The sequence below is a fragment of the Muriventricola aceti genome, assembly GCF_025567565.1.
Lineage (GTDB): Bacteria > Bacillota > Clostridia > Oscillospirales > Oscillospiraceae > Lawsonibacter > Lawsonibacter aceti.
Map to the genome: position 1 here is coordinate 81,296 of NZ_JAOQKF010000002.1, position 55,825 is coordinate 137,120.

Genomic DNA, 55,825 nt, shown 5'->3' on the forward strand with positions numbered 1-55,825 from the left:
AGCCTGCGCCAGATGATCGATGACGGCCTCGCCTATCGCCGGGACTATCAGACCATGCCCCCGCGGGTGGAGTATGGCCTAACCGAGCTGGGAAAAGAGATGCTGCCCATTATCGACGCCCTGGCCGATTTTGGGACCTATTACAAATCGACGCTCCAGCCGTAACGCCCCGCCACCCCAAAATTTTTCACCAAGGAGAATGCTATGGACGCTATCATTCAGGCCCTAGCCCGTGAGCTGGGCCGCAGCGAAGCACACATAAAAAATGTGGTCAACCTTATCGACGAGGGAGCCACCATCCCCTTTATCGCCCGGTATCGAAAAGAGCTCCACGGCTCCATGGACGACCAGCTGCTCCGCCAATTAGCGGACCGGCTCCAGTATTTGCGCAATCTGGAAGCCAGAAAGTCGGAGGTAAAGGCATCTATCGAGAACCAGGGCAAACTCACCGAAGACCTGGCGGCTGCCGTCGATAGGGCGATAACTCTGGCTGAGGTGGAGGACCTTTACCGTCCCTATAAACAAAAGCGGCGCACCCGGGCCACCGCAGCCAGAGAACGGGGGCTGGAGCCCCTGGCTCTGCTGCTGTTTGGCAAAGGGCCTGCCGTGACACCGGAGGAGGCGGCGGCAGATTTTGTCGATCTGGAGAAAGGCGTGGAAACTTTGGAGGACGCCCTTCAGGGGGCAAGCGATATCATCGCCGAGCTTATCTCGGACGATGCGGAGATCCGCAAGGAGCTCCGGGACCTGTATCTCCGACGGGGCGTGCTGGTCTCACGGGCGGCGGACAAGGAGCCGGAGGATAGTGTGTACCGGCTTTATTATGACTTTAAGTGTCCCGTAGGGCGCCTCCAAGGCTATCAGGTGCTAGCCGTCAACCGTGGAGAGCGGGAGGGTATTTTGAAGGTATCGGTGGAGCTGGACCCGGAGACCGCCCATGTCGCCGTCCGCCGCCTCACTGTCCCTGGAGCCGCCGCTATGGAGTTCGTCCGCAACGCGGCGGACGACGCCTACGACCGACTCATCCAGCCCTCTATGGAGCGGGAGATCCGCAGTACCCTCTCTGACCAGGCCAACGAGGGAGCCATCCATATGTTTGCCCTAAATTTGAAGCCATTACTCATGCAGCCCCCAGTCAAGGGCAAGGTCACCATGGGGCTGGATCCTGGCTACCGGATGGGCTGCAAGGTGGCGGTGGTGGACGGCACTGGAAAAGTGCTGGACACGGCGGTGGTCTATCCCACCCACGGGGAGCGGCAGAAGCAGGAGTGCATCGCCAAGCTGGCCGCTCTCATCAAGAGATATGGGGTGGAGCATATCGCCATCGGAAACGGTACCGCCAGCCGTGAAACCGAGCAGATGACGGTAGAGCTCATCAAAAAGATAGGCGGCGGAGTGTCCTACATGATTGTCAGCGAGGCGGGGGCCTCCGTCTACTCGGCCAGCAAACTGGCCGCCGAGGAGTTTCCCCAGTTCGATGTAAACCTGCGCAGCGCCGTATCCATTGCCCGGCGGCTCCAGGACCCCCTGGCCGAGCTGGTGAAGATCGACCCCAAGGCCATCGGCGTAGGCCAGTACCAGCACGACATGCCCCAGGCCAGGCTGGGTGAAACGTTGGACGGTGTGGTGGAGGACTGTGTCAACGCGGTGGGAGTGGACGCCAATACCGCCTCCCCCTCCCTGCTCCAGCGGGTGTCCGGCCTGACCGCCGCCACCGCCAAGAATCTAGTGGCCTACCGGGAAGAAAATGGCCCCTTTACCGCCCGGAAGCAGCTTTTGAAGGTGCCAAAGCTAGGCCCCAAGGCCTTTGAGCAGTGCGCCGGCTTTCTCCGGGTGCCGGAGAGCGGCAGCGTGCTGGACAACACCGGCGTCCATCCGGAGAGCTATGGAGCCGCGGAAAAGCTGCTGGCGGAGTGCGGCTATACGCTGGACGACGTGAAGGCAGGGGAACTGTCGGAATTGAAGGCCAGGGCGGAGGCCATCGGGCTTGCCCAACTGGCAGAGAGATGCGGAGCAGGACTTCCTACCCTGTCCGACATCATCAAAGAGCTGATGAAGCCGGGCCGGGACCCACGGGACGAGCTGCCGCCCCCCATCCTCCGCACTGATGTTATGGAGGCCAAAGACCTAAAGCCGGGCATGGAGCTTCAGGGCACCGTGCGCAACGTTATTGATTTCGGCGTCTTTGTGGATATCGGTGTACATCAGGATGGCCTGGTCCACATCTCTAAGCTGCCCCGGCGAGTGAAGCACCCCTCCGAACTGCTCACCGTAGGGGATATCGTCACCGTTTGGGTCCTGGAGGTAGACGAGAAGAAAAAGCGGATCAGCCTAACCATGAAAAAGCCGGGGTGAATCGATCGATATGAATCTGGAAGGTATCATCACCGCTGTATTGTGCTTTGCCTGTATCGGCCTGTTCCACCCTATTGTCATTCGTGCCGAGTACCACTGGTCCGCCCGATGTTGGCCCTTCTTTCTGTTGGCCGGACTGGTTTTTCTTGGGTGCAGTCTGCTGGTAGACAACTCCATAGGCGCCTCTGCCCTGGGGGTGCTGGGGTGCAGCTGTCTTTGGAGCATCTTGGAGCTGAAGCAGCAGGAAAAACGGGTGGCTAAGGGCTGGTTCCCCTCCAACCCCAAGCGGGTTTCTAAGCAGAATAACTCCAGGTCCCACGCATAGAATGAAAAAAACAAAAGGAGGTTCCCCATGCCCGCTTCTGCCGTGTTCGACCTTCACTGTGACACTCTCACCGCGTTTATGGACCCCACCCGCTGCCGGGACACGCTGGACGACCCCCTCTCCTCCTTTGCCCTGTCCAAGATTCCCCAGGGGGTAAGCTGGTGCCAGTGCTGCGCCATCTTTATCCCCGACGGTCTGACCCCAAAGGAGGCCGAGGGCTACTACGCCTTCCACCAGCGCAGTTTTATCCGCCAGATGGGCTGCCTGTCCTCCCAGGTCCTTCCCTGCCGCACCGCCGACGATATCTGCCGGGCCTGGGACTGTGGAAAGGCGGCGGTTATCCTCACTGTGGAGAATGGAGCAGCCCTGGGTGGACGGCTGGAGCGCATAGAGCGGCTGGCCCGGGACGGAGTGCGGATGATGACCCTCACCTGGAACGGAGAAAACGAGCTGGGCTCCGGCCATGAGACGGACCGGGGCCTGTCCTCCTTTGGGAAGGCCGCCGTTCAGGAGTTGGAGCGGCAGGGCATCCTGGTGGATGTTTCCCATCTGAACGACCAGGGCTTTCAGGACCTGCTGGACATCGCGGAAAAACCCTTTGTAGCCAGCCACTCCAACGCCCGGTCGGTGTGCGGTCACCGGCGCAACCTCACTGACTGGCAGATCAGGGAGATGGCCGCCCGCGGGTGTCTGATCGGGCTGAACTACTACTCCCCCTTCCTCCGCTCTGACGGCTGCCCCGCCGGCCTGGACGATCTGTACCGCCATGCGGCCCACTTTCTGGACCTTGGCGCGGAGAACTGTCTGGCTCTAGGCTCCGACTTCGACGGAGCCGACCTGCCCCCCTGTCTGGACAGTCCCATTAAGGCGGCGGGACTGTGGGACTATCTGACCGGACGGCGCATCCCCCCCACTCTGGTCCAGAAGATCATGTACCAAAACGCTCTGAATTTCTTCCGGGCCGGGTTGTAACCCCTCTTTTTCTATCGGACAGGCGCAAAAAACCGGGAGCTTCTCGCTCCCGGTTTTCCTTATCCCTCCATATGGCGGCCAAGGAAGCCGGCGATGGATTGGGCCAGCTTGTATTCCACCTCGCCGCCCTCCAGATCCTCCGGCCGGCCGACAAAGACTACGCTGCCCAGCACGTCCCCCTCTGAAAGGATGGGGGCCACGGTGTCCAGGCAGAATTTATCTTCTCCGGTACACAGGGGCAGCGGCGCCTCTCCCCCCTTGTGCTGGTAGATCTGCCGCCCCTCCATGAGCCGTTCCAGTTCAGAGGATACCTGCTTTTCCATCAGCTCGCGCTTGGGTGCCCCGGCTACCGCGATACAGCTGTCCCGGTCGGTGATGACTGTCACCCGGCCCGTGGTCCGGTTCAAGGTCTCACACAGCTGGCCGGCAAAGTCCACCAGCCCGCCCATCAGGGAGTATTTTTTGAAGATCACTCCGCCATCCTTATCTGTGTAGATCTCCAGCGGATCGCCTTCGCGGATCCTCATGGTGCGGCGGATCTCCTTGGGTATGACAACGCGGCCCAGGTCGTCGATCCGGCGCACGATTCCAGTCGCTTTCATCTATGATTTTGCCTCCTGCGGTTCAATTTACTGTGACAGGCATAGTATCTGCTGGAACAGGTCAGATATGCAGAATTTTGGCTGGGTTTGTTTGGCAAAAGAAAAAATTGCGTCAGAGCCGCTCGCCCCAATCCTCTCCCTCTAGTTCTTCCGGAGGCACGCCCAGCAGCAGCAGCGCACCGGCCACCGCCAGGTCGGACATAGCTCTCCCGTCTGGTCCCAGAGGCAGCGGAAACTCCTGCCGCTCCACCACCTGGCCGCCCAGGGTCACCAGTTCCCGCTGGAGGGCAGCCCACAGCCTGTCCCCCTCCCGGCTGGAAATGGTCAGGCTGTCCCGGGGCGAGCTTCCATAGCTCACCGCGCTCGCCGCCCGAAGCCCCTCCAGCATCCTTCCCGCGTCCCCTGGCAGCAGGATGGTCCGACAGGCGCCTGGGAGCTCGGCGCCTTCGGCCGCCGCCTGGGGTGATACCACCAGCAGGGCCGGGTGCTCCAGCGCCGCATACCGCTCTGTCATACCGCCTCTCCGAGAGAGTGCTCGCAAGATACGTCCTTCGATGCCCTCTCCCGACTCGATGACCTGAAAACACTCCATACCCATCCCCCTTTCTCACAGTCTTTGGCGTTCTTATGTCCTTTATGCACCCGGAGCACAGGATGACCTCCCCTTTCCTTGACTTTCCACCGCAATTTTTGGTAATATTATATATAGTGTATGATTGCGTCCTTTTCTATAAAAATGAAATCCCAGACGCCGGCACAACCGGCGGGCTTTGAAATGTGAGGAACAGAATACTATGGCCCAGAAAAATAACAGTTACGGCAACCAATCCATTTCCTCCCTGAAGGGGGCCGACCGGGTGCGTAAACGCCCCAGTGTTATCTTTGGCTCCGATGGGCTGGAGGGCTGCGAGCACGCCGTTTTTGAGATCATGTCCAACGCCATCGACGAGGCCCGGGAGGGCCACGGCGACCTTATCACGGTCACCCGGTTTGAGGACGGCTCGATCCAGGTGGAGGACCAGGGCCGGGGCTGCCCGGTGGACTGGAACGAGACAGAGCAGAAGTTCAACTGGGAGCTGGTCTTCTGCGAGCTGTATGCCGGCGGCAAATACAACAACCTTGACGGGGACAACTATGAATATTCCCTGGGCCTCAATGGCCTGGGCGCCTGCGCCACTCAGTACGCCAGCGAATATTTTGACGCTGTCATCTGGCGGGACGGCTTCAAATACACCCTCCACTTTGAAAAGGGGGAAAATATTGGCGGGCTGAAAAAGGAGCCCACTGACCGGGGCCGGAAGACCGGCTCCACCTTCCGCTGGAAGCCCGACCTGGAGGTGTTCACCGACATCAATGTTCCCGTGGACTACTATCTGGACACCATGAAGCGTCAGGCGGTGGTCAACGCCGGCGTCACCTTCCGCTTCAAAAACCAGGTGGGCAGCAGGTTCGAGACTACCGACTTCCGATATGACAACGGAATCCAGGACTATGTGTCAGAGCTGGTGGGGGAGGATGCACTGACCCAGCCTGTGTTCTGGCAGACGGAGCGAAAAGGCCGGGACCGGGCCGACAAGCCGGAGTACAAGGTGAAGCTGTCCGTGTCCTTCTGTTTTTCCAACCGGGTCCAGGTCATCGAGCATTACCACAACTCCTCCTGGCTGGAGTACGGCGGCTCCCCGGACAAGGCGGTGCGCTCCGCCTTTGTCTCCGCTATCGACGGCTGGCTGAAGGGGCAGAACAAATATACCAAGAGTGAGAGCAAGATCACCTTTAACGACATCCAGGACGCCCTGGTACTGGTCTCCAATGACTTCTCTACCCAGACCAGCTACGAAAACCAGACCAAGAAAGCTATCAACAACAAATTTGTCCAGGAGGCCATGACCGACTTTCTCCGGTCCCAGCTGGAGGTCTACTTCATTGAAAACCCTCAGGAGGCCCAGAAGATCGGTGAACAGGTGCTTATCAACAAGCGGGCCCGAGAGAACGCGGAAAAGACCCGGCTGAACATCAAAAAGAAGCTGACCGGCACCATGGACCTGGCCAACCGAGTACAGAAATTCGTGGACTGCCGCACCAAGGACATCTCCAAGCGGGAGCTGTATATCGTGGAGGGCGACTCCGCCATGGGCAGCGTCAAGATGAGCCGGGACGCCGAGTATCAGGGGATCATGCCGGTCCGGGGCAAGATCCTCAACTGCCTGAAAGCCGACTATGGCAAGATCTTCAAAAGTGAGATTATCACCGACCTGCTGAAGGTGCTGGGCTGCGGCGTGGAGGTAAAGGACAGGCACGCCAAGGACATGGCGGCCTTTGACCTGTCTGCCCTGCGATGGAACAAGGTCGTCATCTGTACCGATGCCGATGTGGATGGCTTCCAGATCAGGACCCTGATCCTTACCATGCTGTACCGCCTCACCCCCACCCTCATCCAGGAGGGGTATGTGTACATCGCCGAATCTCCCCTGTACGAGATCACATGTAAGGAAAAAACCTGGTTTGCCTATTCTGACAAGGAGAAAAATGACATTGTGGCCTCTTTGGAGGGGAAAAAGTGCGAAGTCCAGCGTTCCAAGGGCCTTGGCGAGAACGAGCCTGACATGATGTGGCTGACCACCATGAACCCAGAGACCAGGCGGCTTATCAAGGTCATGCCCGAAGATGTGGAGCGCACCGCCTATATCTTTGATCTGCTGTTGGGCGACGACCTGGCGGGCCGGAAAAGTCACATTGCGGACAATGGGCATAAATATTTGGAGCTGGCGGATATCTCCTAAGCCTTTCTGGATATGCGGAGGCGGGCGCAGTATCAGAAAATGAGGCAATCCCATTGAGTGCTGACATCATTTGTATCTGGCTGCTCCTATTGGGCATCCTATTATCCAAAGCTGACACCGCTGTTCAAGCACCCTGCTATTTTGAAAAATGGCGGCATATATCTGGCGAAGAATGGCGGATGACACTCCAGAAAACCGCCGCCGTCTTTCTAAACGGCTTGGGTATTTTATTCCGGCTCTTTCCGAAACATCTATCCCGCTTCTTATTCTGTTCTGTCTTTCCCACGCCACCTCATAGCGGAGGAATCATCTATGAACCTGTTTGACATCCTGGGGCCTGTCATGGTGGGCCCCTCCAGCTCCCACACCGCCGGAGCGGTACGCATCGGGCGGATGGCACGGTCACTGTTAGGTCAGGAGCCCGTGAGGGCCGAGCTGTTTCTCCACGGCTCCTTCGCCTCTACCGGCGAGGGGCACGGCACCCACCAGGCCCTCATCGCCGGCCTGCTGGGGCTGTCCCCGGACGACGACCGAGTGCCGGGCAGCTTTGCCTTGGCGGAGGAGCGGGGCCTGTCCTTCACCTTCTCCACCCGGGACCTCCGGGACGTCCACCCCAACAGCGTCCTGATCCGTCTGGAGGGGGACCAGGGGGGACAACTGGAAGTAGGTGCCTCCTCCCCCGGCGGCGGCCGCATCCTGGTGTTCCAGGTGGACGGGCTGGACACCTCCTTTACCGGGGCCCTGCCTACCCTGGTGGTCCACAACTCCGACCAGCCCGGCTGCGTCAGCCAAGTCACCGGAGCGCTGGCACAGCGGGGCATCAACGTGGCCACCCTTCAGCTCAACCGGGGTGGGCGGGGTGGTAGCGCAGTCATGGTCATCGAATGCGACCAGCCCATTCCTAAGGAGGCTGCCCAGGCGGTCCGCGCGCTGCCCGGTATCCTGCGGGTCACCCGATATACGCCTGAGTCGGAGGAACGTCAATGATCGAGTTTACTTCTATCCAACAGATGCTGGAGGAAACCAGTTCCTCCGGTCTTCCTCTCTGGGACGCAATCCGTCAGGCAGACTGTCAGCGTCAGGGCATCTCCCCACAACAGTCCTGGGACAAAATGGCCGTCATGCTTCAGGCCATGGAGGACGCGGACAGAAGCTATCAGGAAACGGACCGCTCCCACAGCGGACTGTCCGGCGGCGACGGGGGCAAAATGGCCCGCTATATTCGGGCAGGCAAACCCCTCTGCGGCCCCTTCCTGTCTGAGGTGATGGCCGGAGCCCTGCGTATGGGGGAGTGCAACGCCTGTATGAAGCGCATCGTGGCCGCCCCCACCGCCGGGGCATGCGGGGTACTTCCCGCTGTCCTGCTCCCCTATGCCAGACAGTTTCAAGCGGGAGCGGACAGGCTGGTAGAGTCTCTGTATGTGGCCTCCGGCTTTGGCATGGTCATCGCCACCCGAGCCTCCATCTCCGGGGCGGAGGGCGGCTGTCAGGCAGAAATCGGTTCCGCGGCCGCCATGGCCGCCCCCGCCCTGGTCCACCTTCAGGGCGGGACCCCGGAGCAGATGGCAAACGCCTGCGCCATGGCGGTGAAGAACCTGCTGGGACTAGTATGTGATCCGGTGGGCGGGCTGGTGGAGGTCCCTTGTGTTAAGCGCAACGTCATCGGGGCTATGGACGCCCTGTCTGCCGCCCAGATGGCCCTGGCGGGTATTGAGAGCCGGGTGCCTCCCGACCAAGTGCTGGACGCTATGCGTGAGGTGGGCCAGTCCCTCCCACACACCCTGCGGGAAACAGGCAAAGGCGGTCTAGCCGCCACCCCCTTTGGCTTGAGATACACGCCAAAGGAGGTAGATAAACGATGAACCGTTCGTCCCACTCCCTGGTCGTCGCTCTGGCCGCCGGGCTCTTTCCCTTTCTCGTTTTCTGGGACGGGTTTCCCATGCTGCCTGTCCTGGACGGCTGTATCACAGCTGCTTCCGCTCTGCTTGGTCACCACTGCCTAGTTTCACAGCGCCTCCCCGCCACCCAGGCTGCCCAAGCTGTGCCCGAGGATATACGGCGGCGCTGGTGCCGGGTACTTGGCATCCTGTTTCTGACCAACGCTGCCCTGGCCCCCCTGGGGTTTCTTCTGTGGAACATCCTTCGGTTTGATCAGGATCTTATTCTATTGGCTCAAATTTTGAGCTTTTTTCTCCTCTGTCTGGCCAGCCTGATCCCAGTGCGGCAGGCGGCCGGGAAGCGTTCCAACTCCCAATCACAATATCCTCTTGACAAGAGTGTAAGATAGGACTGATACCAATGGCGAAAAAGAAAGTCCCCGATGAGGGGGCAAAAAAAGTAAATAATCCCAACGTCATGGGTCTGCGGGCCGAGGTGTTGGAACAGCCCATCACTCAGACTTTGGAAGTCAACTATATGCCCTACGCCATGTCTGTCATCGTATCCCGTGCCATCCCGGAGATCGACGGCTTCAAGCCCTCCCACCGGAAGCTGCTGTACACCATGTACCAGATGCATCTGCTGGGCGGCGCCCGGACCAAGAGCGCCAACGTGGTGGGGCAGACGATGAAGTTGAATCCCCACGGGGATGCGGCCATCTATGACACCATGGTCCGCCTATCCAGGGGCTATGGAGCCCTGCTCCACCCCCTGGTGGACAGCAAGGGCAACTTCGGCAAGGTCTACTCCCGGGATATGGCCTGGGCCGCCAGCCGGTATACCGAGGTGCGGCTGGACCCCATCTGCGCCGAGCTGTTCCGGGACATTGACCAGGACACCGTGGATTTTGTGGACAACTATGACGGGAAGCTGAAGGAGCCCACCCTGCTCCCCACTACCTTCCCCAACGTGCTGGTTTCCGCCAACCAGGGCATCGCCGTGGGTATGGCCTCCAACCTGTGCGGCTTCAATCTGGGCGAGGTGTGCGACACCACCATCGCCTTTTTGAAAAACCCGGACCACGACATCATGTCCACCCTGAAAGCCCCTGACCTGCCTACGGGGGGTGAGCTGCTCTATGACGAGGCGGCTCTGGGCGAGATCTACCGCACTGGCCGGGGCTCCTTTAAGGTGAGGTCCAAATGGCGCTATAACAAGGCGGAGAACCTGATCGAAATTTACGAAATTCCCTACTCCACCACCTCAGAGGCCATCATGGACAAGGTCACCGAGCTGGTCAAGGCCGGTAAGGTGAAGGAAATCGCCGATATGCGGGACGAAACCGACCTGTCCGGACTAAAGCTGACTATCGATTTAAAGCGGGGAGCTGATCCGGACAAGCTGATGGCCAAGCTGTTCCGCTTCACCCCCCTGCTGGACAGCCAGTCCTGCAACTTCAATATCCTCATCGCCGGGATGCCACGGGTCATGGGGGTGCGGGAGATCCTGGAGGAGTGGACCGCCTGGCGCATGGACTCGGTCCGCCGGCGGGTATACTACGCCATGAACAAGAAAAAGGAGAAGCTGCACCTGTTGAAGGGTCTGCGGCGTATCCTTTTGGATATCGACCGGGCTATTCAGATCATCCGGGACACCGAGGAGGACGCAGAGGTCGTCCCAAACCTGATGATCGGCTTTGGCATCGACCAGGTACAGGCGGAGTATGTGGCCGATATCCGTCTGCGTAACATCAACAAGGAGTACATCCTCAAACGCACCCAGGAGGTGGACACACTCTCTGACGAGATCGCCGACCTGGAGGACACTGTCAACTCCCCCAAGCGGATCCAGACTCTCATCATTGGGGAGCTGGAGGAGGTAAAGAAAAAGTACGCCGTCCCTCGGCGGACCGACATCGTCTTTGACCATGAGGCAGATGAGGTGATGGCGGTGGAGGAGGAGATCCCTGACTACCCCGTCCACCTGTTCTTCTCTCAGGAGGGCTATCTGAAGAAGATCACTCCCCAGTCCCTGCGGATGTCCAGCGAGCAGAAATACAAGGAAGGGGACGGCCCATATCTCCAATGGGAGGCCTCCAACCGGGACGAGCTGCTGGTCTTTACCGACCGGCAGCAGTGCTACAAGACCCGCCTGTCCGACTTTGATGACACCAAGGCCAGCGTGTTAGGGGACTATCTTCCCACCAAGCTGGGGATGGACCCGGAGGAGCGGGCAGTCTGGGCCTGTATTCCAGGGGACTACTCCGGCCAGCTACTGTTCTTCTTCGACAACGGCAAGGCCGCGCGGGTGGAGCTGTCCGCCTATCAAACTCAGACCCGCCGCAAGAAGCTCACAGGCGCCTATTCCGACAAGGCCCCCCTGGTGGCTGCCTTCCTGCTCATCGAGGACTTTGAGGCGGCGGTGATCTCCACCGAGGGGCGGTGTGTGGTCTTCCACACCGCCAGCCTAAACCCCAAGACCACCAGGAGCACCCAGGGCGTCAATGTCATGACGTTGAAGCCCAAATACCGGGTGGAGAAAGTGCTGCCGCTGGATCGCACTGCCATCGTCAATGCCGCCCGGTATCGTGCCCGCTCCCTGCCTGTCTCCGGCGCCTTGCTCAAGGAGGAGGACCGGGGCGAGGAGCAGTTGACGCTGCTGTGATCCAGCTCATCTGAATCCAAACGAGGTATCTGAATGGGTAAAAAAGGACTTGGTTCCGCGATAAAAAGCTGTTTCTGGATCGTCGCTGCCTCCGCCATTTTCTCTTTTGGCTTCAATTGGTGCTATGTCCCCAACCAAATCAGTCTAGGCGGCATCACTGGTCTCGGCCAGATCATCAACGCTGCAGTCCCGGCTATCCCAATCGGTATTGCGGTCATAGCGCTGAACATCCCCCTGTTTCTTCTGAGCTGGAAGTACCTGGGCGGCCGTCTGTTGCTGTCCTCTCTCTTCGCCATGGCCGCCACCTCCCTGGGCGTGGACATCGTGGCTGCTATCCACTCATTCCAGCCCATGGACCCTATGTTGGCCAGTGTCTTCGGCGGTGTCCTAATAGGCCTGTCCCTAGGCATCATTCTGCTCCAGGGGGCCACCACTGGAGGCACGGACCTGATTGCCCGGCTCTTGAAGCTGCCCTTCGGTCACCTGCCCATGGGTCGGCTGCTGATGGCGGTGGACCTGGCAGTCATCGCGGCGGTGGCTCTGGCCTTCCGCAGCCTGAACAGCGCCCTGTATGGCATCATCTCCCTCTACCTGTCTACCGTAGTAATCGACAAGGTACTCTATGGCATGGACAGCGCCAAGGTCGCCTATATCATTACTGAAAAGTCCAGCCCCGTATTGGACGGTCTCGTCCACCAGCTGGAGCGCGGGGTGACCGTCCTCCATGGTCAGGGAGCATGGAGCGGCGAGGAGAAGCAGGTACTCATGTGTGCCTTCAAGCAGCGGCAGATCGTGGCCATCAAACAGACGGTAAAGGAGCTGGACCCCGAAGCCTTCCTGATCGTCTGTGATGCCCATGAGGTCCTGGGCCACGGCTTCCGGCTCTATCATCCAAATGAAATATAGAAAAAGGAAGGAATACTGCGATGACAGATTTAAAAAAGCTGACCGCAAATTTGGAAAAAAAGGGCTACATCGTCCGGTACTTTGATACCCCACAAGAGGCGGCCGACTATCTGGACAGCAGGATCAACGGCAAGACAGTGGCCTTTGGCGGCTCCATGACATTGAAAAGCATGGAGCTATACCCCAAGCTGTCCTCTCATAACCAAGTTGTCTGGCACTGGGAGGGGGGCGACCTGACGGACGCCATGTCCACCCAGGTGTACCTCACCTCTGTCAACGCGGTGGCAGAAACCGGGGAGCTCATCAACATTGACGGAAACGGGAACCGGGTAGCCTCTACCGCCTTTGGACACCAGGAGGTCTACTTTGTGGCAGGGACCAATAAGATCGCCCCTGATTTGGACTCCGCTCTGTGGCGGGCTAGGAATGTAGCGGCCCCCAAGAGGGCACAGAGTATGGGCAGAAGGACCCCATGCGCGGTGAAGGCCGACCGCTGCTATGATTGCCAGAGCCCGGATCGAATCTGCCGGGTCCTCACTGTCCTGTGGGCGCCGCCCCTAAACCATCCCCATATGGAGGTCATACTGATCGGCCAGGAGCTCGGTATGTAAAACCGGCCGCCAAAGAAAGGCTGTGTACTGATGAAGCAACGATCTCTGGCCTGTCTGGCCATCTCTGCCGCCCTGCTGTTGTCCGGGTGCTCCTCCATGCTGGACCGGGAGTATCTGGACATCACGACCCACAACGCGGCTCCTACCACAGAAGGGGATACCTCCATTCTACGGGCGGACAGCTATCAGGAGCTGGTCAATGTGCTCATCTACATGGTCAGCACCGGGGCGGAGAACGGCACCATCCGTCTGTATATCGACTCTGAGGATGTGGCCAAAGACCTGGAGGATGCCTGCCGTGAGGTGGTCCAGGAGGACCCCTTGGGCGCCTATGCCGTGGAGTACATCAAACACAGCGTGGACTCTATCGTCACCTACTCCGAGGCCCAGGTCCAGATTATCTATCGCCGTACCAAAGAACAGGTGGCCTCCATCGTTTCGGCCACCGGGGCTGCCGCCATCCGTGGCGAACTGGAGGAGAGTCTGGCGTCCTTCGCTCCAGAATCTGTGCTTCGCCTTAGCTATTTTGACGGGGATGAGGCCTACATTTTGGATCTGGTCCGGGAAGCCTATTTTGCTACGCCGGCTACCGCCCTGGATCTCCCTGAGGCCACGGTGGCCTTCTATCCAGACAGCGGCAGTCAGCGCGTGGTGGAGATCAGCCTGCACTACCACCTGGACGAGCAGGAGCTGGTTCACCGCAGGGAAGTTCTAGACCAGACCGTTCAAAAAATGACGGCGATTCTCCAATCTCAGTTCTTCACTACGGAGGAATTACTCCCTGCAGCCGCCCAGGCCATCCATGCCGCCGGCGGATATAATCCAGAGGGTGGGTCCACCGCCTACCATGCCCTGCTGGAGAGGGGGGCCGACGACCAGGGGCTCGCCCTGGCGGCAGCTATGGTCTATAACCGGCTGGATATTTCCTGTCAGGTGATTGAGGGCTCGTTGGACGGCGCCCCCCATTTTTGGAATGTCATTCAACTCCCGGAGAGCCAGTACCACCTGGACCTGTCCCAATATGGCGAGCACGGCTTCTCCCTGTTGTCCAGCGCGGAGATGGAGCAAAGGGGATATCTCTGGGACCCAGAGGATATTCTGCCGCGCTGAGGGTCCCCCATTAACGATTGCAAAATCAAATATAGTAATATAGTAAATTTGATAATCTCATAAATACAGTATTTAGGGACTGTTCATCAAGTAAAAAGCAACTATTTTACCACGAATTTACGATGATTGAATGAGACTTGACATACCAGGGAAAGAGCAGGGGAGATACATCAAGAATGTGTACCTTCCTTTTCTCATGTTACCATTCTGCTTCGCCTTATGTACAAATCTTTGGCATGTGCTCATGGCATTCCATCATATTAATACATTTTCGGCTCACTACTGTTTTGTCACCAGGAATATACTGAGACATTCCTTGATTTTTTCTCCATTCATTATCTTTGAAGCCAAAGTGTTCATTTATTTTTCGTTTCGTCTTCCCTGCCTGGACCATCGCTTCTATTGCAGGTAACATTCCTGCATATGTGTATAATTCCGTTTTCTTATAGCAATACCCCCTGATGTAGTCTATTTTCCTACATCAGGGGCCTTTTTTTACTGTTCGTTTTACTGGGCATCTACACTATGCCAGATGTGTCTATTAAAAGGTTAATTGGCTGGTCTATCCATGCTGTTTTCCTGTCCGATGACAGAACAGTACTTCTTTCATCCCAGATTTAACTGCGGGTAGGACTCGTATCCGGCATCAGAAGCCCACCGGAACGCAACATACTGGCCCCTGTTGCGGTTAGGCGACTCACTACTTTTCCAAGGAACACCTCTCTGCCGGAATCGTTAGTCAGAAGATTTCCGAGGAATCTAAATGTGTGTAACAAGGAGGTACTAACCGGGCTCATGGACTGGGCCATCACAGGGGTAAGCACCACGAAGCCTCTGACAGTAGCAACCAACTGCCAGTCAAAAATCCCATTGTAAGCTCCTCACTCAGAATGAATCAGCTACGCTGATGATCAGAAAGGCCAGGCATAAGCCCGGAAAGCAAGTGTGTCCTTTCGGCTTCTTCTTGCGATTTTTCGTCCCAATAAAATAAACAGTTTGGGAAACCTAGCGCAGCACGTTTCCCAAACTGAATATTCAAAGGGCCATATTACGATGATCAAAAGACTTTAGGTTCCGCCTTTGTATGCGGATGGTTGGGTCAGATGGTATAGAGTTCGGGGCGGCGGTCTTTATAGGCGGGAAGCTTGGCGCGCACGCGCTCCACACGGTCTAGGTCGATATGGGCACACATCAGCCCTTCCTCCTCGCCAGCGGCTGCTATAGTGACGCCCATCGGGTCCATAACAACGCTTTCCCCGATGAACATTGGGCCGCAGTTGTCGCAGGCCACCATATAGACCGTATTCTCAATCGCCCGGGCGGCGATCAATGTATTGAAATGCTGGCTTTTCAGATCGCCGCGCACCCAGGCGGTTGGCATGATAATAATGTCCGCGCCCCTGGAACGCTGATAACGGGCTACTTCAGGGAACCGAACCTCATAGCAGACAAACAACCCGATCCTACCGAACGGCGTGTCAATGGGCTCAAAAAATTTGTCGCCTGGTTTCATGTTATCAGATTCCTTATACCCAAAGGCGTCATACAGATGAGTTTTGCGGTAGCAGGATACAATTTCGCCGCTGTCGTCCACTACCACAATGGTATTGTAATTGCGGTCATCTTCAGGGTCCTCCACCGCCTCGTTCATGCCAAAGATGATCCAGTGCCCGTACTGCCTGGCCAGCTCACGCATACCGGTGACAAAGGTGCCATCCAGATGCTGGGCAGTCGCCAGCGATACCTCACGGGGCGGGTGGTCTGAAAAGTAGCTCATAAAACACTCGGGGAATACCATCAGATCCGGCTTGTACTTCTCGTTTGCCTCGGCAACCGCCCTTTTAGCCTTCTCAAAATTGACTGTGGGATCTCCGTCTGACGCCAGTTGGGCCAGGACAAAGGTGCTCTGCCGCTTCATTTCTGGTGCCTCCTTCTTGCAATTCATGGCAGATGATTACTTGTCAACCTTACATAGGTCCGCAATCGCGCCCTGGGCGCCAATCTTGACAAGCTTTTCCAGATTGATGAACTTGTCGACATAGCCACCGGCCTCAAAATTCTGCCGCCAGAGAACCTCGTTCTCGTCCTGCTGCTTGGCGTGCAGGACCAGCTCCTCGAACTGGTCCGCAGGGGCACAGACGACGCCGTCCAGGTCACCGTAGACGATGTCGCCGGGGCGGACTACGCAGCCGCCACAGTTCACAGGAATGCCATATTCTCCATCCAGCCCTTTAAAGGTGTTGGTTACGCAGGCGCGACCCGTGGAAAAGACGGGGAAGTCCATCTCGCGGATGGCGCGGGTATCCGTGTTGGGGCCGTCCACCACAATGCCGGCCATACCTAGCACCTTAGCGGAACGGGCGACCATCTCTCCCAGACAGGCAATCCGCTTATCCCCCATTCGGTCAATCACGATAACGGAGCCCTTGGGGGCCTGCTTCATCGCATAATACAGCATGGCGTTGTCTGTGCCGGGCAAACGGATAGTAAAGGCAGGACCGATTACCTTCAAGTGGTCGCTGATTGGGAAGATGCCGGTCATATATCCGCCCTGGACACTGTGCCCAATTTGGGCCGGGTCAGTGGTCAGCGCCAGTTGAAACAGTTCTTCTTGTGTCATAGTTGTGATACTCCTTTTCAAATTTTTGATATATGTTTTCTGGTTCGGGGAAAGGCGGGAGGGATGGCGCGGCCGTCCCCATCATGCCCCCAGCATCGCCATCACGGTATTGGGGACAAAGGTGGACAGAGCAGGGAAAAATGTTGTCAGAATCAGGGCGATGCCTAGTGGGATATACATGGGCACCACGCTTTTGATGACCTTTTCAGAGGGCACGTTGGCCACCCGGGCGACCGCATAGATGCACAGGCCAAAAGGCGGAGTGCTTAGGCCGATCATCAGGTTCATAACCATCATCACGCCGATGTAGACGGGGTCCATGCCAAAGCTGGCGGTAATCTGCAATACGATGGGAGCGGTGAGGATCAGCGCACAGTTGCTCTCCATGAACATACCCATAATCAGCAAGATAATGTTGATCATGATGATGACCACCATGGGCATATGGGCGATGGGGCCCATCAGGGACATGATTTTTTCTGGCAACTGCTCCAGCATCAGCGCCTTGGTGAAGATGCCGCCAGCCGTCATGATGACCATAATTGATGCCACAGACTTGCAGGTTTCCTTTACACAGTTGAGGAAGCCTCTCCAGGTGAGGGAGTGATGACACAAGCCCAGGATCAGCATATACAAGACCGCCATACCGCCGGTCTCGCCGGGGCTGAATATACCGGAGAGCATAGTAATCAGAATCAGAACGGGAGCCATCATGATGGGAAGGGCACGCAGGAACAGGATCCCCAGCGGCCGCTCGTCCTTCTTCGTGACGGAAGGCTTGGGCGGGTTGACCAGCTTTCTCTTGTCCACCAGTAGGACATAGATAAACAGGCTGGCAGACATCACAATGGCGGGAACTACGCCGCCCAGAAGGGATTTCACGCTGGAAATCTGAGCCACAGTGGCGTAAAGCACCAGTGGAATGCTGGGCGGGAAAATGGGACCTACGGTGGAAGACGCGATAGTCAGCGCCGCGCCGTATTCCCGCTCGTAGCCCTCCTCCTCCATAGAATCCACGAAGATAGGGCCCAAGCCGCACACACCAGCGATGGCCGCGCCGGACATACCAGCAAAGATTAGGCTCAACACAACCGCTACGCGGGAGGAGTAACCCCGTTTTCCCTTTGCCAGCGCCCGGGCAAAGTCAAAGCCGCGGGTGGTCTCTCCCAGCTCGCTGACCAGATTGCCCATAAGGATGAAGGCTGGAACCGCCAGCAGGGAAAAGGACATACAGGACTGATAAAAAGAGTAGCCCACCAGTGCCAGCGACGTGTCGGTCAGGATATAGTATGCGATGGCAGGCAGACCCATAGCCACCACGATGGGGGCGCCGACCCCCAGCAAGGCCACAAAGCCAAGCAACAGCAACAGCATGTTCACGCTCTCTCAGCCCTCCTCTCTTTGATCAGGGCAGAAATACTAATTAGATTCTGGATAATCCACATGGCGGATCCCAGAACGATCAGCGCATGAATCGCAACGATGGGAATGTGAGTGGCAGCGGTAGTCAGCTTTGAAATGGGCGGAATCAGAAGGTATTCGCTGTAGATGACAAAAGCGCAGTACATGCAGCAGATCACCTTGCCGATTACCATTAGCCAAAATTTAGTTCTGGGCCAGATCTGATAGATAATCTCCAGTTGCAGGTGCGCCTCCTCCTTCTCCGCCTGAGCAAGATAGCAGAAGATCAGGCCGGTAAAGCACATCATAGCCACTTCCTCGCTCCATGTAGTGGAAAAGCCCAGAAAAGACCGGCAGAGAACTTGAATGTCAAGCGCCGCGATGACGACGATAAGGAAGATCCCACAGACAGAATTAACAAGGCTGCGGAACCCGTCCCAGATTTTTCCCAAAGCAGACATGGCAATATCTCCTTTCGTACAAATTAGCAGGGAATGCCCGACGGACGTGCGGATGAAGAATCGTCTACTCGCTCTCGACGTTCTGAATCAGTTCAATCATGTCACCCCAGTCGTCGGAAAAATAGTCGTAGACTGTCTCAGCGGCCTCATGGAAGCTAGCCAAGTCCAGACCGTTCTCCTCGGTGATGACCGTCATGCCGCCATCGATGCAGATCTGTTTGTAGCCCTCTTCCTTTTCCACGATGCGCTGATTCATCTCGTGGGTGGCATCTACCGCAGCCTGCATCACGGCCTGTTGCTGATCCTCAGTCAGGCTGTCAAAGGTTTCACGGTTGATCCACAGACCCAGGTTTGTGGGCAGGTGGCGGGTCTCCATGCAGTAGGCCTGAACCTCATACAGGGCGGAGCTCACCAGGGTGGAGTAAGGATTCTCCTGTCCGTCAATGACATTGGTAATCAGGGCGGTCGCCACTTCACTGAAGGCCATTGGCGTAGCGGCCGCACCGAAGGCGTTGGCAAACAGCACCTGATAGAGGTCGGAGGCGACCACGCGGATTTTGGCACCCTTCATATCACTCAGGTCGTAAATGGGGAAGTTGCAGGTCAGTTGGCGGTCGCCAGAGTTGAAGGCGGTGAGGAGCATGACATGGTCGTCCTCCAGCGCCTCGTTAATGACCCGCAGGGGCTCAGAGGTGAAGGGGTTGAACACCGCCTCCTGGTGCGCCGCGTCCCGATAGACATAGGGGGCGTCAAAGGCTCCCAGCCTGGGATCCAGGTCGCCAGCAGAGGAGGGCACATACTGAATGAAGTCCACAATGCCAGCTTGGAGCGGCTGCATATCGTAGCCGCACAGGGTGTTGTCAAAGTAGCATTGAACTTCCAGCTCGCCTTTTGTGTACTCATATACCTTGTCGGCAAAAAGCTGTTCCCAGATGCCGGCATCGGAGGATGCGGAGTTCTGATCGGTGAATTTTAATACCCGGGGCTCGTTGTTGCTGCCGGAGTCCCCGCTTCCGCAACCGGCCAGCACTGGGAGCAACAAGACGGCAGAAAGCAGGGATGCAAGGTTCCTTTTTAGTTTCATTTTTGATTCTCCTTTCTTACATTAATTATGATGGCGGAAACATTTCTTTCCCCTACACCATCTAATCTAATTTCTGCTTATCTTGGCACTTGGTATTTGGCATTTGGCGTTTGGCATACCAAAAATAGCAACTTATTTATACATCAACTACACCAAAAAGTCAACCCAAATCAGGCGAATTTTCTATATTATCCAAATATTATCGATATTATTTGTCTATTGTAACGAACTCTTCTTGAAGCTTGGTATCCAGATTCGCCGGATCAAAGCCAAGGTGTCCCGGCAGCGAGAGCATTCGCTGCCTCCATGCGCTGTAGTGTTCCGACAGGTACCGGCACGCATTTTCATAGTCCCCGCTCTCCATGCACTTCAGAATGGCAAGGTGCTCCTGAGCAAAAGCATTGCCGTCCTTTCCACTGTATTTCATGCTAAGGATAGAAGCTCGGGTCACCTTTTCGTTGATCTCCTCCGAAAAGGTAAATAAGATGCTATTCCCGGATTTTCGATTGATATAGCGGTGAAAGCTGGTATCCAGCGCCATGATGCTGTAATAGGAACCGTGATCCTGCTTGGTAACGTCCATCATCTCCTGGAGGATGCCATGCAGGTGGGCAAAGTCCTCCGGTGTATATTTATAAAAGGCCAGCTCAAAGCCGAGCATGTCGATGGGCTCCCGAATCTCCAGCAGTTCCAGAATGTTCCGCCACAACAGAGGAGCAACCATGCGTATTTTTCCGTTCTGCTCCACCCAGCCTTCCTTCTCCAAAAGGGTCAGCGCATCTCGCAGCGGCGTCCGGCTCACCCCCAGCATGGAGGCAAATTCCCGTTCGTTGACGTTGCTTCCCGCTTTCAGCTTGCCTGTAATGATCAGCGATTTGATCTGCTGATAGATTTTCGTGCTGTAGCTTTTGTTCTTTTCGATTTTTTCTAAATACTGTACCATATCCTACTTCTCCATGCTTCTGGCTCAATCCCAAAAATATTCTGCTGTACCCAGCGGCAAATCCTGCATTTCTCATGCCAATTATTATATTTTTTATATCACGTTCTCTATAATATGTCAATTCCAGGATATTTCCGGCGGCTTCTCACTTGATCCCATGAATGCGGTAACGCATCAAAATTTTCCTTACCTTTACACAAAAGCAAGCCAATTATATCAAAAAATGGAAAATTCTCTAAGCAGCCTTTGGCGGTCACAATGAACAGAATAAAAGGCAATATAATTTCCTCAACTAAATTTTGTTGCAAATTTGTCAACCAATCATGACAAAGACATTTTTATATTTTTTCAAAATTTAAATTTCGGGGTTGACATCGCTCTGTTTTCTGTTATAATACCATTTGTCGCTGCGAGTGTAGCTCATCTGGTAGAGCGCCACCTTGCCAAGGTGGAGGTAGCGAGTTCGAGCCTCGTCACTCGCTCCAAGTGGAAAGACACGACATATGTCGTGTCTTTCTTTTTGAATTTTCGTGCCCAGCCACTGTCCCTTCAGGGCAGGTCAGCGGTCCCTTATTCAGCCCTGTGGTAAAGGGTTACGCTCCCCTTTACTTCACCAAAGAAAGGAATCGGAAGTATGGAACTCTTACACAAGTGGAACCATATCAGCCTAGTCAAACGGATCATCGTGGGACTTATTCTGGGCGCCGCTCTAGGCGCCCTCCTGCCTCAGGCCTCCGTCATCGGTATCCTGGGCACTCTGTTCGTCAATGCCTTGAAGGCTCTGGCCCCTCTGCTGGTCTTTTTCCTCGTCCTTCACTCCCTCTCACAGCATAAAAAGGGAGCTAAGAGCAACATGTCCGCTGTGATCGTCTTTTATCTGATTGGCACCTTTCTGGCCGCGCTGTGCGCCGTGGTGACCAGCTTTCTCTTTCCCTCCACTCTGATTTTAGTCGAGCAGGCCGAGCAGGCTGCCCCTGGCGGCATCGCTGACGTGCTCCAGAATCTGCTGAACAGCGCCGTAAGCAACCCCATCTCCGCCATCGCTGAAGCAAACTATATTGGCGTGCTGCTGTGGGCCGTTGTCTTTGGACTAGCCATGCGTGAGGCCGGCGAGGGCACCAAGACTGTACTGGGCGACATCTCCAATATGCTGTCCTCCGCAATCCGATGGGTCATTAGCTGCGCCCCCTTCGGCATCCTAGGGCTTGTCTATACCACGGTATCCGATACCGGCTTTGAGTCCTTTCTGAATTATGGCCGGCTAATTCTGGTCTTAGTAGGCTGTATGCTCCTGGTAGCTCTGGTCGTCAACCCCATCATTGTCTACCTGGCTATTCGGAAAAATCCCTATCCCCTGGTCTTTCGATGTCTGAAGGACAGCGGCATCATGGCTTTCTTTACCCGCAGCTCGGCGGCTAATATCCCGGTGAATATGAAGCTGTGTGAAGACTTGGGTCTGGATAAGGAGAAGTACTCCGTTTCCATTCCCCTGGGAGCTACTATTAACATGGCTGGCGCTGCCATCACTATCACCATCCTTACCCTGGCCGCCGCCAACACGCTGGGTATCTCTGTGGACTTTCCCACTGCCCTCCTGCTGAGTTTGGTTTCCTCTGTGGCCGCCTGTGGCTCCTCCGGCGTGGCGGGAGGCTCGCTGCTCCTCATCCCAATGGCCTGCAGTATGTTCGGTATCTCCAGCGACATAGCCATGCAGGTGGTCGGCATCGGCTTTATCATCGGTGTCATTCAGGACTCCTGTGAAACCGCACTTAACTCCTCCTCCGATGTGCTGTTCACTGCCGCGGCCGAGTTCCGCGGCCGCAGGAAAGCCGGACTGGATATGGGGTATTGATGGAGGGGACCCATTCCTCCATACGTCTAAAACAGTGGGTTAAATATAATAAGGAGGCACTGCCCTGGATTTTCCGGGCAGTGCCTCCTTTTTTATCTTGTCCCATTGACAAAGTGAGGAAACATACGCCTTAAACCTCTTGCGGCGCCTCACCTGAAGCCCTGAAAACCTTTGCGGCTCTAGCGTTCTCGGCTCTCCGATCCTCGATGGCCTCCTTCAGAAGCATATCCTTCACCTTCATCAGTCGAATGGTGTTGGCCCGCTCGTTTTCATCCAGCTTCATGGTGATATACTTGATATTTTTCTGCATCTCCGGGATCTTCACATACTCCAGGGCGTTGACCCGTCGGCGGGTCTTCTCGATCTCCTCCGCCAAAAGCTGTGAGGTCTTTTCGATCTCCGCCAGCTTCAGCATATCCTGGAACACCTGTGACATAGCGTCTACCGCGTCGTCCAGCTCGCCGCTGGTCTGGGCAAAGCCATAGGGATAGATCTCCCCTGGGTCCTGGCTGCTGGTGCGGAATTCATATTTGGGCACGTCCACTGACATGATGTTCTGGAAGGTCATATCCAGCTCCACAGACTGCTTGGGGTAGAGCAGGGACTGCTCCAGCATCTCTGGAGACATCAGAGCCGCGGCCACAGTGAAGGAGCCGTGGGCCCGCATAAGCCCCTCCTCCACCCGGCGGCGCAGGGAACGATTCTCTCGAATCACGTCCATAAACTGCTTCATCAGCTCATCTCGCTTATCCTTGAGCAGCTTATGGCCCCGCTGGGCGGTCTTTAGCCGGCCCTTGAGCCGGGTGAGCTCCATACGGGTGGGATTGATGGTCGTGGAAGGCATTTCACTCCCCCCTTAGTCCTTCTTGGGCAAATACTTGTCGATATACTCCGGCTTGATCCGCTTCAACTCACTCCGGGGCAGGATAGATAGCAGCTCCCAGCCCAAATCCAGCGTCTCCTCAATCGAGCGGTTCTCATCTGTCCCCTGAGAAACGTACCGCTTTTCAAATTCATCCGCAAATTTAGCATAGAGCAGGTCGGTGGGGCTCAACGCCGCCTCGCCCAGGATGGACATGAGCTCCTTGTTCTCCTTTCCGGTGGCGTAGGCAGAAAAAAGCTGATTCATGGTGCCTGAGTGGTCCTCCCGGGTCTTGCCCGCTCCGGTGCCCTTGTCCTTCAGACGGGACAGGGATGGCAGTACGTCCACCGGGGGATTGATGCCCCTACGGTACAGCTCCCTGGAAAGAATGATCTGCCCCTCGGTAATATAGCCGGTCAGGTCGGGAATGGGGTGGGTCTTGTCGTCCTCCGGCATAGTCAGGATAGGGATCAGGGTAATGGATCCCTCCTTGCCCAGCTGGCGGCCTGCCCGCTCGTACAGGGTCGCCAGGTTGGTATACAGGTAACCGGGGTAGCCCCGGCGGCCTGGGACCTCCTTCTTGGCGGCGGAGACCTCCCGTAGCGCCTCGGCATAGTTGGTGATGTCGGTCATGATGACCAGTACGTGCATATTCTTCTCAAAGGCCAGATATTCCGCCGCTGTCAGGGCCATGCGGGGCGTGGCGATACGCTCCACTGCCGGGTCGTTGGCCAGATTGGTAAACAGCACCGTACGGTCGATGGCGCCGGTACGCCGGAACTCCTGGACGAAGAACTCCGACTCCTCAAAGGTGATGCCAATGGCGGCGAAAACCACGGCGAAGTTGGATTCCCCATCCAGCACCTTGGCCTGCCGGGCGATTTGGGCCGCCAAAGCGGCGTGAGGCAGGCCGGACCCGGAGAAGATAGGCAGCTTTTGGCCGCGGACCAGGGTGTTCAGCCCGTCAATGGTAGAGATACCCGTCTGAATGAACTCATTGGGGTAGTTGCGGGCGGCGGGATTCATGGCCAGACCGTTGATATCCCGATACTCGTCGGCCAGGATGGCTGGGCCGCCGTCAATAGGCTCCCCCATGCCGTTGAACACCCGGCCCAGCATATCTCCGGACACCCCCAGTTGAAGAGGGTGTCCCAGGAACCTGATTTTGGAGTCCGCCAGATTGATACCGGCTGAGTTTTCAAACAGCTGGACCACTGCGGTATTCCCGTTTACTTCCAACACCTGACAGCGGCGGACGGTGCCGTCGGTCAGTTCGATCTCTCCCAGCTCGTCATAGGTGACGCCCTGTACCCGGTCCACCACCATTAGGGGGCCGGATATCTCCTGTATCGTCTTATACTCTCGGATCACAGTGCATCCTCTCCCTTCTCGGCAATGGCGCTGATCTCTTCCTCCATCTCCACCAACAGGTTGGCGTAGGAGTCTTTATACAGATCAGCGGGGACGGACTTGGCCCGGCCGATCTTCTCCCGTGCGGGGATGGAGAACAGAGCGTTCAAATCGCCTCCCCGCTCTGACGCGCCCCGGCACTCCTGGTCGTACTGGTGGATCATAGCCAGCAGGCGGGCCTGGCGGTCATACTCCGAGTAGGAGTCGATGTCCGCGAAGGAGTTCTGCTGGAGGAAGTCCTCCCGGATCATCTTGGCAGTCTCCAAAGTGATCTGGTCCTTGGGGGACAGGGAGTCCTTGCCCACCAGCTGGACGATCTCGTTCAGGCTGGCCTCTTCCTGGAGGATGGCCATGGCCCATTCCCGGTTCTGCAGGAACTCCTTGCCCAGATTTTCATCATACCAGGGCTTCAGTGAGTCCAGATATAAGGAGTGGGAGGTCAACCAGTTGATGGCCGGGAAGTGGCGGCGATAGGCCAAGGAGGAGTCCAGGGCCCAGAACACCTTGACGATACGCATGGTGGCCTGGGACACGGGCTCGGACAGGTCGCCGCCCGGTGGGGACACGGCGCCCACGGCGGTCAGACTGCCCCGGCGGTCCTCATCGGACCCCAGACAGGCCACGGAGCCGGCCCGCTCATAGAACTGAGCCAGACGGGAAGACAGATAGGCTGGGTAGCCCTCCTCGCCGGGCATCTCCTCCAGACGGCCGGACATCTCACGCAAAGCCTCGGCCCAGCGGGAGGTGGAGTCAGCGATGACGGCCACGGCGTAGCCCATATCCCGGAAGTATTCTGCGATAGTGATACCAGTATAAATAGACGCCTCACGGGCGGCCACCGGCATATCAGAGGTGTTGGCGATGAGGACAGTCCGCTTCATCAGGGACTCTCCAGTGCGGGGGTCCACCAGTTCGGGAAACTCCCGGAGCACGTCGGTCATCTCGTTGCCCCGCTCGCCGCAGCCGATATAGACCACCAAGTCCACATCGGACCACTTGGCCAGGGCGTGCTGCATCACCGTTTTACCAGAACCAAATGGGCCGGGGATGGCGGCTGTGCCCCCCTTGGCCACAGGGAAGAAGGTATCTACAATACGCTGGCCAGATTGGAGGGGAATGACGGGGGGATACTTACGCTTATAGGGCCGGCCCACACGGACGGGCCATTTTTGCATCATAGGCAGCTCCACCTGGGAGCCGTCCTCCCGCTCCAGAACAGCTACCGTCTCCGTAACGGTGAAGGCGCCGGACTGAATGGACAGGATTTTCCCCTTCATTTTCGGGGGGACCATGATCTTATGGAGGATAGAGGATGTCTCCTGGACAGTGCCGATGACATCACCGCCCACCACCTGGGCCCCCGGTTGGACTGTGGGGACAAAGTCCCACTTCTTTTCCCGATCCAGGGCAGGGACCTCCACACCGCGGGGCAGGTTGTTCCCCTGGACCTTTTTCATGATTTCCTCCAGAGGGCGCTGGATGCCGTCGTAAATATTTTCCACCAGACCGGGGCCCAGCTCCACAGACAGGGGGGCGCCGGTGGTGACCACCTCGGCCCCAGGGCCCAGTCCGGAGGTCTCCTCATAGACTTGAATGGAGGCAGAGTCTCCAGTCATGGTGAGGATCTCGCCGATGAGGCGCTGTTCGCCCACACGGACCACGTCGGCCATATTGGCCTCCTCCATACCAGTGGCCACCACCAGCGGGCCGGAGACCTTGACGATCTTTCCCATAGGCTAAACCTTCTTTCTTCTGGCTCTGTTCCACTGGCCTTCAAAGGAGGGGGCGCTGCCGCAGGTTACCCTGGTAGCTGCCCACTTCCATTGGGCCCACATAGGAGAAGCCAAGTCGTTCATAGTAGTCATTCAGCGCTGGATTGTTCCGTCCACAGTCCAGACGCAGATAGTCCTTCCCCATGGCTTTGGCCAGTGCCATACACTGCCTTAGCATCCGCTCCCCGGCGCCTGGGGCATCCGGGTTTGCGGCCAGGTTATGGATATAGAGCGCGGACCCACCAGCAGGCCAACGATCATCCTCTTCCAGCAGCACCGCCACCACATCGGGTGTCCCGTCAGGCCTCCACAGGCCATAGAGCTCCCCATTTCGGGCCCGCTCCTGGAAATAGGTTAGGGGGTAGTAGGTGAGATAGTCGTCCCGCTCCCACTGACGTATCCCCCGCTCCTCCAGCCAGGTGATCCGTCGGAGGATCAGCTGGAAAAGCCGCGGTGCCTCCTCCAGCGAGGCAAGACGGAGGACCTCTCCCTGGTCCGTCATAGGATATCAGCGCCCACCGCCCGCTCTACCGCGGTCTTAATATTGGCCATGCCGATACCCAGGGGACCCTCCTTTCCGGGAATTAAAATGATCGCCGGGGTCAGCGCGTCCTTATACCGCGCGATGTCAGCCGTCAGTTTGGCGGCCAGCTGCTCGGTCATATAGATAATGGCGTAATTCTCCCTGGCCAGCCGGTGGAGCGTCTCGTGCCCCTCCTCCGGGCCAGCCACAGGGTATACATCCAGCCCCAGGGCCTTAAAGCCCAGGACGCTGTCTACGTCGCCCATCACCGCGATCTTATACATCTCCAGCCACCCCCCTTATACATAGGTCTGCCGAAGCCGGGCCCGGATGGTATCTCCGTCCAGTCCAGCTGCCCGCCCGGCAAAGATGGTGCGGACTGCCGTAAACTCCAGCTCCTTGGCATAGAGGTAGCCGATGACCGTCTGCTCCCCAAAGGGGACCATACGGGCGGCGGCCAAATAGGCTGTAAGCGCATCGTCACAGGCCTTTTCAAAGGCGGTCAGAGAGCCTCCACCGGGCTGGGCTACCTTGGCCCCCAGTTGGGCGGCCTGGGCCAGGGGTCCCGACTGGAACACCTCGCCCAGTGTGTCTGCCCGGGCGGAAGCTACTGTCTGCTGAGACACATTTCCTCCTGGCAGCAGCACCCGGCGCAGGAAGTCTCCCTCTTTGCCCATTCGGGCCGCCCGGACAGCGGTCCGAAGATTGGCCACATCCACACTCAGCCGGACATAGCCCAGGAGGAAGGGGCTGCCCAGCGCCTTGGCCAGTCGTTCCATCTCCTGATAGCAGCTTCGGTCCAGAAGCAGATCGGCCTGCTGGGGATCCCGGCTCTCCCTTAGAAGGGTCCATGCTTGGGCCATAGCCCGCTGGAACTCCTCTGAACAGCCCTGGAGCTCCTCTCGCCGCCATCCCTCCAGCAGCTCTCTGGGGTCATACCGCCCACCGGCCAGTAGCAGGCGCTCTGGGTCGGCGCCCACAGCCTGGGCCTTCAGAATAACCTTGGCGTTGTGATAATCATATTTCAATTGGAATATCTCCGCCAGGCGGGGATCTGGTACCGCCCCGGCGATGTCTCGGAAGGTATCGGCCCGGGCCTGGGCAAGCACGCCCTCCAGCCCGCCTCCTCTATCCTCCGGGTAACCGCACTCGGTGAGGATCTTCATAGCCTCCCCGTTCTCCCTGGCGTCAATCATCCGGTCCATCCTCTCCCTTGTCAGCAGGCGGTTCTCCATGGCCCGGATCCTGGTAGAAATGGACAGGTAGTCTATATCCTTTATCTGGTGGGACAAAATATTCCCTCCCTTACTTGAGAGTGGAGAGTTGGGCGTGGAGAGTGAAGATCCCGCGGGAAAGGGCATTTCTCCGCTCTTCCCCCTGACTCTTCACTCTGTCCCAACTCTCAGGGGAACAGCACGCCGGCCACTTCCTTCTCCAGCTTCTCCCGCTGGAGGCGAACCAGTGTCTCAAAGGCGCAGTTTACCTCGATGTCCCCGTCCACCATGATGAAGCCACCCTTGATAGGCCGGGTCTCCTCGCTCAGGGTAAGCAGGCCGGTACCTGTAACCATGGCGGCAGTGGTGTTGACCACCTTTCCCAGGAAGGCTCCTACCTTGGATTCGGTAATCGCTTCGGGCAGTTCGGGGGCCACCCCTTTTACCAGGGCCTCGTTGGCTGCCACCACCACCTGTTTGCCCACCCGACTGCGGTCCTGGGGGGAGAAGATGAGCTGCTCCCGGCCAGTGGAAGACGCCTCCAGGGCCAGCTTGGTCAACAGCGCCACATACTCCTGCTCAGGCATGGCGCACAGCTTCTCCAGGGCCAGGTCAAATGCCTCGGCCAGCACCTCCTGCTTGGCGGCCAGCTCCAGCTTGCGCCGCTCCATCTGGGCGGCGGATTTCAGCCGCTCCAGCCGCTCGTCGGCGGTCCGGCGGCCACGGGCCAAAATCTCCTCCCGCTCTCGGTCGGCCTGGGCCTGGGCCTCCTCGCCGATGGAGCGGGCCTTTCGCTCCGTTTCCTCCAGAATGCGGGTCACTTCCGCCTCAGAGTCCTGAATGATCTTGGCCGTGATCTTTTCGATTCCTTCCATATGTTCGTCCCCTCTCGGTGGAAATTAAAGCGGCACACTCAGGGAGAACAGCATAATCATAGAGCACAGCAGGGACAAAATGGCGTAGAACTCCACGATACCGCACAGGATCAGGCCCTTGGACCAGTCATCCGGCTTCTTGGCCAGGATATTGATAGAACCGGCAGCCACGCGGCCTTGGGCGATAGCGGACAGCAGGCCGCCGATCGCCATAGGCATACAGGCGGAGAAAAATTGCAGGCCCAGTTGGACGGACATCGCCTCGCTCACCGCCAGAGCGTTGCCCATAAAGCCCATGCGGATCAGGGCCACAAAGAACACGGCCATGCCGTACAGCCCCTGGGTACCGGGGAGCAGCTGGAGCACCATGACCTTACCGGACTTGCTGGGGTCCTCGCTAAGAAGGCCGGTACCCGCTTCACCGGCGATACCGGTGCCCTTGGCGGAGCCCACGCAGCTCAATCCCACCGCAAGGCTGGCGCCCAGAAGGGCCAGGGCCAAACCGCCGAAAGATTCCAGAAAACTCATTGTTGTTTCCTCCTTATTCTCATTCTTTGACGATGTGATAGTATTTCGTCTTGAACTCCAGGGGACGGAAGGGTTTACCCCCGTCCTCGTAGTAGTATTTGAAGTACTCCAGACACTGCAGCCGCATATCGTGGACATAGCAGCCCAGCAGATTCAGAGCGAAGTTCAGGGCGTTGCCGATCATAGAGATCAGGATGAAGGTGGGCAGGAAATTGGTGATCGAGCCGAGGGTGTTGAACACCTGGGCCACCACAGCCCCCGCCAGCATCAGGGCCATCAGCCGGGAATAGGACAGGATGTCGCTGAAATAGCCGGTGATATTGTTGTATAGCGACCCGCCAATCCCCACCAGCTTGCCCACTATGCCTTTCTTCCCATAGCCCTGGGTCAACAGCAGCAGGACCACGATGGCAATGGCACAAGCCTTGATCTGTCCGGTGAGGGCGGCCACGCCGGCCAGAAGAAAGACCAGGTACCAGGCTCCCTCGCCGCACAGAGCTTCCATCACAGCCCCCCGCTTGATCTTGCGGTACATGCTAATCCCCATGCCAGTAAAGATCTGAGCCAAGCCCAACACAAGCGAGCCTACCAGTACCGCCAGGGCGTCATCTACCGGGGAGAATAGGGCGGGCAGGGCGAACTGGCCTCCAGTGGTCAGCGCCACCAGCTGTGTGAGGAAGTCGCCAAAGAAGCTTCCCGTCACCGCTCCCCAGATAAAGGTGCTCACGCCGCACAGCCCCAGCAGCGGGAACATATGCCGCATCGTCGCCCCTTCGGGCTTTGCCCGCTTCACCACCACCCAGGCAACGGCCATCATCAGCAGGCCATACCCCATGTCCGCCATCATCATCCCGTAAAACAGGATAAAGAAGGGAGCCATCAGGGGGTTGGGGTCCACCGTTCCGTAAGCGGGCAGGGAGTACATATCTGTGACCATGCTCAACGGCCGGGTCAGCCAGTTGTTTTTCAGCTTCACCGGTACATCCGGATACTCCTCCCGCACTGGATCGGCCGCCTCATAGGCACAGGGATATTTCTCCAGGGCTTTTTCCAACTGGGGCCAGTTCTCCTCCGGCACCCAGCCCTCCAGATAGAAGGTCTGGCTGGTATTCAGCAGCCTTCCCCGGGATTCCTCTCTGTCACTCTCCACCTGGGCCAAGTCAGCCAGCTGTTGAAGCTGGGGCCGGAGGTGTCCCATGGAGGCCAGTTTCTCCTCCAGTTGGGCCAACTCTTTGGCCAACTCCTCCAGCTCCCGGTCCAGCCGGACCGTGTTTTCTGCCGCCGTCCCCGTCCAATCCCGCAGATTGGCACGGGACCAGCCCAGAGCCTTCAGCGCCTCTAGGGCGCCCTCCTCCTGACTGGTGTGGCATACTAGAAGGCAGTACCGCAGCTCCCGATCCGCCGATATCTGAGTCAGCTGAACCAGCTCTCCGGCCCCCTGAACCGCCTGCTCCCCCTCCTCAAAGGGACGATTGGCGGGCAGGGTGCCCAGCTGGATCATAATCTGGTGGGTAGACTGGGTCTCCAGGGGCAGGTCCAGTTCCAGCCAGGGCGCCAAAGCGGCCTTTTGGGCCAGCAGCTTGGACTGCTCGCTGTGGATGGCAGCCATGCGGCGCTCTGCCTCGTTGACCTCTTGGGCCCCATCCAGGGCCTGTCGGGCCCGCCCTTGGTCAAAGAGCTCTCCCTCCTTTAGGTCGGGCCGGGGCTGGAGCAGTTTCCCTTTTTCCGGGGCATACCGCTTCAGCGTGGCCAGAGCTCGCTCCGCCTCTCCCCGCTCCTCCCGGGCCCGCTCCAGCCCACTGGCATCCAGCCGGGACACTTTGTCCCGCAGGTGCTGGAGCAGTTCCCGCCCAGAGGCATCTCCCTCCTCCGAGGGCTCCACCCCGGCCTCGCTGACCTCCACGCATCCCATGCGCTGGAGGGTGCGGAGGATGGTCTCCCGGTCCTCCGCCATGGCGATCAACCGCAGGCGTTTCATTTTCATGATGGCCATCAGCGATTCACAACCTTTTCTACGATTGCGCGGGCGGCCTGGTCCAGCCGGGTCCGAGCTGTCCGCTTCCACTGCTCACAGTCTAATTTGGCCTGTTCCAGTACCTTCTGGGTAGCCTTAGCCGCTTCTTCCTCTGTCTGAACCAGCATCTGACGGGCCTCATTCTCTGCTTCAGTCCGGCTATCCGCCAATAGCCGCTGGGCAGCTCGTTGCGCCACCAGCAGCTTTTGCTTGCTCTCGGCCATGGCCTCCTCCTTGCGGCGGTCGGCCTCCGCCTCGACCTGCGTCACCTTTTGGATGGCTTCCACTGCCATATCCTCACCACCTTTTCATCTTCATCCACGCTTCCTGATGAAATTATGTACCTTTTATTCTATGTGAAATCACTTAGGAATGCAAGCTTTATTTTATCTATCTTTCGTATACCTTTTTTATAATGCGGCATTTTTCGTTTTATTTCACCCTCTATCGCACATCTTTTGCGGGGTATTCCCTCTCTCTTTTGCGATAGTTTACAATTCCGTCATCTTTATTCCTGCATTTTCAGCCCCTCCCCTGAAAGGAAAACAGCCGCCAGCTGCATAACGCAGCCAGCGGCTTCTGTTTATCCCAGTTCCGGCTCCGGGAGCACACCCTGCGCTCCCGCTTCTTTCCCTTCCAGCGCAGATACGATCCGGACGATTCGACCGCCGTCCGCATTTTCGTCCAGTCCTGCCAGATATTCTCCTTCTCCCACTGTCCAAATATTTCCTTCCCATTGGTCGAGGCTGTTGAGATCCAGGCCCGTTCTCTCAAGCAGTTCCCCGTCCGCCACCAAAGAGATCCTGACATCGTATCCCTCTGTCTCCGCGTCAATCTGCTCCAGCAAGGCCAACGCCAAATCAGTCACAGCCTGCCTGTCCCCCGCCGGGCCGTCGGTAATCACATCCAGATTTCCCCGGCTGGGATAGGCCCAGCACTCCAGCACGATCTCGTCAAAGCCCAGGGCAGCCAGTTCCCCACACAGGCCGGCGACATAGGCCTGTCCTTCGGCCTTAGCCGGGTCCAGCCAGCGCAGTCCCAGCTCGTCCCTCCAGTTGCCGTAGCTGGCCCGGAGGGCCACTGCGTTATTTTGATAGGGCAGAGTATTATCCCGGAAACAGCATAGCCTGGCCACCGTGTAGACCTCGCCCTGGTTCCATGCGGTCAGGGCATCGTTGACCGACTGGTCCTGCCCGCTGACTCCGGCAGCTACGGCCAAGGGCTGCTGGGACACCCAGTTCAGCTGGCCCTCCCTGCCCTTCATCTGTAGGATCAGGGCATTAGCTCCGGCCTCCTCCATGCTTCCGACCGCGGTGCCGTCCAGCACGGCGGACAAGGGCAGTTGAAGGGCCGCCGTAAGGGCGCGCTCCGGCTCCTGCTCAGGCTCCTCCCGCCGCTCTGAATCCGAGGGTTGGATCACCACGCTGATGTCTCCAATATCGGGCTCCTCCTTCCCTGGGCGGAGGGCCTGAGGCAGTTGAAACTGAAGGCCCCGGTCCGTCTGGACAATATATTTCTGACCGAAAAATAGTCCCGCCAGCACCAAAATCACCAACACGGTCAGGACGACCGCGATCAATCTCAATATATCGGTCAGCGTTCTGCGGCCGCGATAGCCGCCAAAACCGCCCTTTTGTCGGGACATGGAGCCGTCCTCCTCTCGGGGGTAGGTGACATTTATTCCCTTTTAGGGAAAAAATACCCACTTTGTTTCTTATTATAGCAACTTTTTGTTTCTTTGACAACCGGGTTCTTTTTGTTGTTATTTGTCAGGAGGCTGGGCTTGGTCCGCCCTTTTATGCTTTTCATAAAAAGTCAGGCGGGAGGAGAGCCTTTTCTGCCTCTCCTCCCGCTCTTTAGACCGCCATGCCGCCATCCACGCCCAGGACCTGGCCCGTGACAAAGGAAGACTGCTCGGAGGCCAGAAAGAAAATTGCCCGAGCCACCTCCTCCGGATCACCAGTCCGGCACAGAGGTGTCTGATCTGCCAGAGCGTCCATATCCGCCTGGGACAGATGCCGGTTCATATCCGTTTGGATAACACCGGGGGCCACACAGTTGACCCGAATGTTGGAGGGCCCCAGTTCCTTGGCCAGAGCCTTCGTCAAACCGATGACCCCCGCCTTAGCGGCAGAATAGGGTGCCTCACAGGACGCTCCCGTGGTTCCCCACATGGAGGAAATGGTGACAATCGCGCCCTGCCGCCGCCGGACGAAGGAGGGGACGGCCCCCCGTATGGTATAAAAGACGCCGTCCAGATCTATTCCCATCAGTCGCCGCCATTCATCGCCGCTGGTATCCGTGACGAGCTGCTGGGGCAGGGCGATCCCGGCGCCGCACACCAGAGCGTCCAGAGTGGCGAGAGCTTCCTCCGCCCGAGCAGGAAGGGCAGAGGCCTGATCCGGGCAGGCCAGATCCGCGCCCAGGGCTACGGCACAGGTCCCCATCTCCCGCAGCTCCCGCACCAGCTCCAGGGCAAGGTCCTCCCGCTCGTGGTAGTGGACCGCCACCTGCCAGCCCTGTTCTCCAAAGTACCGGGCGGTGGCGGCTCCGATGCCCCGTGAGGCCCCGGTAATCAGCACAGTGTTGGCCATCTGCTCTCCTCCTGTTCGTTATCCCTCTGTCAGGCTGTTTTTGAAGTTGCCCAGTACCCGGAGATAGGAGGTGGATTGGGACAGTTCCTCCAGGGCCTCCTCCATCCCCGGTCCGGTAAGGGAGCCGGAGAACTCCATGAAAAAAAGGTACTCCCACCGCTTGTCCGGCATGGGTCTGGACTCGATCTTCATCAGGTTGAGCCCGTGGAGCAGGAACACCGTCAAAATACGCTGCAAACTTCCCACCTGGTGGGGGACGGAAAGCAGGACGGCGATCTTGTCCGCTCCGGGGCGCAGTTCCATCACCGGGGAGGTGACTACGAAGCGGGTAGTATTTCCGCTATTGTGGTTGGTGCCCCGGTACAGGATATCCAGCCCATAGAGCTCTGCCGCCCGTGCCGAGCCGATGGCGGCCTTGGTAATGTCTCCGGTCTGGGCCACATACTGGGCGCTGCCCGCCGTGTCCCCAAAAGGGATCTGTTCCCATTCCGGGTGGCGGGACAGAAAACGGTCGCTCTGGAACAGGCCCTGCTCATGGGAGTAGATCTGGGTAATGGTGTCCAGACTCGCTCCCCTAGGCGCCATCAGACAGTGCTCCACCCTAACGGTGTCCTCCCCTACGATATAGTGCTGATATTGGGTCAGCAGCTCATATACCTGGCGGATAGCGCCGGTGGAGCTGTTCTCGATGGGGAGGACAGCATAGTCCGCTTCCCCCCGATGGACAGCTTCAAAGACATCCTCAAAGCGGGCCAGCCCCTGACAGCGGGCCTCCTTCCCAAAGAAGGTGAGGGCGGCCATCTCGCTGTACGCTCCGGCTACTCCCTGATAGACCACTCTGGGCTGGGATACCGGGCAGCGGGCGGCCTCCATAGCCCGCCTGCACTGGTCGTAGCCGGTACTCCCAGATTCCGGCCCGGCCACCAGTTCCAGGCGCCGGCGGAGCAGCCGCTCTATCTCCCGGTCCAAATGGGCCAGTTCTTCTGTCTCTCTCATATCGTTTCCTCTCGTTCCTCACATCGTCAACATCAGTTGAACACGCCCTGCACCAGCACCATATACAGCACCGTCGCCCCAAAAATGGACAGCAGGTCATTCCCCTTCCACAGATGGAGGAGCACTGCCGCGGCGCTGGCCAGCAGGGCGGGGACCCAGCCCGCTGGTGTGGCAAAGGATACTCCCTTCAAACAATATACGATGAGCATGGCGATGACTGCCGGGGGTAACACCCGCCCCAGATAGAGCACCACCTTTGGAGGCTCTCCTCCCCGGTCAAACAGGAGGAAGGGTAGAGCCCTGGTCAAAAAGGTGACCACCGCCATCACCGCGATGGCGGCCAGGGCCTGTCCCGTTGTCATCGTGGTCATCGGGCCCCCTCCTCTCTCACCGCGGCAGGCCTTCTCCGCCCCTGCTCCTCCAGAGTGGGACGGAGAAGCACCAGGACGGCCACCATAATTCCCAAGGCAGGCAGCAGCATCTCCTCCGCCCCCACAGCCAGCAGGCTGACCAGAGTGGCCGCTCCGCCCAGCAGAGCAGGCAGATGGCTGCCGGCGGTCCTCCATTGGCCCACGGCGATGACCAGGAATAGGGCGGTCATGGCAAAATCCACTCCCGTGGTGTCAAAGCCCAGCGCGGCCCCCAACAGAGAGCCGATCACAGAACCCAGCACCCAGTAGCTCTGGTCCAGCAGGGCGACAGCAAAGTAGTAATCGTGCTCCTTCACCCCCTGGGGCACCTTGGCCGAACTAAGCAACGCATAGGTCTCATCCGTCAGGGAAAAAATCATATAAAGCTTCCGGCGGCCCATGCCCCGAAATTTCTCCAGCATGGACAGGCCATAGACCAGATGCCGGAAATTGACCATCAGAGTCAGAAAGGCCGTCTGGCCTAGAGTCGCCCCCGTAGCCAACAGGGAAACCCCCAAATACTGCCCAGAGCCTGCGTATATGGTCATGCTCATCAGAATGGCCCAGCCTACGCCATAGCCCTCTGACTGGAGCATCAGCCCGAAGGCCATCCCGATAGCCAGATACCCCATCAACACCGGTACCGTGGCGGGGAAAGCCGCTTTTAACGTTTTTCGGTCCATCGTCGTTAATCCACCTCGTTACGACATACTATCTTAGGTATTTTAACCGTTTTGCCCCATGGGCGCAAGCCCCAGTGTGGCACAAGAAACCTCTATTTTTGCGCCTTAATTTTATGTAAAGATTTACAACATCTCTCTTGATTTTTTCTTTTCTCTTTCTATAATAATACTACTATTAATATTAATCAGGCTGGTCCACCAAGCCCAGGCTGTTTTCCTATAAAATCTGACAGGCAAGGAGGGATCGTTTTGAAGGAAGCTCTCTTGATCTATAACCCCACATCCGGGAAAGGACAGCTGCCCGGCAGTCTTTCTCCGGTCTTAGACGTCTTTACCAAGGCTGGGTGGCTGGTCACTGTCTACCCCACCCAGTGCAAGGGGGACGCTGTCCGAGCCGCCAAAGAGCTGGGTCCCCGTTTCCAACGGGTGGTATGTGCCGGCGGCGACGGCACTTTAAGCGAAACTGTAACCGGGCTGATGGAGTTGTCCGCCCCACCCATGCTGGGATATATTCCTTCCGGCTCCACCAATGACTGCGCTACCACCCTAAATCTCCCCCGCTCCCCGATCAAAGCCGCTGCCGTCGCCGCCGGCGAAGGCGAGCCCTTTCACATTGACATTGGAAAACTCAATGGGCAGCCCTTCGTCTATGTGGCCGCCTTCGGCGCGTTTACCCATGTGGCCTACGCCACTCCCCAGGATCTGAAAAACACATTTGGCCATCTGGCCTATGTGGTAGAGGGCATTGCCTCTCTGCCCACCATCTCCCCCTACCATCTTAAAGTAGAATACGATGGTCAGGTTCTGGAGGATGACTTTTACTTCGGCATGGTGCGCAACGCCCTGTCCATCGGCGGCATCAAGCTGCCTCAACAGGACGTAGAGCTGGATGACGGACTGTTCGAGGTAGATCTGGTCAAAAAGCCGGTCAGTCTGGCCGATGTCACCGATGGCTTCCAGACTCTGTTCGCTCAGAATCCGGTGGGGGCCGGCTCCCGCATCCATTTCCAGGCTTCCCAGCTTACCTTTTCCTCTGACCAGCCCATTCCCTGGACCATTGACGGGGAGTACGGCGGCGACCAGCTGGTCAACCAGGTGGTCAACTGCCGTCAGGCTTTGACTGTTATCCGAGGGAAATAAGAAGCTGCCTCCGATTAAAAATCGGAGGCAGCTTCTTACGTTGTCAGCATTTGGAATAAAACGATCATCGGCGGCATAGTGGCGGCACACAATACCGAGGTCACCACGTTTATAGAGGAGGTGTACCGGCTCTCCGCGCTCTTATAGAGCTGGGCCATCTGGGTCAACGTAGCGGCTGCCGGACCTATCGCGCACAGCAGGCTGACCAGTAGGATCTGGTTATGTCCCCAGACCCGCTCTACTCCCCACAATAGAGTCACTACCAGCAATGGCAGAATGATCAACCTTAGGAAAACGACCCGGTATATCCCCCGCGAGGAAAAAGCGGCCTTCAAGTCTGTTTCCGCCAGCAGAACACCCACCACCACCATAGATAGGGGGCCCACACAGCTCCCCATAGAGGAAACAGCGGTACCCAACACATCAGGCAGACGGATATGTAAGAAAAACAGTGCCATGCCCATCAGTATGGCACAGAGGCAGGGGTTTTTCACCACTTTTTTCAGGGTGAGCCGGCCTTCGCCCCCCATAAGCTTCTGCCCATGGGTCCAGACTAAGAATCCCTGAAAGGCCATGTAGGAGCAGGTATAAATGACATATTCCTGCCCCAGCGTATTCAATACAATGGGAATAATCAGGTTTCCGGCGTTGCTGTATATGACCGAGGCCTTTTCTGCTGGGGTAAGCTGGCTCCCAGTCCTATCTAACAGCCAGCAGACAAGCCAAAATATTCCATGTATCAGAACCGCGATGGCCAGCGTCACTAAAAACGCCCCCAGGATATTTGGATCATAGTCTGTCTGAAAAGCATTCACCAAGGTACAGGGCAGGGCAATATAGAGCACCGCCTTGGAGAGCACCCGACTCTGGTCCCCAGTCAGGACCCCCGCTTTGGCGGCCAAAAAGCCAGCGGCGGCCATGAGCACCATGGCCAATATCTGCTCCATCAGCATCAGGCTTAGTTCCATGCTTATCCCATCTCCTCTTTTCCCTGTCCGTTTTATTCTAGGAAGTCTTTTCCCTTCCGTCAAGAGGAAATTCAAGAGGGGCGTTCCGGATATAACGACCGGAACACCCCTCTGTTTTATACATTTATTCCGACTTTAGCGCCTGTGCCAAGTCTATCTCCTGAGCGTCGCCCCACAGCCGCTCCAGGTCATAAAACTTTCGAGCTTCGTCGGTAAACACATGGACCACAACGGATGAGAAATCCATCAGCAGCCAGGTGCCGCCCCGGTGTCCCTCAATGTGGTGGACCTGCTCGCCATTTTTCTCCATGGCCTCCTCACAGGCGTCTGACATCGCTTTCACCTGGGTGCTGGAGGTGGCGGTACACAGCACGAAGTAATCCGCCAGCGTGGTCAGCTCCTCGGTCTTGAGCACCTTGATATCCTGCCCCTTTTTCCCGTCCAGGGCCTTGGCCAGCGCGATGGCCATCTCATAAGAAGTCAATCTTCTTTCCCCTTTCTGCTTATATATTGTTGCTTGAAGCCGCTGTCTCCCCTTCTATGAAGGCCTGATATCCTGGGAGGGCGGCGGTTCCTCCTCCGTCTCCTGACTGGTGGAACCGCTCCCCGGGTCGGGGAGCACGTCGTCCGGGTCGATGGTCACGATGGGCGGCGTATCAGTACCCGTTTCCCCCTCTTCGTCAGGGGGCTGGCCGGTACTGCCATTTCCTCCTTCTCCCTGAGAAGAGTCACCTTCCTGACCGATCCCTGTTTCCTCACCAAGGTTCTCGGCCCCTCCGCTGGGTTCCTCCACCGGGGGAACATCAGGCGTTTCTTCCTCTTCTGTGGGCTCCTTCTCTTCCTCCTGAGGCTTCTGCGCCACTACAGGCTTGGCCATTCTAGAGTCCAACAGTGTACCGTTGGTCACACCGTAGCCCCCTCCACTCTTCTTATACATCAGCTGAAGGTCGCTGGACTGGATCTCCCCCACATAGGGATTGAGGCCGTCGTTGAGCAAGGGCAGCAGCTCCTTCTCATTGGCCAGCACCAGAGATGCCCCGTCATAGCTGACGCCTGTCCATGGCAGGGAGACAAACGTCACGTTCTCTTCTACGTTCATCCCAATGGCCAGTTGGGCAAAGGCCAGAATATTGCCCACACTTAAATCGGTAGACACGTTTTCAGTGAATATCTGGGCCAGCGTCGGCAGCTTGAGGAGAATATCCGGCTGGAGGCACTCCTTGATCACCGCTGTGAGGAAGTCCCGCTGGATAGCGGTCCGGCCGCTGTCCCCCAGGGCGTGGGTGCCATCGTTGTTCTTGCGGAAGCGGATAACCTCCATGGCGTCCTGGCCGTTCAACAGGCGGTACCCTGCCTCCTGGTGGATGTGCAGGTCCTGGCCAGGGGTTGGGTCGTCATAGTCCATATCAAAGGGCACCTCGAAATAGACTCCGCCAATGGCGTCCACCAGTTCCCCGACAGCCTCCCACTCCACCAGGACATAGAAGTCCGGGTAGATTCCAGTAAGGTGGCTCACCTCCTGCTTCAAGGCGGTCATTCCCTTTTCCACCCGCTCCTTCTCTGGCAGGTCGCTGGACCCCCGATTCCGGGTGTACACCACATTGAGCCGCTTCTGTGCGCCCCTTGTGGCGCTGGTGTTGATCATCGTGTCCCGGAGCAGGCTGATGGCATCGATAGTCTTATTCTTAGTGTCATAGGTCGCCAGCAGCATTGTGTCTGTGGAATTGCTCACCTGGTCTAAGCCAGCTACCAGGAAGGTATACACTCCCTCTCTTCGGCCGCTCATGGCCACCTGGGGCAGTTCCGCCCCGTCATAACTCAAATCAGAGGTGTCTCCCTGAGTCTGTCCTCCTGTGGTCTGGCCGGGCAGGTCCGACGTGTCGGGCAGCTTGATCCAGGCGCTTAGAATCAGATAGCCCACAATGATCAGGATGGAGAGGAACACCGCGGTCTGTAAGGCGCGGTAGCGGATCTTCTCTCCCCGGCTCATCCCATGGACCCAAGCCCGGTACCGCGCCCAATATTCCCCCAAGGAAGCGCGCTCGGTCTGGACCTGTCGTTTTCCGTGTCTTCTGGTGTGTTCGCTCATTCGGTTCCTTCCTCTATCGTTACTCCGTGGGACCTCAGCCAGTCCCGGGCCTTGAACGTCCTGCTGTGGACAGGCAGCTTTCTCTCTTCCATCTCCTGAATGGTAGTCTCCACCCCCAGGAGAAGGGCCCTGTCCAGATCCTGATAGGCCAGCGACCGCAGGCGCTCCACCCCTTCAAAATCCCGGTTGGGCTCTATGTAATCAGCCACATACAGGATCTTTTCCAGTGTCGTCATGTTTTCCTTGGCTGTCGTATGCCAGAAGATGGCCGAGTACACCTCATCAGGTTCCCCAAAAACCGCCTTGGCGATACACGCCCCGGTCTTGGAGTGAAGCAGTTTGACCGCTGACCGCTCCAGCTCGTCCAGCGCGACCCCGTATTTCTCACACAGGGCCAACTGCTCCTCCAGGTTTAAATACTTGGTGCAGTCATGTAAGATGCCTGCCCGTCGGGCCAGCGTCTGGTCGGCCCCCCAGCGCCGTGCCAGACGGACCGCCTCCTCCTCAGTGCCGCGGATGTGGGCCACCCGCTTCTGTCGGACCATGGAGCAGGAGCAAGCCCGCAGCTCTGGAATGTCCAGATGTTTCAGGTCGGCGTGGGTACCATAGAGCCCATTCATCAGAATGTGCCCATAGACAGCGGGGAGTAGGTACTCTCTCCCCTCCCCCTGGCCCAGCAGCTTCCGCAGGCGGGTGGAGGAGATGTCAACCAGACCGGGCAGAGTGATGGTGGTCACTTTTGCGCCATATCTCTCACAGAGGAAGTCCCGCTGTGGGGCAAAGAGCTCCTCCCCGTCCTGTTCAGTACGGCCAAAGGCGCACACCCCGGCCAGTCTCAAAATGGAATCGGGATCATGCCACAGGTGGAGCGTCAGGAACATATCCGTTCCCATGAGCAGCCACAGCTCCGCCTCCGGATACTGACGATGGAGCTCCTCCAGCGTGTCAGAGGTGTAGCTCTTGCCCTCCCGCTCCAGCTCCAGTGTGGACACCTGGACCACCTTGGGCCGCAGCAGCGCGTCCGCCATTTTCTCCGCCATGGACAGACGGTGCTCCGGCGGGGGCGTACCCTCGGGCAGGACCTTGTGGGGCGGGATCGCCGCCGGGATCAGCAGCAGCCGGTCCAGGCCAAGCACCTCAATGGCCGTCTTTGCCGCGGCCAGGTGTCCCAGATGGGGGGGATTGAAGGTCCCGCCGTAGATTCCGATCTTCATGCCAGACACCTCTCTCACTTTTATCAGGGTGGACGGCCCCAAAAAGGGGCAGCCCCGCTTTGTCAAATTCGGCCGAAGGATGGGGCTGAAGCTCGGCCCACAGCCCATCGCCGCCCAGAACACGCCAAGCGTCAGCGGCTGGCAGGAATAAAATTGATTACCTCTGTTTCTTGTCCGTCACCAGCACGATTCTGTCCTTTTTCTCTTTATTATGGCTTGGACGATAGAGAACAAATTTTGTTCCGATGACCTGGACGACCTCGCTCCGGGTCAGGGGGGCCAACTGCTCGGCTGCCTCCCGGGGGGAGAGCATGGAGTTTTCCAGCACACGGCCCTTGATAAGCTCCCGGGCCTCCAGGGCGTCGTTGGCCTGCTTCACCAGGTTGTCCCCAATGCCGTCCTTGCCCACGATGAGGATGGTATCGATGCCGTTGGCCAGCCCCCGCAGCTGGGCCCGCTGCTTGCTTGTCAGTTCTGCCATATTATGTTATGATCTCCTATCTTTTGATTTCTGTCATTTGGACAGGTACTCCTTCAGTTTGACCTGAAATGCCTCCAGTGCCTTTCCCCGGTGGGAGATGGCATTCTTCTCCTCGGCGGTAAGCTGGGCAAAGGTCTTTTTCAGCGTGGGAACGAAAAACACCGGATCATAGCCGAAGCCGCCCTCCCCCATGGGGGCGAAGGCGATGGTGCCGGGGCACTCTCCCCGTGCGGAAATCACATCTCCGTTGGGGAAACAGCAGGTGATGACGCTGACAAAGCGAGCTGTCCGGGGCATCTGCCCCCTCATGTTCTCCAACAGCAGGCGGTATCGCTGAATGTCGTCCAGTCCCTCGCCCCCATAACGGGCAGAGTACACGCCGGGCGCCCCACCCAGCGCATCCACACACAGGCCGGAGTCGTCGGCGATGGCGGGCAGGCCGCTGGCCTCCATAACAGCCCTGGCCTTGAGCAGAGAGTTCTCCTCAAAGGTAGTTCCAGTCTCCTCCACCTCCACATCCACCCCCGCCTCAGCCTCGGAGCAGACCTCGATTCCAAGCTGGGACAGGATATCGTTCATCTCTGCCAGCTTCTTTTTATTTTTGCTGGCCAGCACCAGTTTCATGTCCTTCCCTCCCGTCTTTTATAGCCCCAATATCTCTTTTTGAAGGGCCTGGAGCCGCAGGATGCCCTTCTCACACAGCTCCACCAGCTGCCGCTGCTCATCCAGGGTAAAGGGACGCTCCTCCCCAGTTCCCTGGATCTCGATGAGGCGGCCCTGGTCGTCCATAACGCAGTTCAGATCCACCATAGCGGAGGAATCCTCTTCATAGCACAGATCCAGCAGGGGCACATCATCCACGATACCGGCGGACACGGCGGCCACATAGCCGCTGACGGGGTACTCCGCCAGCTGACCGGCCTCTATCATTTTTCGGAAGGCCAGCATCATAGCCACAAAGCCCCCAGTAATGGAGGCGGTGCGGGTGCCCCCATCCCCCTGGAGCACGTCGCAGTCGATGGTGATGTTCCAGGGGCCCAGCTTTTTCATGTCCACTACCGAGCGCAGGGCCCGGCCGATGAGCCGCTGGATCTCGGCGGAGCGGCCGTTCAGCTTCAGCTTGGAGATGTCCCGGCGGGACCGCTCCCGGTTGGCACGTGGGAGCATGGAGTATTCGGCGGTCACCCAGCCCTCCCCCTCGGGGACGTGGCGGGGCGGCCGGTCCTCCACGCTGGCGGTGCACAGCACATGGGTGTTGCCGCAGCGGATGAGGCAGGAGCCCTCGGCAAATTTGTTGATATTAGGGATGATCTCCACCGGGCGGAGCTCATCGTTTTTTCTTCCATCGATTCGGGACATGGTAATTTCTTCCTCTCACGTTTTTTCTTTATTGTACCACAGGTCAGGCCAGAAATGTTTGGATAGTGTGTAAATTGATCTCTTAAATTTTCTTAATCCACCAGCCAAAACAGGACGGCGGTAAGCAGCATGGCGCCCAGGACGCCCAGTCCAATCAGATTCTCCCAGCTCTGCTTGGGCGTGACCCCCTCGCCCCACAGGCACATATCTTTCCAGGTGAACCCATCACGCTTCCACGCGGCGATAAACCCAAACCCAAACAACGCGCCAAACAGGCTCCAGTTAAACTCCATCTTCCCGCCCCCCAGTATCTGGCTCCTATCTCAAATCAGTGCCTGGGCAAAGTCTGCGGCGTTAAAGGGCTTCAAGTCGTCTACACTCTCGCCCACACCGGCGTACTTGACCGGCACGCCCAGCTCCCTGGCGATGGCGATGGCGATGCCCCCCTTGGCGGTGCCGTCCAGCTTGGTGAGGACGATGCCCGTGATACCGGCGGCCTCCTGAAACTGCTTGGCCTGGATCAGACCGTTCTGACCGGTGGTGGCATCCAGCACCAGCAAAGTCTCTCGGGCGCATCCGGGCAGCTCCCGGTCAATGACCCGGGAAATCTTGTTCAGCTCGTTCATCAGGTTCTGCTTGTTGTGCAGCCGCCCGGCGGTGTCCACAAGCACCACGTCGCTCTTCCTGGCCTTGGCGGCACTCATAGCGTCAAAGACTACGGCGGCGGGGTCGGCCCCCTCGTGCTGCTTGATGATATCCACCCCAGCCCGGTCGGACCAGATGGTCAGCTGCTCGGCGGCGGCGGCCCGGAAGGTATCCGCGGCGCAGAAGAGGACCTTCTTTCCCTCCTTTCGGAGCTGATGGCCGATCTTGCCGATGGTGGTAGTCTTACCCACCCCATTCACTCCAATAAACAGTACCACAGAGGGGGTGGTGGACAGGTCCAGAGCCGCACCCCCGGTGTTCATGGCCTCAGCGATGATCTGGACCATGGCGGAGCGGGCCTCCTCCATGGTCTTGATCCGCTCCTCCCGCACCCGGCGGCGCAGCGCCTCCACCAGCTCCAAGGTCACGTCCATCCCGGTATCGGCCAGGATGAGGGACTCCTCCAGCTCGTCGTAGAAGTCGTCCGTCAGCTCCGAGCCGAAACTGGCAAAAATGTTGATTTTTTTCAGTTTATCAAAAAAGCCCATGGGCAATTCGTTCCTTTCTTAAAACAGCTTGTCATTCTCTTCTCCGCAGAAGGGGCACTTGCAGCTGTCCAGGTCATAGCGGCCTCCGCACCTGGAACATTTTACCTGGGCTATGGACTGTCCGGCCACCCGCTTGTCCCGGTCCTTTTCTCCCCGGTAAAATTCCAGTTTCCCGCAGTCCGGGCAGCAGTAAACATCCACATCCAGCCCACTGCTGGGCTGATAGTGTGCATCTCCCCACTGCCACCCAATTTGGCCCATAAACAGGTGTTCCCTCTTGATGCGGCTCATGCTCCGGCCGCATCGCAGGCACTTCAGCTTTCTCATATCACCGCTCTATCTTCTCCCCGCACCAGGGACAGAACTGCCCCCAACGGAAGCTGTCGTGGAGCGTTTCTCCGCAGAACGGGCAGAAAGCCGGGGCGTCTGTTTCCATCTGCTCTGTCACCCCCTGACTCTGCGCCAGGTCCGGATTCAGCCGCTCCGGTGGGACCGCCGCCCCCAGCCAGGCGAATATCAGCTTGACAGCGATAAACAGCACTATAATCAAGACGATACCGCCCACAATGGGTATCCAGGTATTTTTCTGATTGTCGTTTTCTTTCACGGTATACCTCCGTAATATCCTCCCCTACCCTATCAGTTAGAGCATAGATCGACCGCCAATAGGCCATCGGGGCCACAGCTTCAGCCCTTCCAACTGAACTCCATCTTGAGGTCATGGGCCATTATCTGATCTTCAGTTCCTTTTCCACGTCATTCAGGTTGATCGTCAGCATCCGGCTTACTCCCTGCTCCTGCATGGTGACGCCGTAGAGCACGTCGGCCTCCTCCATGGTGCCACGGCGGTGGGTGATGACGATGAACTGAGTGCGCTCGGCCATGGAGCGCATATAGCGGGCAAACCGTACCACATTGTTGTCGTCCAGAGCGGCCTCGATCTCGTCCATCACCACAAAGGGGGTGGGCCGGACCTTCAAAATGGCAAAGTACAGGGCGATGGCCACAAAGGCCTTCTCCCCGCCGGACAGCAGGGTGATGATCTTCAGCGCCTTACCAGGGGGCTGAACCTTAATCTCGATGCCGCAGTTGAGGATATCCTCCGGGTCCTCCAGCTCCAGGGTGGCCTTACCCCCGCCAAAAAGCTCCAGGAAGGTCTGGCCGAATGCCTCGTTGATGGTCTTAAACTCCCGTTCGAAGATGGTCTTCATCTCGCCAGTAATATTGGCGATAATCTCCTCCAGTTCCCTTTTCGCCCGGTCCACGTCGTCCCGCTGGTCTGTGAGATAGGTATACCGTTCATTGACCCGCTGGAACTCCTCGATGGCGCCTACATTGACGTTCCCCAAGCCGGAAATGGCCCGCTTCAGCTCTCCAATGCGGCGGCTGGCCCTGGGAACAGACTCAATCTCCACCCGCTGCTGGCGGGCGGCCTCGTGGGACAGCTCATAGTTCTCCCACAGCTTGTCCAGAAGCTGCTTCTCCTCCATGGAGGCGGAAACCTTCTTCTGCTCCAGGCGGGACACTTCTCCCTCCAGACGGAGCAGCTCCTCGTTTTTGCTCTGGCTCTCCCGGGTGGCCTTGATACGCTCCCCCTCCAGCTCCAGCTTCTCCTGGTTCAGGCGGTCGATGGCGTCGGTCCGGCTCTGGTTCTCCAGGCGGAGGGAAGTCAGAGTCTCCTCCTTCTGGGCGATCTCCTGGGCAAAGCCCTGGTTTTTCTCCTCATAGTCCGCCATCAGGGCCCGGCCCTGGTCCCGGTCCCCGGCCATGGATGCCTTCAGGCGCTCCAGCTCCTCCAGACCAGAGCGGGTGGCCTCCCGCTCCGCCTCCAGAGCGGCCTGGACAGCGGTGAGCTGGGCCACCTCCTGGGCGATGCGGGCAGTGCGCTCCTGTAGGTCGGTCTGCCCCTTGGCCTTGCCCTCGGCCTCGCTCTTTAGAGCGGCGGTCTCCCCCTCCAGTTCCTGGATGCGGACACGGGCCGCCGCGGTGTCTGTTTCAATCTGGACAGAGCGGTTCTTCAAGCCCTCCAGCTCACTCTCTTGGCTCTCTCGTTGGCGCTCCAGCTCGGAGACCACGCTGCGGGCATGGGACAGCTCTCCCTCCGCCTTCAAAATAGCGTCCTCCCACTGACGCAGCTGGCTCTGGGCGGCGTCCAGCTCATAGGCGGCGGCAGTTTGCTCCCGCTCCGCCTCTGCCAGTGCCTTGGCCCCATCGGCTACCCGTGCCCGGATGTCAGCCAGCTGTTGGTTCAGCCGCTCCAGCTCGTTGGCCCTGCTCAAGATACCGGCGCTTCGGCTGGCGGAGCCGCCCGTCATAGAGCCGCCGGGGTTGAGCACCTGGCCGTCCAGGGTGACGATACGAAATTTATAGCCGTATTTTCGGGCCGCGGCGATAGCGGCGTCCAGATCCTCCATGACCGCCACCCGTCCCAGCAGGTTGGAAAATACATTTTGATATTTGGGGTCGAAGCGGACCAACTGGTCCCCCACTCCCACGAAGCCGGGCTCTTTGCTCAGGCTCGCTCCCTCCCGGAGCTCTCCCGGTCGGATGGAGCTGATGGGCAGAATGGTGGCCCGGCCCCCATCTCTCCGCTTTAAGTAGTTGATGACGGCCTTGCCGTCCTCCTCCCGGTCCACCACGAGGTTCTGCATGGCCCCGCCCAGGGCGGTCTCAATGGCCACGGTATATCGGTCGGGCACCTTCAGCAGGTCGGCCACCGGACCGTGGATATTCTTCAGCGCCCCCCGCTGGGCCTCTCCCATCACCAGCTTGACCGCCTTGGAGTAGCCCTCATGCATCTGTTCCATCTCTGTGAGCAGCTTGATCCGGGAGGTGAGGGCGCTCTCCTCCATCTGGAGCTTCATGTGGGCGTCCTTCGCGCCCTCGGCCTTTTTCCGGCGGGCCTCCATCCGCAGTTGATAGCCGTTGATGACGTTTTGGACCCCGTCCCGCTCCTCCACCGCGTCATCATATCTGCGCTTGGCGGAGCGCACTTCCTTCTGTCCCTCCTCCAGGCGTCCCTCCAGCTCATTGGCCTCCCGGCGGACGGTCTCATCCCGGTCCAGCACCTCCTGGGCTGCGGCGGCCAGGGCGGACAGCAGAGCCTTGGCCTCGGCAGCGCCGGCGGTGCCCAGGTCAGCCCGGTTCCGCAGCTCCTCCAGCTCCCGGGCCAGAGTGCCCGCCGAGCGAGCGGTCTCCTCCGCCTCCTGACCCTTGACCTTCAGGTCTGACTGGGTTCGGGCCAACTGGCCCTCGATCTCCTCCAGCCGCTCCCGGCGCTGCTCGATCTGGGCGGACAGGGAGCCCTCCCGGCCCTCCTGCTGCTCCAGATCGGCCTTCAACCGGGCGGCGGACTCCAGGTTGTGCTGGATGCTGCTCTTCAGTACGGCGATGGCCGACTCCAGCTCGTTGGCCTGGGCCTCCCGGCCCTGCATCTCAAAGCGGAGGCGGTCCGCCTCCACGTCCTTCTCCCGCATCTGGGCCGAATAGGTCTCGGCGGCGGCATAGGCTTTCTCCTGGGCCGTTCTAGCCTCCTCCCGCTGGCGGGCGGTCTCCTGATAGTCAGCCTCCAGCTTGATATTGCTGGCCCGAATACGTTCCAATGTGTCCAGCCACACGGAGATCTCCAGCCCCCGCAGCTCATCCCGCAGGACCAGATACTTCTTGGCCTTCTCGCTCTGCTCCCGGAGCGGCTCCACCTGAAGCTCCAGCTCCGATATCTTGTCGTTGATGCGCACCAGGTTCTCGTCCGTCCGCTCTAGGCGGCGCTCGGCCTCCTCCTTCCGGTGGCGGTAGCGGGAGATGCCGGCCGCCTCCTCAAAGACCTCCCGGCGGTCAGCGGATTTGACAGACAGAATCTCGTCGATCTTACCCTGACCGATGATGGAGTAGCCCTCCCGGCCCAGACCCGTGTCCATGAACAGCTCGTTGACATCCTTCAATCGGACGGAGCGGCGGTTGATGTAATACTCGCTCTCCCCGGAGCGGTAGTACCGCCGGGTGACCATCACCTCGGACTCCTCCATGTCGAAAATGTGTGAGGTGTTGTCCAGCACTAGAGACACCTCGGCATATCCCGTCTGCTTGCGCTTGGCGGTACCGCCGAAGATGACGTCCTCCATCTTGCCTCCCCGTAGGGCCCGTGTGGACTGCTCCCCCATGACCCAGCGGATGGCGTCGGAGATATTGGATTTGCCCGAACCATTGGGGCCCACGATGGCGGTGATATCCTCACCGAAGGTGAGCACGGTCTTGTCGGGAAAGGACTTGAAGCCCTGGATCTCAAGCGCTTTTAAGTACAAAAAGGCCACCTCATATCTTTCGAAGGCGGGACCGATCCCATCCTTCCTAAGCTCCGAAAAAGGGACAGACCAATAGATGTTATATTATAGCAAAATCCGCACTAGATTGCAACGCCATTTCCAGGTCCGGCGGGCCTCTCCGGGCCTCATTCGCCCAGAGCCGTTTTTTCTGTATTTTAGGGAAATCTTAATCTTTCCTTCAGCGGAATTTAGAACTATTCTGGTAAGATAGGGCCAGAAAAGAAACAAAGGAGGGCTCTGTCATGGAGGAGCGCGCCATCCATATTCTGCTGACCCGGTCAGGCACCTGGTTCTCCCGGCTGATCCACTTGGCCACCCAGGACGACTATACCCACGCCTCGATTGGGCTGGATGGGCCCGCTGGACCCTTTTACAGCTTTGCCAGAAAATACGAACACTTCGCCCTCCCCGCCGGGCTGGTGGAGGAGCAGGTCACCGGCCGCCGGCGGGCGGTCCCCTGCTGCCTCTATGAGCTGAGGGTGAGCCAGGACACCTACATAGCCCTCCGCCGCCAGCTTCAGGCCATGTACGCCCAGCGGGAGGAGTACCATTACAGTGTGCTTGGGGCGTTCGCCTGCTATTTTAACCTGTCCCTCCAGCGGCGGCACCACTTTTTCTGCTCCCAGTTTGTGGCCGGGCTTCTGGCGGATTGCGGAGCGGTGGAGCTGCCCAAGCCGCCCACGTTACTCCGGCCCGCCGACTTCTGCTCCCTCAAGGGGCTCCGGCCCGTCCACCGGGGCCTGTTGGAGGGCATTCTGGTCCAGCCCGCCCTGTAAAAAAGAACGGCAAAAGAGCGGGGACCGGCGATGGCCGCTCCCCGCTCTTTTGATTTGTTAAGGGGCCATCATCCCCTGTTCCCACGCTTCCCTTCCCTCCACGGGATAGACCGTGCCGGTGTCTTCCCCGGACAGGGAGATATACCAGCTGCCCAGCTCCAGGCCCACAGCCTGGTCCAAATCCAAAAACTGTCCAAAGTCCCAGTTGCCCAAGACGCTCTCCTTGCCGGGTGTCATGCACCCATGCCGGATGTATACCTCCTCCAGCCGGCTGCCGTCCTCCAGGATCAGGGAGAAGGGGTGCATCCCCCTCCAGCCCGCCTCATAATCCCCGGTGAGCATGGCCCCCAGGGGGGTGAGCGTCAATTTGCAGGGGAGTTGATATTGGTCCGTCAGCCCGGAGAGGGCATATTCCCGCACCGGCAGGTTGTCCACCCGGAAGGACAGCGCCCAATCCCCCTTGGTCTTCCGGCCCATGACCACATCTCCCCCCGCCGTGGCCCTGGTGAAATGCCCCAGGTCCGCCGGGCTGATATTCTCATAGGAAACCCCCACATAAGTCCGCCCATCCAATGTGTAGTTGATATCACCCAGATGTCTGCACGGGGGCTCTCCGTCCACAAGAATGTCTGCCAGGATGTCCGACTCCTCCGGGTCCGCCCCCTCCGCCAGACGGAACAGCACCTGGAAGGTGCCGTCTTCCGCAAAGCCCATGGAGGACAGCTCCGCCCATTCAAAGCCCTCCAGCGGCGCCGGCGTCTGCCCGGGGGCCACCACCACCTGGCCGTTCTCCAGGGTCATGCAGTCCAGCGTCCGCCCGGTGACCTCCTCCAGGGGCAGGGGCTCACCGCCGAAAGAATAGTATCTGGGCCACACGGAGATCACCTCCAGGGTCAGCTCCTCCTCCAGGCCGCTGGCCTCCTCCCAAAATCCGCTCACCTCAAACAGGGCCGTGTGGGAATCCGGATCGTATCCCACACAGCGGCCGTGTGTGGTCAGAGTCTGTGTTTCCCGCCCGATCCTGCATACAAGCCGGATCTCCCCATCGGTCATCCGCCGGCCGGTCAAGTCCCGCACCTGGACATAGAGCTTCAGGCGGTACTGGTCGGTCACCGCCGACAGGACCTGGACCTCATACCCCTGGTCGGCAGCCGTCCCGGCCTCTATCCTTTGGCTGTACGGCCCAAAGCTCCCAAGGACCTGGGTCAGCTGGGACCGCAAGGTCGGGGACAGGGCCAGGGCCGAGGCGGTCAAAAGAAACACCGCCGCCGCGGTCAGGAGCACCCGAACCCCCAGATTTCCTCTCTTATGACGCCGTTTCTCCTCGGCCATGGCGTTCACCAAGCGGTCCAGCTCCACCTGTGACAGTTTCACCTGGTCCATCTCCCGCCGGTATTCCCGCTCAAACATAGTCCCCCTCCTCTTTCAACTTGTCCCGCAGCAGGGCCCGGGCCCGGGTGAGGCTGGTCCGCACGGCTCCCTCTCTCTTGCCCAGCACCCCGGCGATCTCCCGAATGGACAGCCCCTCGTAGTAAAACAGGTGGACCGGCAGCCGGTAGCTCTCCGGAAGGGACAGCACCGCCTCCAGTACCCCTCCCGGCTCCGGGACCTGGCCGGGGGCAGGGACGCGCTCCGCCTCCTCTATGGGCCGCTCCCGCTTCCTCCACGGGGCGCGGAACAGGTCCTGGGCACAGTTGGCCGCCACCCGCAGCAGCCAGGCCCGGCAGTGGTCCTCGTCCCGGAACTTCGGGGCGGCCCGGACCAGACGGAGGAATGTCTCCTGGGTCACGTCTTCCGCGTCCTCCCGATTCCCGGTCCGGGCATAGGCCAGCCGGTACACGGTCTGCCCGTGGCGTTGAACCACCCATTCCGCCTCCTCCCGTTCCATGGTCCTCCCCCCTTCTCTCGTTCTTTCTATCCAGTACACGGTCCAGCTTCCAAAAAGGTTACAGACAAAATAAAAAGAGGGCTGCCGCCCTCTTTTTATCTTATCCCAGGTCCTCCACCCTCATCCGCTTCAGGTCGTCCTGGGTATCCCGACGGCCCTTATAGTGGAGCCAGATGCCGCCGAAGACTACGGTGGGGATGTTGGATACCAGAAGCATGACTACTAAGGTGACGACGGTCTGGACGGCGTCCGCCCTGGCCCGGTCCGGGTCATAGTTGGGGTCCGGGTACTGGTCGATGATATTCCCCTCCCCGTCATAGACGGTGACAGTGCCGCCCCTGCTTTCCCATCGCTGGACCGTTTCCCTGTCCTGGCCGCTCTCCAGTCCAGCGTTGGTCCCTCCCTCCAATACGAGGGACCCGCCGCCAGAGAAACTAGTAAAAGAGGCCAGACTGAACACCATCAGCAGGGACAGGCACAGGGACAGCGCTGGCAGAATGAGCCCCAGCTTTAAGCTCTTTTTACACAGCCAGACCTGGAGTACAATCAACAGGGCGATGGGCACCAGCAGAAACGCCAGCCATATGAGCAGCCCAAATATCCCCATTACAGACGCAATCATCATAATATTATCTCCTTTCACGCCCTCGGCTATCCGAGGTCCGTTCCCTTCGTTCTCTTATATTCAGCGATGAGCAGTTTGGCGGTGTCAAAGTCCAGCTTATCATTGACCACCAGCCGCTTGATGGTGGCGATATAGGGGTCGGCGGCGGTATCCTCCCCGATCCTGATTTTCTGGATCAGGCGGTCCAGACGGAGCCGGACCGTTGGATAAGTCACCCCGTACTGGGCGGCCACCTCCTTCAAGGAACCGGAGGCGAGGATGAACTTTTTGATAAAGGACACATCCTCCTCTTCCAAGCCGGTCATCCAGTCGGGCAGCAGTTCTATGGCCACGGGGCCACCTCCTTTCTCTGTGTTCTCATTATATACTTTAATTTTATTAAAGTCAATCTTTAATTTAATTTTTTATTTTCTTTTATAAAAGTAAAATCCCCCGCCATAGGGCGGGGGAATGAGACGGGGCATGGTCCCTTCAGATTGTATTCTCTTCTTTCTTCCTCAGAAAGGAAAACTTGGTTTCCGAGCACACCACGGCCACGAATATCAGTCCAAATCCGATCAGGAGCCGGCCGGTCACCGGGTCGCCATAAAACAGCACGGAGAACAGCACGCCAAACACCGACTCTAGGGACAAAATGACCGAGGCGGAGGCGGGGTCGGACCAGACCTGGCCCACGTTCTGAAACAGGAGGGCCACGGTGGTGGCCATGACACAGAGATAGGCCATAGGCAGGACTACCGCCGGGTCAGTCAGCGCCTGGGCGGGAAATGTCTCGGTCAGCAGGCCGCCAATCCAGGCATACAGCCCGGCGAAGGCGAACTGGAACACAGTGAGCAGAGTGATATCCTTTCCCGGTGAGACCTTGGCCACCGCCACAATATGGCTGGCATAAAAAAAGGCGGCCACCAGGGTCAGCAGGTCGCCGGCGTTAATGGTCAGCTCCTCTGTCAGCGAGACAAAGCCAACTCCGGTCACGCACAGCAGGGCCGCCGCGATGTTGAACCGGTCTGGCCGGACCCGAATCACCGCCCAGGAGAGGAAGGGGACCAGGACACAGTAGACGGCGGTGAGAAAGGCGTTTTTTGAGGGAGTGGTCAAAGTCAGGCCGAAGGTCTGGATAGAGTAGGCCAAAAAGAGGAAGGCGCCCATCACCGCCCCCCGCCACAGGTGGTCCCAGGTGAATATCTGCCACTTTTTCCAGGCGATCAGGGCCAGCAGCACTGCCCCGGCGGTAAAGCGGATGGCCAGCAGATAGAAGGGAGGCAGGGCGTCCAGGGCGTTCTTCATGATGAAGAAGGAGGTACCCCAGATGATGGCGGCGGCAAAGAGCATGGGCTTGGCCAGCAGTTTCATTGTCTTTGGGGACATGGATATCAACTCCCGATTGCAGGATCAGGGCCCGCTGTGGTATCATAGGCGGGATGGGCCGCCGAAGCGGGTCAAAAACGGGGATATTATAGCAAAAAACCCCGCCGGGCGCAAGTAAAAAAAGATGAGCGCCCCTGTGTAGGCCGCCAGCCTGTCAAATCGCATCCTTTCTCCCCATTTCCGCTTCTGGAGGTCTCTTATGTACTTTTTTGATCTGGACGGCACCCTGCTGGACTCCAACGGAGTGTGGCTCGACATCGACGTGGAATTTCTGGGCCGCTTCGGCATCGGCTCGGTGCCGGAGGACTACACCGACTATGTGACCCACCACGGCTTTGATGACTCGGCCCGATACACCCGGGACTATTTCCGCCTGCCCCTGACTCCGGAGGAAATCATTTCTGCCTGGCGGGAGATGGCCCGGTCGGCCTATGCCGGCCAGCTGGAGCTGAAGCCGGGGGCACGCGGATTTCTGGAGCGGGCCAGGGCGTCCGGCATCCCCCGCGCCCTCCTCACCTCCTGCATCCCCAGCCTGTGCTCGGCCGCTCTGGAACACCACCGCCTCCTCCCTCTGCTGGACCGGGTCTTTACGGCCGCAGAGCTGGGGCTGGAGAAGCGGGACCCGGAACTATACCGCCTGGTGGCCCGGCTGTGCCGCCTGGAAGCGGGAGATTGCGTCCTCTTTGACGATTCCCCCGTCTACTGCCGGGCCGCCAGAGAGGCGGGCTGGCAGGTCTATGGAGTATCTGACCCGGTCTTTGACGACCGGGCGGAGGAGATGCGGGAGGTGTGCGGGCCAGGCCGCTTTCCCTTTGACCTGCGTTCTCCTCTGCCCCTTCATCTATGACAGGAGGCCGGCGCCCAAAGAGTGCCGGCCTCCTGCTACTATCGAAAAAGTGGCTTTGCCACTTTTTCGAGAAAAGCCGCACGCAAGGTGTGCCTCGATTCCCAGCGGAAAAGTCGGCCCACCCTGCGTGAGAGGTGTCATTTCCGACGCACATGTCGCCGGAAATGACGAGATTAAATTTTATTCCATCGCCTGCGGGCGACGGAACTCCTTGCAGGAGGGCTTTTTTTACAAACTGAGGAGGCCGGCGCCCAAAGGGTGCCGGCCTCCTGTTTCAAAAAGAGGGAATTGAAGCTCACTTGGCGGAGATGACCCGGACCTGGTCCCCGATGGGGTCCACATAGATGGTCAGGTCGCTGGAGAATGCCTTGATGGCCGCCAGACGCTCCTCGCCGCTGTCCTGGCTGAACCAACTGTCTTTCGCGTCCCGGATGCTCCCGGTATCCCGGCAGCACTCCACATCATCGGCCACCCGATAGGTGCGGCCACCCGCGTTGACGTACTGGACCCCCTGGCTCTCGAAGAAGTCGCTGGGGGACACGCTCTTGATCTCCTCCAGTTCGATGATGGACACAATCCGACCATTGGAACCCACAGCTACACCAGCCATAGTGCCGTTCTTTCCGGCAAATCCAGTGTTTTTCAGGTCAATCGTTCCACTTCCGTTGACCAGGTTCCACTTCTTGGATTCCTTTTCCTCTCCAGTATCTTCTCCATCGTCATCCAAGACAGGGGTAGACGTGGTCGTGGAGATAAGGATACCATACTCATAGGCGTTGCCTGTCACCCGGTCCAGTACGATATAGTCCACATAGTTGGAGGTGTTCAGGTGATAGGTGGCGATCTTTTCTCCGGGGATGGAGGCCATATTCAGGCTGGTGGGGTCCAGCTTTACCATAGCGCCGCCGTTGACCTGCTCATAAATCTGGACGCCGGCGCTGACGGTATAGCTGCCCAGCTTCCCCTCCTCCACCAGGAACTGGCCGGAGGTGGACTTGGAGGACAGTTTGCTGGCGCTGATCTTACCCTTGGCGCCAGAGGAGATGGTGACCAGCTGGTCGGCCAAGTTGTCGGCGTTGCTGATGGTGCCGGACAGCTCCAGGGTGCCGC

Annotated in this window: 58 protein-coding genes and 1 tRNA gene (2 of these 59 cut by a window edge); 18 read left to right on the forward strand and 41 right to left on the reverse strand. The window is 58.5% G+C overall.

The window, feature by feature from the left end; translation table 11 throughout:
• The 4 genes in view from OCV64_RS02460 to OCV64_RS02475 are tightly spaced (at most 39 nt apart) and all read left to right on the forward strand, a layout consistent with a single transcriptional unit that may run on beyond the window.
• Positions 1-165, forward strand: partial view of a winged helix-turn-helix transcriptional regulator gene (locus OCV64_RS02460; protein WP_147570669.1) — the final stretch only. 165 nt of this gene lie to the left of the window's left edge; only the last 165 of its 330 coding nucleotides appear in the window; the start codon falls outside the window, past its left edge; the stop codon is at positions 163-165.
• Positions 166-204: 39 nt separating this feature from the next.
• The gene (locus OCV64_RS02465) at positions 205-2,355 is read left to right on the forward strand and encodes a Tex family protein (protein WP_262669207.1); all 2,151 of its coding nucleotides are present in this window, start codon (positions 205-207) and stop codon (positions 2,353-2,355) included.
• Positions 2,356-2,365: 10 nt separating this feature from the next.
• Positions 2,366-2,680 carry a DUF4491 family protein gene (locus OCV64_RS02470; RefSeq protein ID WP_147570671.1) on the forward strand — a complete coding sequence of 105 codons (315 nt, stop codon included), beginning with the start codon at positions 2,366-2,368 and terminating at the stop codon, positions 2,678-2,680.
• Positions 2,681-2,707: 27 nt separating this feature from the next.
• Entirely contained in the window at positions 2,708-3,652 is a 945-nt protein-coding gene (locus tag OCV64_RS02475) for a dipeptidase (protein ID WP_262669208.1), read from the forward strand.
• A gap of 59 nt (positions 3,653-3,711) precedes the next feature.
• On the opposite strand, the gene OCV64_RS02480 is transcribed toward OCV64_RS02475, so the two are convergent.
• Complete coding sequence (locus OCV64_RS02480) at positions 3,712-4,254, reverse strand: stage V sporulation T C-terminal domain-containing protein (protein WP_262669209.1); 543 nt, start codon at positions 4,252-4,254, stop codon at positions 3,712-3,714.
• A gap of 112 nt (positions 4,255-4,366) precedes the next feature.
• Entirely contained in the window at positions 4,367-4,846 is a 480-nt protein-coding gene (locus OCV64_RS02485) for a hypothetical protein (RefSeq protein WP_262669211.1), read from the reverse strand.
• A 202-nt stretch (positions 4,847-5,048) separates the two neighbouring features.
• Between OCV64_RS02485 and OCV64_RS02490 the strand changes: the two genes are divergently transcribed.
• The 8 genes from OCV64_RS02490 (at position 5,049) to OCV64_RS02525 (ending at position 14,203) form a co-directional block, all read left to right on the forward strand.
• A complete protein-coding gene (locus OCV64_RS02490; RefSeq protein ID WP_186852712.1) occupies positions 5,049-7,034 on the forward strand; it encodes a DNA gyrase/topoisomerase IV subunit B in 1,986 nt (661 codons plus the stop codon).
• Between the two features lie 312 nt (positions 7,035-7,346).
• Positions 7,347-8,021 carry an L-serine ammonia-lyase, iron-sulfur-dependent subunit beta gene (sdaAB, locus tag OCV64_RS02495; RefSeq protein ID WP_147570690.1) on the forward strand — a complete coding sequence of 225 codons (675 nt, stop codon included), beginning with the start codon at positions 7,347-7,349 and terminating at the stop codon, positions 8,019-8,021.
• Positions 8,021-8,896, forward strand: a complete 876-nt coding sequence (sdaAA, locus tag OCV64_RS02500) for an L-serine ammonia-lyase, iron-sulfur-dependent, subunit alpha (protein ID WP_262669393.1) — start codon at positions 8,021-8,023, stop codon at positions 8,894-8,896. The genes sdaAB and sdaAA overlap by 1 nt, the downstream gene beginning before the upstream one ends.
• Positions 8,893-9,321 (forward strand): hypothetical protein, encoded by a 429-nt coding sequence (locus OCV64_RS02505; RefSeq protein ID WP_240287108.1) that lies wholly within the window; start codon positions 8,893-8,895, stop codon positions 9,319-9,321. The genes sdaAA and OCV64_RS02505 overlap by 4 nt, the downstream gene beginning before the upstream one ends.
• A gap of 11 nt (positions 9,322-9,332) precedes the next feature.
• Positions 9,333-11,576 (forward strand): DNA gyrase subunit A, encoded by a 2,244-nt coding sequence (locus OCV64_RS02510; RefSeq protein WP_147570692.1) that lies wholly within the window; start codon positions 9,333-9,335, stop codon positions 11,574-11,576.
• A gap of 33 nt (positions 11,577-11,609) precedes the next feature.
• On the forward strand, positions 11,610-12,482 hold the full coding sequence (locus tag OCV64_RS02515) for a YitT family protein (RefSeq protein WP_186852716.1): 873 nt from the start codon (positions 11,610-11,612) through the stop codon (positions 12,480-12,482).
• A gap of 20 nt (positions 12,483-12,502) precedes the next feature.
• Complete coding sequence (locus tag OCV64_RS02520) at positions 12,503-13,093, forward strand: lactate utilization protein (RefSeq protein WP_147570694.1); 591 nt, start codon at positions 12,503-12,505, stop codon at positions 13,091-13,093.
• Positions 13,094-13,123: 30 nt separating this feature from the next.
• The gene (locus OCV64_RS02525; protein ID WP_186852717.1) at positions 13,124-14,203 is read left to right on the forward strand and encodes a hypothetical protein; all 1,080 of its coding nucleotides are present in this window, start codon (positions 13,124-13,126) and stop codon (positions 14,201-14,203) included.
• A gap of 1,099 nt (positions 14,204-15,302) precedes the next feature.
• Here the strand turns inward: OCV64_RS02525 and OCV64_RS02530 are convergent.
• The 6 genes from OCV64_RS02530 to OCV64_RS02555 form a co-directional block, all read right to left on the reverse strand.
• The gene (locus tag OCV64_RS02530) at positions 15,303-16,121 is read right to left on the reverse strand and encodes a carbon-nitrogen hydrolase family protein (protein ID WP_240287107.1); all 819 of its coding nucleotides are present in this window, start codon (positions 16,119-16,121) and stop codon (positions 15,303-15,305) included.
• A 36-nt stretch (positions 16,122-16,157) separates the two neighbouring features.
• The gene (locus tag OCV64_RS02535) at positions 16,158-16,823 is read right to left on the reverse strand and encodes an RraA family protein (RefSeq protein WP_186852719.1); all 666 of its coding nucleotides are present in this window, start codon (positions 16,821-16,823) and stop codon (positions 16,158-16,160) included.
• Between the two features lie 81 nt (positions 16,824-16,904).
• On the reverse strand, positions 16,905-18,197 hold the full coding sequence (locus OCV64_RS02540) for a TRAP transporter large permease (RefSeq protein ID WP_207721954.1): 1,293 nt from the start codon (positions 18,195-18,197) through the stop codon (positions 16,905-16,907).
• 2 nt (positions 18,198-18,199) lie between these two features.
• Entirely contained in the window at positions 18,200-18,685 is a 486-nt protein-coding gene (locus tag OCV64_RS02545; RefSeq protein WP_186852721.1) for a TRAP transporter small permease, read from the reverse strand.
• Between the two features lie 64 nt (positions 18,686-18,749).
• On the reverse strand, positions 18,750-19,769 hold the full coding sequence (locus tag OCV64_RS02550) for a TRAP transporter substrate-binding protein (RefSeq protein ID WP_262669212.1): 1,020 nt from the start codon (positions 19,767-19,769) through the stop codon (positions 18,750-18,752).
• A gap of 208 nt (positions 19,770-19,977) precedes the next feature.
• Complete coding sequence (locus OCV64_RS02555; RefSeq protein ID WP_186852723.1) at positions 19,978-20,712, reverse strand: GntR family transcriptional regulator; 735 nt, start codon at positions 20,710-20,712, stop codon at positions 19,978-19,980.
• Positions 20,713-21,121: 409 nt separating this feature from the next.
• On the opposite strand from OCV64_RS02555, the gene OCV64_RS02560 reads away from it, so the two are divergent.
• Both OCV64_RS02560 and sstT read left to right on the forward strand, forming a co-directional pair.
• A tRNA-Gly gene (locus tag OCV64_RS02560) sits at positions 21,122-21,197 on the forward strand.
• 149 nt (positions 21,198-21,346) lie between these two features.
• Positions 21,347-22,564, forward strand: a complete 1,218-nt coding sequence (gene sstT, locus OCV64_RS02565) for a serine/threonine transporter SstT (protein ID WP_262669214.1) — start codon at positions 21,347-21,349, stop codon at positions 22,562-22,564.
• Between the two features lie 130 nt (positions 22,565-22,694).
• Here sstT and OCV64_RS02570 read toward each other — a convergent pair whose 3' ends face one another.
• From OCV64_RS02570 to OCV64_RS02640, 15 genes are all read right to left on the reverse strand, one after another.
• Positions 22,695-23,408, reverse strand: coding sequence for a V-type ATP synthase subunit D (locus OCV64_RS02570; protein WP_262669215.1), 714 nt, complete (start codon positions 23,406-23,408; stop codon positions 22,695-22,697).
• 12 nt (positions 23,409-23,420) lie between these two features.
• Positions 23,421-24,797: a V-type ATP synthase subunit B gene (locus OCV64_RS02575; protein ID WP_147570698.1), complete on the reverse strand. Its 1,377-nt coding sequence runs from the start codon at positions 24,795-24,797 to the stop codon at positions 23,421-23,423.
• The gene (locus tag OCV64_RS02580) at positions 24,794-26,569 is read right to left on the reverse strand and encodes a V-type ATP synthase subunit A (RefSeq protein ID WP_262669217.1); all 1,776 of its coding nucleotides are present in this window, start codon (positions 26,567-26,569) and stop codon (positions 24,794-24,796) included. Before OCV64_RS02580 ends, OCV64_RS02575 begins: the two co-directional genes overlap by 4 nt.
• A gap of 40 nt (positions 26,570-26,609) precedes the next feature.
• On the reverse strand, positions 26,610-27,110 hold the full coding sequence (locus OCV64_RS02585; RefSeq protein WP_262669218.1) for a GNAT family N-acetyltransferase: 501 nt from the start codon (positions 27,108-27,110) through the stop codon (positions 26,610-26,612).
• Complete coding sequence (locus tag OCV64_RS02590) at positions 27,107-27,415, reverse strand: V-type ATP synthase subunit F (RefSeq protein ID WP_262669219.1); 309 nt, start codon at positions 27,413-27,415, stop codon at positions 27,107-27,109. The genes OCV64_RS02585 and OCV64_RS02590 overlap by 4 nt, the downstream gene beginning before the upstream one ends.
• A 15-nt stretch (positions 27,416-27,430) precedes the next feature.
• Positions 27,431-28,423: a V-type ATPase subunit gene (locus OCV64_RS02595; protein WP_262669221.1), complete on the reverse strand. Its 993-nt coding sequence runs from the start codon at positions 28,421-28,423 to the stop codon at positions 27,431-27,433.
• 110 nt (positions 28,424-28,533) lie between these two features.
• Positions 28,534-29,220, reverse strand: a complete 687-nt coding sequence (locus OCV64_RS02600; RefSeq protein ID WP_147570703.1) for a V-type ATP synthase subunit E — start codon at positions 29,218-29,220, stop codon at positions 28,534-28,536.
• Between the two features lie 24 nt (positions 29,221-29,244).
• Positions 29,245-29,748, reverse strand: a complete 504-nt coding sequence (locus tag OCV64_RS02605) for a V-type ATP synthase subunit K (RefSeq protein WP_147570704.1) — start codon at positions 29,746-29,748, stop codon at positions 29,245-29,247.
• A 19-nt stretch (positions 29,749-29,767) separates the two neighbouring features.
• Positions 29,768-31,741 (reverse strand): V-type ATP synthase subunit I, encoded by a 1,974-nt coding sequence (locus OCV64_RS02610; RefSeq protein ID WP_240287102.1) that lies wholly within the window; start codon positions 31,739-31,741, stop codon positions 29,768-29,770.
• Positions 31,741-32,055, reverse strand: coding sequence for a hypothetical protein (locus OCV64_RS02615; RefSeq protein WP_147570706.1), 315 nt, complete (start codon positions 32,053-32,055; stop codon positions 31,741-31,743). Before OCV64_RS02615 ends, OCV64_RS02610 begins: the two co-directional genes overlap by 1 nt.
• Positions 32,056-32,345: 290 nt before the next feature.
• Complete coding sequence (locus OCV64_RS02620; protein WP_262669224.1) at positions 32,346-33,407, reverse strand: putative glycoside hydrolase; 1,062 nt, start codon at positions 33,405-33,407, stop codon at positions 32,346-32,348.
• Positions 33,408-33,618: 211 nt separating this feature from the next.
• Positions 33,619-34,356: an elongation factor P 5-aminopentanone reductase gene (ymfI, locus tag OCV64_RS02625; protein ID WP_262669225.1), complete on the reverse strand. Its 738-nt coding sequence runs from the start codon at positions 34,354-34,356 to the stop codon at positions 33,619-33,621.
• An 18-nt stretch (positions 34,357-34,374) separates the two neighbouring features.
• A complete protein-coding gene (locus OCV64_RS02630) occupies positions 34,375-35,352 on the reverse strand; it encodes a prephenate dehydratase (protein ID WP_262669227.1) in 978 nt (325 codons plus the stop codon).
• A gap of 32 nt (positions 35,353-35,384) precedes the next feature.
• Entirely contained in the window at positions 35,385-35,723 is a 339-nt protein-coding gene (locus OCV64_RS02635) for a branched-chain amino acid transporter permease (protein ID WP_240287093.1), read from the reverse strand.
• Complete coding sequence (locus OCV64_RS02640; protein WP_147570710.1) at positions 35,720-36,445, reverse strand: AzlC family ABC transporter permease; 726 nt, start codon at positions 36,443-36,445, stop codon at positions 35,720-35,722. The genes OCV64_RS02635 and OCV64_RS02640 overlap by 4 nt, the downstream gene beginning before the upstream one ends.
• 249 nt (positions 36,446-36,694) lie before the next feature.
• Here OCV64_RS02640 and OCV64_RS02645 point away from each other — a divergent pair, with 249 nt between their 5' ends.
• A complete protein-coding gene (locus OCV64_RS02645; protein ID WP_262669228.1) occupies positions 36,695-37,585 on the forward strand; it encodes a diacylglycerol/lipid kinase family protein in 891 nt (296 codons plus the stop codon).
• Positions 37,586-37,620: 35 nt separating this feature from the next.
• Here OCV64_RS02645 and OCV64_RS02650 read toward each other — a convergent pair whose 3' ends face one another.
• The 4 genes from OCV64_RS02650 to nadD form a co-directional block, all read right to left on the reverse strand.
• Positions 37,621-38,553, reverse strand: coding sequence for an AEC family transporter (locus OCV64_RS02650; RefSeq protein WP_262669229.1), 933 nt, complete (start codon positions 38,551-38,553; stop codon positions 37,621-37,623).
• A gap of 124 nt (positions 38,554-38,677) precedes the next feature.
• Entirely contained in the window at positions 38,678-39,037 is a 360-nt protein-coding gene (gene rsfS, locus OCV64_RS02655; RefSeq protein ID WP_147570713.1) for a ribosome silencing factor, read from the reverse strand.
• 54 nt (positions 39,038-39,091) lie between these two features.
• A complete protein-coding gene (locus OCV64_RS02660; RefSeq protein ID WP_262669231.1) occupies positions 39,092-40,642 on the reverse strand; it encodes an LCP family protein in 1,551 nt (516 codons plus the stop codon).
• Positions 40,639-41,856, reverse strand: a complete 1,218-nt coding sequence (gene nadD, locus OCV64_RS02665; RefSeq protein WP_262669233.1) for a nicotinate (nicotinamide) nucleotide adenylyltransferase — start codon at positions 41,854-41,856, stop codon at positions 40,639-40,641. The genes OCV64_RS02660 and nadD overlap by 4 nt, the downstream gene beginning before the upstream one ends.
• On the opposite strand from nadD, the gene OCV64_RS02670 reads away from it, so the two are divergent.
• A complete protein-coding gene (locus OCV64_RS02670) occupies positions 41,855-42,007 on the forward strand; it encodes a hypothetical protein (protein ID WP_262669235.1) in 153 nt (50 codons plus the stop codon). The two genes, nadD and OCV64_RS02670, sit on opposite strands and share 2 nt — an antisense overlap.
• A 6-nt stretch (positions 42,008-42,013) precedes the next feature.
• Here OCV64_RS02670 and OCV64_RS02675 read toward each other — a convergent pair whose 3' ends face one another.
• From OCV64_RS02675 to smc, 8 genes are all read right to left on the reverse strand, one after another.
• On the reverse strand, positions 42,014-42,337 hold the full coding sequence (locus OCV64_RS02675) for a YhbY family RNA-binding protein (RefSeq protein ID WP_186852739.1): 324 nt from the start codon (positions 42,335-42,337) through the stop codon (positions 42,014-42,016).
• A gap of 33 nt (positions 42,338-42,370) precedes the next feature.
• Positions 42,371-42,961 carry an XTP/dITP diphosphatase gene (locus OCV64_RS02680; protein ID WP_262669236.1) on the reverse strand — a complete coding sequence of 197 codons (591 nt, stop codon included), beginning with the start codon at positions 42,959-42,961 and terminating at the stop codon, positions 42,371-42,373.
• 18 nt (positions 42,962-42,979) lie between these two features.
• The gene (rph, locus tag OCV64_RS02685; RefSeq protein WP_147570718.1) at positions 42,980-43,696 is read right to left on the reverse strand and encodes a ribonuclease PH; all 717 of its coding nucleotides are present in this window, start codon (positions 43,694-43,696) and stop codon (positions 42,980-42,982) included.
• 92 nt (positions 43,697-43,788) lie between these two features.
• Entirely contained in the window at positions 43,789-43,989 is a 201-nt protein-coding gene (locus OCV64_RS02690) for a hypothetical protein (protein WP_262669237.1), read from the reverse strand.
• 30 nt (positions 43,990-44,019) lie between these two features.
• Entirely contained in the window at positions 44,020-44,889 is an 870-nt protein-coding gene (gene ftsY, locus OCV64_RS02695; RefSeq protein ID WP_240287079.1) for a signal recognition particle-docking protein FtsY, read from the reverse strand.
• An 18-nt stretch (positions 44,890-44,907) separates the two neighbouring features.
• Positions 44,908-45,216, reverse strand: a complete 309-nt coding sequence (locus OCV64_RS02700) for a hypothetical protein (protein ID WP_262669238.1) — start codon at positions 45,214-45,216, stop codon at positions 44,908-44,910.
• Position 45,217: 1 nt separating this feature from the next.
• The gene (locus OCV64_RS02705) at positions 45,218-45,496 is read right to left on the reverse strand and encodes a hypothetical protein (protein ID WP_147570722.1); all 279 of its coding nucleotides are present in this window, start codon (positions 45,494-45,496) and stop codon (positions 45,218-45,220) included.
• Between the two features lie 121 nt (positions 45,497-45,617).
• Positions 45,618-49,199 carry a chromosome segregation protein SMC gene (gene smc / locus OCV64_RS02710; RefSeq protein ID WP_262669240.1) on the reverse strand — a complete coding sequence of 1,194 codons (3,582 nt, stop codon included), beginning with the start codon at positions 49,197-49,199 and terminating at the stop codon, positions 45,618-45,620.
• Positions 49,200-49,453: 254 nt separating this feature from the next.
• On the opposite strand from smc, the gene OCV64_RS02715 reads away from it, so the two are divergent.
• Positions 49,454-49,987: a hypothetical protein gene (locus tag OCV64_RS02715; RefSeq protein ID WP_147570724.1), complete on the forward strand. Its 534-nt coding sequence runs from the start codon at positions 49,454-49,456 to the stop codon at positions 49,985-49,987.
• A 57-nt stretch (positions 49,988-50,044) separates the two neighbouring features.
• Here the strand turns inward: OCV64_RS02715 and OCV64_RS02720 are convergent, their stop codons facing one another.
• The 5 genes from OCV64_RS02720 to OCV64_RS02740 all read right to left on the reverse strand — a co-directional run bounded on the left by OCV64_RS02720 (position 50,045) and on the right by OCV64_RS02740 (position 53,868).
• Positions 50,045-51,397 carry a DUF4179 domain-containing protein gene (locus tag OCV64_RS02720; RefSeq protein WP_262669242.1) on the reverse strand — a complete coding sequence of 451 codons (1,353 nt, stop codon included), beginning with the start codon at positions 51,395-51,397 and terminating at the stop codon, positions 50,045-50,047.
• On the reverse strand, positions 51,390-51,875 hold the full coding sequence (locus tag OCV64_RS02725; protein WP_147570726.1) for an RNA polymerase sigma factor: 486 nt from the start codon (positions 51,873-51,875) through the stop codon (positions 51,390-51,392). Before OCV64_RS02725 ends, OCV64_RS02720 begins: the two co-directional genes overlap by 8 nt.
• 100 nt (positions 51,876-51,975) lie before the next feature.
• Positions 51,976-52,500, reverse strand: coding sequence for a hypothetical protein (locus OCV64_RS02730; RefSeq protein ID WP_147570727.1), 525 nt, complete (start codon positions 52,498-52,500; stop codon positions 51,976-51,978).
• 26 nt (positions 52,501-52,526) lie between these two features.
• On the reverse strand, positions 52,527-52,832 hold the full coding sequence (locus tag OCV64_RS02735; protein WP_147570728.1) for a DUF2089 family protein: 306 nt from the start codon (positions 52,830-52,832) through the stop codon (positions 52,527-52,529).
• Positions 52,833-52,971: 139 nt separating this feature from the next.
• A complete protein-coding gene (locus tag OCV64_RS02740; protein WP_262669243.1) occupies positions 52,972-53,868 on the reverse strand; it encodes a DMT family transporter in 897 nt (298 codons plus the stop codon).
• 199 nt (positions 53,869-54,067) lie between these two features.
• On the opposite strand from OCV64_RS02740, the gene OCV64_RS02745 reads away from it, so the two are divergent.
• A complete protein-coding gene (locus tag OCV64_RS02745) occupies positions 54,068-54,715 on the forward strand; it encodes an HAD family hydrolase (RefSeq protein ID WP_262669244.1) in 648 nt (215 codons plus the stop codon).
• A gap of 295 nt (positions 54,716-55,010) precedes the next feature.
• On the opposite strand, the gene OCV64_RS02750 is transcribed toward OCV64_RS02745, so the two are convergent.
• Positions 55,011-55,825: the 3' portion of an S-layer homology domain-containing protein gene (locus OCV64_RS02750; RefSeq protein WP_262669245.1), read on the reverse strand. Its footprint extends 1,525 nt past the window's final position; 815 of the gene's 2,340 nt are visible here — the last part of the coding sequence; its start codon lies beyond the right edge, outside the window; it ends in the stop codon at positions 55,011-55,013.

Excerpts from the sequence above, each read along its gene's own strand:
- OCV64_RS02700 (WP_262669238.1), bottom strand. The coding sequence starts at position 45,216 with ATGAGAAAGCTGAAGTGCCTGCGATGCGGCCGGAGCATGAGCCGCATC.
- OCV64_RS02600 (WP_147570703.1), bottom strand. The coding sequence starts at position 29,220 with ATGGAAGGAATCGAAAAGATCACGGCCAAGATCATTCAGGACTCTGAG.
- OCV64_RS02485 (WP_262669211.1), bottom strand. The coding sequence starts at position 4,846 with ATGGAGTGTTTTCAGGTCATCGAGTCGGGAGAGGGCATCGAAGGACGT.
- OCV64_RS02585 (WP_262669218.1), bottom strand. The coding sequence starts at position 27,110 with ATGACGGACCAGGGAGAGGTCCTCCGTCTTGCCTCGCTGGAGGAGGCA.
- OCV64_RS02520 (WP_147570694.1), top strand. The coding sequence starts at position 12,503 with ATGACAGATTTAAAAAAGCTGACCGCAAATTTGGAAAAAAAGGGCTAC.
- OCV64_RS02730 (WP_147570727.1), bottom strand. The coding sequence starts at position 52,500 with ATGATGATTGCGTCTGTAATGGGGATATTTGGGCTGCTCATATGGCTG.
- OCV64_RS02525 (WP_186852717.1), top strand. The coding sequence starts at position 13,124 with ATGAAGCAACGATCTCTGGCCTGTCTGGCCATCTCTGCCGCCCTGCTG.
- ymfI (WP_262669225.1), bottom strand. The coding sequence starts at position 34,356 with ATGGCCAACACTGTGCTGATTACCGGGGCCTCACGGGGCATCGGAGCC.
- OCV64_RS02675 (WP_186852739.1), bottom strand. The coding sequence starts at position 42,337 with ATGGCAGAACTGACAAGCAAGCAGCGGGCCCAGCTGCGGGGGCTGGCC.
- OCV64_RS02650 (WP_262669229.1), bottom strand. The coding sequence starts at position 38,553 with ATGGAACTAAGCCTGATGCTGATGGAGCAGATATTGGCCATGGTGCTC.
- OCV64_RS02540 (WP_207721954.1), bottom strand. The coding sequence starts at position 18,197 with ATGCTGTTGCTGTTGCTTGGCTTTGTGGCCTTGCTGGGGGTCGGCGCC.
- nadD (WP_262669233.1), bottom strand. The coding sequence starts at position 41,856 with ATGAAGATCGGAATCTACGGCGGGACCTTCAATCCCCCCCATCTGGGA.
- OCV64_RS02725 (WP_147570726.1), bottom strand. The coding sequence starts at position 51,875 with ATGGAACGGGAGGAGGCGGAATGGGTGGTTCAACGCCACGGGCAGACC.
- OCV64_RS02505 (WP_240287108.1), top strand. The coding sequence starts at position 8,893 with ATGAACCGTTCGTCCCACTCCCTGGTCGTCGCTCTGGCCGCCGGGCTC.
- OCV64_RS02515 (WP_186852716.1), top strand. The coding sequence starts at position 11,610 with ATGGGTAAAAAAGGACTTGGTTCCGCGATAAAAAGCTGTTTCTGGATC.
- OCV64_RS02490 (WP_186852712.1), top strand. The coding sequence starts at position 5,049 with ATGGCCCAGAAAAATAACAGTTACGGCAACCAATCCATTTCCTCCCTG.
- OCV64_RS02715 (WP_147570724.1), top strand. The coding sequence starts at position 49,454 with ATGGAGGAGCGCGCCATCCATATTCTGCTGACCCGGTCAGGCACCTGG.
- OCV64_RS02590 (WP_262669219.1), bottom strand. The coding sequence starts at position 27,415 with ATGTATAAGATCGCGGTGATGGGCGACGTAGACAGCGTCCTGGGCTTT.
- OCV64_RS02660 (WP_262669231.1), bottom strand. The coding sequence starts at position 40,642 with ATGAGCGAACACACCAGAAGACACGGAAAACGACAGGTCCAGACCGAG.
- rph (WP_147570718.1), bottom strand. The coding sequence starts at position 43,696 with ATGTCCCGAATCGATGGAAGAAAAAACGATGAGCTCCGCCCGGTGGAG.
- OCV64_RS02640 (WP_147570710.1), bottom strand. The coding sequence starts at position 36,445 with ATGGACCGAAAAACGTTAAAAGCGGCTTTCCCCGCCACGGTACCGGTG.
- sstT (WP_262669214.1), top strand. The coding sequence starts at position 21,347 with ATGGAACTCTTACACAAGTGGAACCATATCAGCCTAGTCAAACGGATC.
- OCV64_RS02465 (WP_262669207.1), top strand. The coding sequence starts at position 205 with ATGGACGCTATCATTCAGGCCCTAGCCCGTGAGCTGGGCCGCAGCGAA.
- ftsY (WP_240287079.1), bottom strand. The coding sequence starts at position 44,889 with ATGGGCTTTTTTGATAAACTGAAAAAAATCAACATTTTTGCCAGTTTC.
- OCV64_RS02530 (WP_240287107.1), bottom strand. The coding sequence starts at position 16,121 with ATGAAGCGGCAGAGCACCTTTGTCCTGGCCCAACTGGCGTCAGACGGA.
- OCV64_RS02630 (WP_262669227.1), bottom strand. The coding sequence starts at position 35,352 with ATGAGAGAGACAGAAGAACTGGCCCATTTGGACCGGGAGATAGAGCGG.
- OCV64_RS02720 (WP_262669242.1), bottom strand. The coding sequence starts at position 51,397 with ATGTTTGAGCGGGAATACCGGCGGGAGATGGACCAGGTGAAACTGTCA.
- OCV64_RS02480 (WP_262669209.1), bottom strand. The coding sequence starts at position 4,254 with ATGAAAGCGACTGGAATCGTGCGCCGGATCGACGACCTGGGCCGCGTT.
- OCV64_RS02545 (WP_186852721.1), bottom strand. The coding sequence starts at position 18,685 with ATGTCTGCTTTGGGAAAAATCTGGGACGGGTTCCGCAGCCTTGTTAAT.
- OCV64_RS02510 (WP_147570692.1), top strand. The coding sequence starts at position 9,333 with ATGGCGAAAAAGAAAGTCCCCGATGAGGGGGCAAAAAAAGTAAATAAT.
- OCV64_RS02610 (WP_240287102.1), bottom strand. The coding sequence starts at position 31,741 with ATGGCCATCATGAAAATGAAACGCCTGCGGTTGATCGCCATGGCGGAG.
- OCV64_RS02550 (WP_262669212.1), bottom strand. The coding sequence starts at position 19,769 with ATGAAACTAAAAAGGAACCTTGCATCCCTGCTTTCTGCCGTCTTGTTG.
- OCV64_RS02470 (WP_147570671.1), top strand. The coding sequence starts at position 2,366 with ATGAATCTGGAAGGTATCATCACCGCTGTATTGTGCTTTGCCTGTATC.
- OCV64_RS02535 (WP_186852719.1), bottom strand. The coding sequence starts at position 16,823 with ATGACACAAGAAGAACTGTTTCAACTGGCGCTGACCACTGACCCGGCC.
- OCV64_RS02605 (WP_147570704.1), bottom strand. The coding sequence starts at position 29,748 with ATGAGTTTTCTGGAATCTTTCGGCGGTTTGGCCCTGGCCCTTCTGGGC.
- OCV64_RS02740 (WP_262669243.1), bottom strand. The coding sequence starts at position 53,868 with ATGTCCCCAAAGACAATGAAACTGCTGGCCAAGCCCATGCTCTTTGCC.
- OCV64_RS02635 (WP_240287093.1), bottom strand. The coding sequence starts at position 35,723 with ATGACCACGATGACAACGGGACAGGCCCTGGCCGCCATCGCGGTGATG.
- OCV64_RS02745 (WP_262669244.1), top strand. The coding sequence starts at position 54,068 with ATGTACTTTTTTGATCTGGACGGCACCCTGCTGGACTCCAACGGAGTG.
- OCV64_RS02555 (WP_186852723.1), bottom strand. The coding sequence starts at position 20,712 with ATGGTACAGTATTTAGAAAAAATCGAAAAGAACAAAAGCTACAGCACG.
- OCV64_RS02680 (WP_262669236.1), bottom strand. The coding sequence starts at position 42,961 with ATGAAACTGGTGCTGGCCAGCAAAAATAAAAAGAAGCTGGCAGAGATG.
- OCV64_RS02615 (WP_147570706.1), bottom strand. The coding sequence starts at position 32,055 with ATGGCAGTGGAAGCCATCCAAAAGGTGACGCAGGTCGAGGCGGAGGCC.
- OCV64_RS02670 (WP_262669235.1), top strand. The coding sequence starts at position 41,855 with ATGCCAGACACCTCTCTCACTTTTATCAGGGTGGACGGCCCCAAAAAG.
- OCV64_RS02570 (WP_262669215.1), bottom strand. The coding sequence starts at position 23,408 with ATGCCTTCCACGACCATCAATCCCACCCGTATGGAGCTCACCCGGCTC.
- OCV64_RS02690 (WP_262669237.1), bottom strand. The coding sequence starts at position 43,989 with ATGGAGTTTAACTGGAGCCTGTTTGGCGCGTTGTTTGGGTTTGGGTTT.
- sdaAB (WP_147570690.1), top strand. The coding sequence starts at position 7,347 with ATGAACCTGTTTGACATCCTGGGGCCTGTCATGGTGGGCCCCTCCAGC.
- OCV64_RS02475 (WP_262669208.1), top strand. The coding sequence starts at position 2,708 with ATGCCCGCTTCTGCCGTGTTCGACCTTCACTGTGACACTCTCACCGCG.
- OCV64_RS02620 (WP_262669224.1), bottom strand. The coding sequence starts at position 33,407 with ATGTCCCGACAAAAGGGCGGTTTTGGCGGCTATCGCGGCCGCAGAACG.
- OCV64_RS02580 (WP_262669217.1), bottom strand. The coding sequence starts at position 26,569 with ATGGGAAAGATCGTCAAGGTCTCCGGCCCGCTGGTGGTGGCCACTGGT.